General features: G+C 62.3%; 41 protein-coding genes and 1 pseudogene (1 of these 42 running past the window's edge). 12 read left to right on the plus strand and 30 right to left on the minus strand.

The window, feature by feature from the left end:
• Nucleotides 1–166: 166 nt before the first annotated feature.
• The 12 genes and pseudogenes from dpdD to dbpB (ACWDTF_RS18955) form a co-directional block, all read right to left on the minus strand.
• Nucleotides 167–2,326 (minus strand): protein DpdD, encoded by a 2,160-nt coding sequence (dpdD, locus tag ACWDTF_RS18900; protein ID WP_449754846.1) that lies wholly within the window; start codon nt 2,324–2,326, stop codon nt 167–169.
• Nucleotides 2,323–2,853, minus strand: a complete 531-nt coding sequence (gene dpdK / locus ACWDTF_RS18905; protein ID WP_449754847.1) for a phospholipase D-like domain-containing protein DpdK — start codon at nt 2,851–2,853, stop codon at nt 2,323–2,325. Before dpdK ends, dpdD begins: the two co-directional genes overlap by 4 nt.
• Entirely contained in the window at nt 2,850–7,223 is a 4,374-nt protein-coding gene (gene dpdJ, locus ACWDTF_RS18910; protein ID WP_449754848.1) for a protein DpdJ, read from the minus strand. Before dpdJ ends, dpdK begins: the two co-directional genes overlap by 4 nt.
• On the minus strand, nt 7,216–7,917 hold the full coding sequence (locus tag ACWDTF_RS18915; protein WP_449754849.1) for a hypothetical protein: 702 nt from the start codon (nt 7,915–7,917) through the stop codon (nt 7,216–7,218). The genes dpdJ and ACWDTF_RS18915 overlap by 8 nt, the downstream gene beginning before the upstream one ends.
• Nucleotides 7,914–10,997, minus strand: a complete 3,084-nt coding sequence (locus ACWDTF_RS18920; protein ID WP_449754850.1) for a hypothetical protein — start codon at nt 10,995–10,997, stop codon at nt 7,914–7,916. The genes ACWDTF_RS18915 and ACWDTF_RS18920 overlap by 4 nt, the downstream gene beginning before the upstream one ends.
• The gene (locus ACWDTF_RS18925) at nt 10,990–11,862 is read right to left on the minus strand and encodes a hypothetical protein (RefSeq protein WP_449754851.1); all 873 of its coding nucleotides are present in this window, start codon (nt 11,860–11,862) and stop codon (nt 10,990–10,992) included. The genes ACWDTF_RS18920 and ACWDTF_RS18925 overlap by 8 nt, the downstream gene beginning before the upstream one ends.
• On the minus strand, nt 11,859–14,393 hold the full coding sequence (gene dpdF / locus ACWDTF_RS18930) for a protein DpdF (RefSeq protein WP_449754852.1): 2,535 nt from the start codon (nt 14,391–14,393) through the stop codon (nt 11,859–11,861). The genes ACWDTF_RS18925 and dpdF overlap by 4 nt, the downstream gene beginning before the upstream one ends.
• Nucleotides 14,390–17,452: a protein DpdE gene (dpdE, locus tag ACWDTF_RS18935; protein WP_449754853.1), complete on the minus strand. Its 3,063-nt coding sequence runs from the start codon at nt 17,450–17,452 to the stop codon at nt 14,390–14,392. Before dpdE ends, dpdF begins: the two co-directional genes overlap by 4 nt.
• 431 nt (nt 17,453–17,883) lie before the next feature.
• Nucleotides 17,884–18,297: pseudogene (locus ACWDTF_RS18940) on the minus strand (IS1634 family transposase); the annotation flags it as partial.
• A 232-nt stretch (nt 18,298–18,529) separates the two neighbouring features.
• Entirely contained in the window at nt 18,530–19,627 is a 1,098-nt protein-coding gene (dbpB, locus tag ACWDTF_RS18945) for a DGQHR domain-containing protein DpdB (protein ID WP_449754854.1), read from the minus strand.
• Nucleotides 19,624–20,847, minus strand: a complete 1,224-nt coding sequence (dpdA, locus tag ACWDTF_RS18950) for a tRNA-guanine transglycosylase DpdA (RefSeq protein ID WP_449754855.1) — start codon at nt 20,845–20,847, stop codon at nt 19,624–19,626. Before dpdA ends, dbpB (ACWDTF_RS18945) begins: the two co-directional genes overlap by 4 nt.
• A complete protein-coding gene (gene dbpB / locus ACWDTF_RS18955; protein WP_449754856.1) occupies nt 20,844–21,977 on the minus strand; it encodes a DGQHR domain-containing protein DpdB in 1,134 nt (377 codons plus the stop codon). The genes dpdA and dbpB (ACWDTF_RS18955) overlap by 4 nt, the downstream gene beginning before the upstream one ends.
• 925 nt (nt 21,978–22,902) lie before the next feature.
• On the opposite strand from dbpB (ACWDTF_RS18955), the gene queC reads away from it, so the two are divergent.
• From queC to queD, 3 genes are read left to right on the plus strand one after another with little or no spacing between them, the layout of a single operon-like run.
• Entirely contained in the window at nt 22,903–23,661 is a 759-nt protein-coding gene (gene queC, locus ACWDTF_RS18960) for a 7-cyano-7-deazaguanine synthase QueC (protein WP_449754857.1), read from the plus strand.
• Nucleotides 23,658–24,290 (plus strand): 7-carboxy-7-deazaguanine synthase, encoded by a 633-nt coding sequence (gene queE, locus ACWDTF_RS18965; protein WP_449754858.1) that lies wholly within the window; start codon nt 23,658–23,660, stop codon nt 24,288–24,290. The genes queC and queE overlap by 4 nt, the downstream gene beginning before the upstream one ends.
• A gap of 8 nt (nt 24,291–24,298) precedes the next feature.
• Nucleotides 24,299–24,658: a 6-carboxytetrahydropterin synthase QueD gene (gene queD, locus ACWDTF_RS18970; RefSeq protein ID WP_449754894.1), complete on the plus strand. Its 360-nt coding sequence runs from the start codon at nt 24,299–24,301 to the stop codon at nt 24,656–24,658.
• Nucleotides 24,659–24,770: 112 nt separating this feature from the next.
• Here the strand turns inward: queD and ACWDTF_RS18975 are convergent, their stop codons facing one another.
• Nucleotides 24,771–26,294: an SIR2 family protein gene (locus ACWDTF_RS18975; protein ID WP_449754859.1), complete on the minus strand. Its 1,524-nt coding sequence runs from the start codon at nt 26,292–26,294 to the stop codon at nt 24,771–24,773.
• An 85-nt stretch (nt 26,295–26,379) separates the two neighbouring features.
• Between ACWDTF_RS18975 and ACWDTF_RS18980 the strand changes: the two genes are divergently transcribed.
• From ACWDTF_RS18980 to ACWDTF_RS18990, 3 genes are read left to right on the plus strand one after another with little or no spacing between them, the layout of a single operon-like run.
• A complete protein-coding gene (locus ACWDTF_RS18980; protein ID WP_449754860.1) occupies nt 26,380–27,300 on the plus strand; it encodes a hypothetical protein in 921 nt (306 codons plus the stop codon).
• A gap of 25 nt (nt 27,301–27,325) precedes the next feature.
• Nucleotides 27,326–27,619, plus strand: a complete 294-nt coding sequence (locus ACWDTF_RS18985; protein ID WP_449754861.1) for a hypothetical protein — start codon at nt 27,326–27,328, stop codon at nt 27,617–27,619.
• Nucleotides 27,620–27,637: 18 nt separating this feature from the next.
• Entirely contained in the window at nt 27,638–28,096 is a 459-nt protein-coding gene (locus tag ACWDTF_RS18990) for a TY-Chap domain-containing protein (RefSeq protein ID WP_449754862.1), read from the plus strand.
• Between the two features lie 18 nt (nt 28,097–28,114).
• Here the strand turns inward: ACWDTF_RS18990 and ACWDTF_RS18995 are convergent, their stop codons facing one another.
• Nucleotides 28,115–28,597 (minus strand): hypothetical protein, encoded by a 483-nt coding sequence (locus ACWDTF_RS18995; RefSeq protein WP_449754863.1) that lies wholly within the window; start codon nt 28,595–28,597, stop codon nt 28,115–28,117.
• 86 nt (nt 28,598–28,683) lie between these two features.
• Here ACWDTF_RS18995 and ACWDTF_RS19000 point away from each other — a divergent pair, with 86 nt between their 5' ends.
• Entirely contained in the window at nt 28,684–29,877 is a 1,194-nt protein-coding gene (locus ACWDTF_RS19000; protein ID WP_449754864.1) for a hypothetical protein, read from the plus strand.
• A 13-nt stretch (nt 29,878–29,890) separates the two neighbouring features.
• On the opposite strand, the gene ACWDTF_RS19005 is transcribed toward ACWDTF_RS19000, so the two are convergent.
• From ACWDTF_RS19005 to ACWDTF_RS19015, 3 genes are all read right to left on the minus strand, one after another.
• On the minus strand, nt 29,891–31,306 hold the full coding sequence (locus tag ACWDTF_RS19005) for a DUF1731 domain-containing protein (RefSeq protein ID WP_449754865.1): 1,416 nt from the start codon (nt 31,304–31,306) through the stop codon (nt 29,891–29,893).
• 84 nt (nt 31,307–31,390) lie between these two features.
• The gene (locus tag ACWDTF_RS19010) at nt 31,391–31,834 is read right to left on the minus strand and encodes an Ltp family lipoprotein (protein ID WP_449754866.1); all 444 of its coding nucleotides are present in this window, start codon (nt 31,832–31,834) and stop codon (nt 31,391–31,393) included.
• Nucleotides 31,835–32,400: 566 nt separating this feature from the next.
• The gene (locus tag ACWDTF_RS19015) at nt 32,401–33,588 is read right to left on the minus strand and encodes a TY-Chap domain-containing protein (protein WP_449754867.1); all 1,188 of its coding nucleotides are present in this window, start codon (nt 33,586–33,588) and stop codon (nt 32,401–32,403) included.
• 108 nt (nt 33,589–33,696) lie between these two features.
• Between ACWDTF_RS19015 and ACWDTF_RS19020 the strand changes: the two genes are divergently transcribed.
• Nucleotides 33,697–34,926: a DUF6880 family protein gene (locus ACWDTF_RS19020; protein WP_449754868.1), complete on the plus strand. Its 1,230-nt coding sequence runs from the start codon at nt 33,697–33,699 to the stop codon at nt 34,924–34,926.
• A 245-nt stretch (nt 34,927–35,171) separates the two neighbouring features.
• On the opposite strand, the gene ACWDTF_RS19025 is transcribed toward ACWDTF_RS19020, so the two are convergent.
• Nucleotides 35,172–38,156: a glycosyl hydrolase family 65 protein gene (locus tag ACWDTF_RS19025; protein WP_449754869.1), complete on the minus strand. Its 2,985-nt coding sequence runs from the start codon at nt 38,154–38,156 to the stop codon at nt 35,172–35,174.
• A 244-nt stretch (nt 38,157–38,400) separates the two neighbouring features.
• Here ACWDTF_RS19025 and ACWDTF_RS19030 point away from each other — a divergent pair, with 244 nt between their 5' ends.
• Nucleotides 38,401–40,023 carry a long-chain fatty acid--CoA ligase gene (locus ACWDTF_RS19030; protein ID WP_449754870.1) on the plus strand — a complete coding sequence of 541 codons (1,623 nt, stop codon included), beginning with the start codon at nt 38,401–38,403 and terminating at the stop codon, nt 40,021–40,023.
• Nucleotides 40,024–40,130: 107 nt separating this feature from the next.
• On the opposite strand, the gene ACWDTF_RS19035 is transcribed toward ACWDTF_RS19030, so the two are convergent.
• The 6 genes from ACWDTF_RS19035 to ACWDTF_RS19060 form a co-directional block, all read right to left on the minus strand.
• A complete protein-coding gene (locus ACWDTF_RS19035; RefSeq protein ID WP_449754871.1) occupies nt 40,131–40,784 on the minus strand; it encodes a DUF3558 family protein in 654 nt (217 codons plus the stop codon).
• Complete coding sequence (locus ACWDTF_RS19040; protein ID WP_449754872.1) at nt 40,781–41,176, minus strand: hypothetical protein; 396 nt, start codon at nt 41,174–41,176, stop codon at nt 40,781–40,783. Before ACWDTF_RS19040 ends, ACWDTF_RS19035 begins: the two co-directional genes overlap by 4 nt.
• A gap of 192 nt (nt 41,177–41,368) precedes the next feature.
• On the minus strand, nt 41,369–41,584 hold the full coding sequence (locus ACWDTF_RS19045; protein WP_449754873.1) for a hypothetical protein: 216 nt from the start codon (nt 41,582–41,584) through the stop codon (nt 41,369–41,371).
• Between the two features lie 24 nt (nt 41,585–41,608).
• On the minus strand, nt 41,609–41,827 hold the full coding sequence (locus ACWDTF_RS19050) for a hypothetical protein (RefSeq protein ID WP_449754874.1): 219 nt from the start codon (nt 41,825–41,827) through the stop codon (nt 41,609–41,611).
• Between the two features lie 123 nt (nt 41,828–41,950).
• Nucleotides 41,951–43,186 carry a glucose-1-phosphate adenylyltransferase family protein gene (locus tag ACWDTF_RS19055; RefSeq protein WP_449754875.1) on the minus strand — a complete coding sequence of 412 codons (1,236 nt, stop codon included), beginning with the start codon at nt 43,184–43,186 and terminating at the stop codon, nt 41,951–41,953.
• 155 nt (nt 43,187–43,341) lie between these two features.
• Entirely contained in the window at nt 43,342–46,686 is a 3,345-nt protein-coding gene (locus ACWDTF_RS19060) for a DEAD/DEAH box helicase (RefSeq protein ID WP_449754876.1), read from the minus strand.
• Between the two features lie 185 nt (nt 46,687–46,871).
• Between ACWDTF_RS19060 and ACWDTF_RS19065 the strand changes: the two genes are divergently transcribed.
• From ACWDTF_RS19065 to ACWDTF_RS19075, 3 genes are all read left to right on the plus strand, one after another.
• Nucleotides 46,872–47,939: an HNH endonuclease gene (locus ACWDTF_RS19065; protein WP_449754877.1), complete on the plus strand. Its 1,068-nt coding sequence runs from the start codon at nt 46,872–46,874 to the stop codon at nt 47,937–47,939.
• A gap of 1,219 nt (nt 47,940–49,158) precedes the next feature.
• Nucleotides 49,159–50,784 (plus strand): cytochrome bc1 complex cytochrome b subunit, encoded by a 1,626-nt coding sequence (qcrB, locus tag ACWDTF_RS19070; protein WP_449754878.1) that lies wholly within the window; start codon nt 49,159–49,161, stop codon nt 50,782–50,784.
• Between the two features lie 9 nt (nt 50,785–50,793).
• The gene (locus ACWDTF_RS19075) at nt 50,794–51,195 is read left to right on the plus strand and encodes a hypothetical protein (protein ID WP_240856756.1); all 402 of its coding nucleotides are present in this window, start codon (nt 50,794–50,796) and stop codon (nt 51,193–51,195) included.
• A gap of 134 nt (nt 51,196–51,329) precedes the next feature.
• On the opposite strand, the gene ACWDTF_RS19080 is transcribed toward ACWDTF_RS19075, so the two are convergent.
• The 6 genes from ACWDTF_RS19080 to ACWDTF_RS19105 form a co-directional block, all read right to left on the minus strand.
• Nucleotides 51,330–52,535 (minus strand): fatty acid desaturase family protein, encoded by a 1,206-nt coding sequence (locus tag ACWDTF_RS19080; protein WP_449754879.1) that lies wholly within the window; start codon nt 52,533–52,535, stop codon nt 51,330–51,332.
• A gap of 62 nt (nt 52,536–52,597) precedes the next feature.
• Nucleotides 52,598–53,929 carry a fatty acid desaturase family protein gene (locus ACWDTF_RS19085; protein ID WP_240856754.1) on the minus strand — a complete coding sequence of 444 codons (1,332 nt, stop codon included), beginning with the start codon at nt 53,927–53,929 and terminating at the stop codon, nt 52,598–52,600.
• Nucleotides 53,930–54,585: 656 nt separating this feature from the next.
• Nucleotides 54,586–55,692 carry a GNAT family N-acetyltransferase gene (locus ACWDTF_RS19090; protein ID WP_240856753.1) on the minus strand — a complete coding sequence of 369 codons (1,107 nt, stop codon included), beginning with the start codon at nt 55,690–55,692 and terminating at the stop codon, nt 54,586–54,588.
• Between the two features lie 77 nt (nt 55,693–55,769).
• Nucleotides 55,770–56,885 (minus strand): ferredoxin reductase, encoded by a 1,116-nt coding sequence (locus ACWDTF_RS19095; protein WP_240856752.1) that lies wholly within the window; start codon nt 56,883–56,885, stop codon nt 55,770–55,772.
• A 54-nt stretch (nt 56,886–56,939) separates the two neighbouring features.
• Nucleotides 56,940–57,506 carry a DUF6912 family protein gene (locus tag ACWDTF_RS19100; protein WP_240856751.1) on the minus strand — a complete coding sequence of 189 codons (567 nt, stop codon included), beginning with the start codon at nt 57,504–57,506 and terminating at the stop codon, nt 56,940–56,942.
• 58 nt (nt 57,507–57,564) lie between these two features.
• Nucleotides 57,565–57,671, minus strand: partial view of a wax ester/triacylglycerol synthase domain-containing protein gene (locus tag ACWDTF_RS19105; RefSeq protein ID WP_449754880.1) — the end only. Its footprint extends 1,348 nt past the window's final position; the window shows 107 of its 1,455 coding nt (coding positions 1,349–1,455); the start codon falls outside the window, past its right edge; its stop codon occupies nt 57,565–57,567.

Below are 57,671 nucleotides of genomic sequence, written 5' to 3' on the forward strand. Positions count from 1 at the left end.
GTCATCACCATCAACGGCGACTCCTACCGCACCAAATCCCGACGAGACCTCGTCACACACGACCAATAGACCAACCACAGGGGGTCAAAATTCAACCGTCGATAAGGGGTCAGATTTCAGCCGCCGTTGACACCCACAGGCACTGTTCATGCCAGGTCCTATCGATCTAGCTTACAAGGGCCTCCTCCAACGCTCGAAGAAACCCTGAGTGTCCGCGATGCCTCGGGAGTATCTGGCGTTCTCTCGGCCTGACGGCATCAATGGCACCAGTTGCCTGATGAGCCGCGTGCCACGTGTCAACGATAAGGTAGTCCGCTTTCTCGGCAAGGGACCTGAGGGGCTGAGTCGCGACCTTGTCATTGTTGCCCTTAACCTCAACGACTGCGCATAGACGCGAAAGTCGCTCTCGCAGGTAGCTCTCAGCGCGGGCCAAGAGAGAGTAGATTCCAACCAATTTACCGTCGAGCGCTGCCCACACATCCAACTCCTCCTGTGGGCAGTCAACCACCCTCGAAGGCAGACCAAAGTCCAACGCGAGACCTTCGACCTCTACACGTTGCCTCAATGTCAGACGATTTGTGTGGTGACGAACACCCTCGATGATTTGGGCTGCGGTAGACGCACGCTTGGATTCATCTGGGCAGGGAGCATCAACAATTGCCTCCAAAACGTTACTGGCCCAGTCGACGGCGTTCGGGGATGCGATTCGTTGCCACATAGCGAGCGTCTGGTCGAGAACCTCGCTGTACTCTTTGACAGTAGGCCCAGCAGCGAGCCAGGCCGCAACGAGGTCGAGATATGCGCTGCGTACCATTTCGCTGAAGTTCTCCTGCTCACAGAGCAGTGCGAGTACGACTTGGCCGAAGTCATTGGACTGGCCTCGTGCAAGAAGGTCGGCTGCTTCACTGCAGAGGATGTCAAGGCACGTGCGAAGTTGATCGGCGTTGGGTGATCCGGACGCCTCTAGGAGTGCGTCGCACACGTCGGCGAGTGATTGCGCCCCGATGACGGCCAATGGCTCCCACTTATCATGCTCATTCCGAAGAACTGCAGCACCATCGGCCCACCGAGTCGCACCCCCTAGGCGAGTGGCCCACTCAAGCCAGTCGGCGCACGAACCTGCGAGAAGTTGCTGTAGTTCTTCAAAGTCTCGTCGACCGCGCCGCGACAATTCGAGTTGACCCTGAGCGACGAGATCCTGAACCAACCGCAGGGTCTCCAGGCCGTGCTCCATTTCACCAGAATCGAGAACCGCTTCGAGAGCCAGTTCGGCGTAAACACGGTCGGGCTTCGATGCGAATGCGCGTATCACCTCGGCGAAGCGGCCTGCCCGAAAGGCCTCTCCCACAGGGTCGGCGGGTGGGGTATCACTCGGTTCAGGAACCGTTGGTTCTGGTGGAGTTGGCGTTCGCTCGTTGGCCGCCAGCGCCTCCAGGGCTGCTCGCTCTTCTGAACTTCCGGCACACTCGAGTACCTCGCGCTGCCAGTTCTCGTTACCCTCGGCGACGGCTGCCAGGAAAACGACGCTCCGACCTTCTGGTGTCGAAGGCCCTCGCACTGATCGCAACAAGGCGCCGTACGTCTCGAGTACGCCCTTCTCGCGGAACGCCCGTTGCGGCCCCCCGTGCTCAGGTGCTGCGAGTTCAGACCACCACACCATTCGAAGGAGCGTCTCCGATATTGCCCTTGGGCGACGCGCTTTTAGCAGTGCCCCGACATGCGGCATCGCCCGCATTTCCGCCCAGCGACCGAACGCTGCGAAGTACTCGATCTTGAGGTGGCGGGCATTCTCCGCGCTGACATGGCCGGTCAACAGAATCTGTTCAAGAATCGCACGCGCCGACTCGACATCCAGACCAATGAGAGCCAGACGAAAGTCTCGCAAGAGGTCACTATGGCTTGGCTTGAGTTCCAGGGCAACAGCACTGCGCCCACCCACCGACGCAACGAGGTCCTCCAAACGGGCCAACATCTCGCGGGCCTCGTCGTGGCGATGCGTCACCCTTCTCAAGAAAGCCGCCTTGACGAGGCCTGTTGCCTGCCAAGCCGCAGGAAGGTTCTTGTCGAGGTACTCCTGATCGACAGTTTGTACGAGAGCGACGCTTGGCCCGAGGAACGCTTGGACTACCTCTCGCCCTCGACGCTGGCCTTCGCCGTTCTCGCTGAACAGGTAGAAGCCGTTGGTCCAAGGAAGTATGAGCCATCCTCCGACACCAGGGTGGAATCGGGATAGCTGGGTATAGACCAACCCTTCGACGCGCTCGGCGAGTTCTCCGAATCTGGAGAGATCGCCAGTCAACGTGGCAACCACTTCGTCGACCGTCATAGTTCGCCTCCGAACCTGTCGAATGCGTCCATACGCGCCTGCGCGACGTACGCCTCATCTGTGCGAAGGTCTACTAGTTCCTCTCGAATCTGGATTCCGTTGAACGTAATGTTCATGCTGCCCGTGAGCGCAAAGTCGTCACCAGTAAGAGCCTTCGTGTGCAGATTGTTCGATGCATCGATAGACGTCGTGACCAAGCGTTCAACCCGCATGTCCTCCGCGAGCAATCGGAGGCGTTCAAGGAACCGCTTGTTGTGTTCGTCTGCCGTTGTTCCGACGACGACGTGAGTTCCGGACGATGCGAGCGCGACCAGTACCTCGGCCAGTCGGACCGGGCGCTTCCCAAACCGGATCAGAGGGCCGAATGTGCCCGCACTGTTGTCGATCAACTCGACGTCCGAAACCCACGGCGAAACAAGCCATAGACATCGGCTCGGTAGGCACAACTCGGCACTGAACAGGCCGGCAAGGAGATCTGCGGCCTCGCTTGCGCTGGCGTTCTGCGACTTTCGAATGACGCGATTCACCACGTCTCCTGGAGTCGGATGCTGGCTTCGAACGCGGTTCCTCGATCATGGATGCCGATGATCTCGGGGTAGCACCAGAGTGGGCCAACCTCGATCGGTGTGGTCTGGAGGTCGACAAGTGCGATACGCAGCGTTCGCCTACTGGGGATTGGCGCGCGCAGGACGAGTTCGCCCGCATCGCGGAGGCGTGCGTGTAGGTCGGACCGAATCTGGTCGGTCCAATGATCCAGAACAACCTCCTCAACCTTAGAGCGCCAGTGCCGTCTCAAGAGGACCACAACTCCGTCCAACGTACCCGAGTACGGATTGAACGAACGCGCTCCCCGTGCAGCGCGGCCCCATGGCCACAGCACGTTTGCCACCGCACGGACCCGTGTCGGTGCAGTCGGATCCGCCAGATGGAGGAATGTGTCGGCGACAGTCCGGTCAGCCAGAAGCGAGGCCAGCGTGCGTGGCTCGATGGCCAGGCCGCTTCGTTGTTCGGCCGCGTCGCGGATTGCGATCCATTCTCGAAGCTCCGCTAGGAAGTGTGGGTCAGCACCAGGTCCGGCGATACGCGTCGTGAGCGCAACTGTCGCAGTTCGATTCAAGCTGAGGGCAGCACTGGCAAGGGCGGCGTCGAGGGCCTCGGTTGCGAGTTTGACGCGGTCATGCCCAGATGCCCAGCTGGCCGCGAGTTCAGCGACGGCCTGGTGAACTGAGACGTCAGGGGATTCGATCACCGCCCGCAATTGACGGTCCAACAACTCGAGATCGGTAGGTTGGAGTACATCGGCAAGGGCGAGGTCGAGTCTGTCCGGCATCTCGATCATGTCGATGGCAATGGCTTCAATCTGACCAGTGCCACCAGGTGACTGCTCGGAGATGTAGAAGACGGTCCGGTCGGAGGGGTCCAGGTCGATGAGTAGGTCGTCGGCATCGACGCTTCGGCTGCTGGAGGAAAGTGCGTCCAGCAGTGTCTGGGCTGCGGCCAAGGTGAAGCGTGTTTGCGTCCATTCAAGCCATGCGACGGATCGCCTTGGGGCCCGAGACGCGAGTAGGTGATCCCTCAGCGCGGTGAGGATAGCGGCGTCACCGATGCACGCGGACAGGGTTCCTGGGTTAGATGGATTGAGGAGACCGAGAGTGACGGCCTCCTGCCTCAGGCGGTCTGCGAAGTCCTGCTCGAGGGGCGGCCCGATCCCCCAATCCCACTTCGCGGCTAGGGATTCGGCAGAATCCGACAGCCCGGACCGGTCGAACGTGGTGACGATAGCAGGGAAAGAGGGATCGACATCGATCAGGTACCGCATCCATTCAATTCGTTCGATCGGGGACGGGTCGTCGGCGAACGAGGGCATCTGTATCCGGCCAGCAAGGGCATCGGCGTAGATCTCCACACCGAGGGCGGCGCGCGCACTCTGCTCGCCCGTGCTGAATCGCATTTTGGTTGGCGTGGATTCTCCGTTCTGCCAGAGGACACCTTGGCCCGACTCTGCGAAGCGGACAACCCGCATCCCGCCACCCTGACTGTGCAGATGTGCGGTGAGCCGTTCGAAATAGCCAGAGGCGTTGCGCGCCAACGGCAACTTGGTACCTACTCCCAACGTGGTCGCGTTGAAGACCCAGTCGGCGCGCATAGACGACCCATCGCTGACATCGTTCTCAACCGATGCCAGATCCACATGTGTGGGCGCGAACACCTGAGTGATTCCCGAGGCGGTCGCCACATCATCGATCGGCAGCCCACCGTAGATTGCAACATCGACAAGATGGGTCCCGTCGGTGTCGATCGAGTCTGGCAAGGGGACCCAGTGACGCTTGTTACTAGCCCACACGCCAAAGTGTCGAGACACGTTGCCCGGGAGGAACTCTCGGATTGTGCGAAGGGCCGGGAGGTGCTCAATCACACTCTCGTTGCGCGCCCAAGGGACGTTCAACTCCACATCGGGGACTAGCAGGTCGTCGAACAGGTTGCCCGGCACGAAATCTCGGAGAGGGGTTCGTGTGCGAACTGAGGAGTCATCCGCAACTGGCCGTTCACCCGCCCATTGGTCACGAAGCCGACGCCGGAGTGTTGGGACTACCGCCGCGAGCAGGGGTCTTGGGGATTCCCACAGGATCTTGTCGAGCGTCACGTCACCAGCGAGACCTCCGCCGAGGGAAAGACTTCGGCGAAGGTGCCGAACAAGGGCGGCTCGCTCCGGCCCATCTCGAAGCACTGCACTCAGCAGATCGACCAATTTCTTCTGGCGCTCTTTGGTTATGGACTGCCATTTGAGGTCTCTGTTGAGGAGGTCGGCCGGTCCTGAACTGTCAGTCCAGGTCGAGGTTCGCCCGTAGTTCAGTCGCTGGGCGAGCCAGTCAAGCAAACTGTATACAGCCTGAATCCGAAGTACGTAAAGATTCTCGAGAGGCAGCGATCTAGGGGGAAGGACCGGACTGAAGAGTGCGTCGTAGGCATCCCACGCATCACGATCGCGGCCCCAGTCACTCAGGACCACCACAGTCCAGGGGCGAGTGGCGGGATTTCGGCCGGCCCGACCCTTACGCTGCAGGAATTGGGCGACGTCATGAGGAGCTTTATGCTGAAGGACCGCTCCAACACGGTCGTCGTCGAACCCTACCTCCAAACTTGCTGTGGCAACAATGATGTCCGCATCCGAGGCCACTCCGCTGTCTTGCGAACTTGTGCGCCCAATGCGCTTCTGTACATCACCGTCGACCTCATGTCCCAGGGACTCAGCTAGCCACCAGTATTGACCTTCCTGATCACGAAGAAGTGGGTCCTGTCTGCTGCCGGAGGTGAGTGCGCTTTGCCCGTGCGATCTCAGATGAGCCAGGGTGAGCGGTCTCGCGCCGCGCTTGACTTGCCCAGGCCAGGCCCAGCCCTCCGCGTCGAGCAAATCCCAATACAGCCTGTTGGTGCTATCGAGTTTGTCGGTGAAAACAAAAAGCCGACTCCCAATAATGCCTTCCGAATCGACGGGGGGATTAAATGGATTGACCGTCATCGGGTCGAGCGAACGCGACAGTTCCATCGCCGTCTGAATGGTCGTTGACAGAGTTCCGGTGTTGCCATGTGGGTTGTGGCGCAGCGCCAACAGGTATTCCGCACCCGATTCCTCAAGCTCCAGAGGATCTGGTTCGACGACGGATATCTGTCCGGCATCCAAGTTCACGAGAGAACCAAAGAAGTCGGCCGCGTCGGTCAGCGTTGCGGACAACCCTGCCAAAAGTGGTGTGTATTTCAGCGCATGACGAAGGCGGCGTAGGAGATACGCGTTCTGCGCCCCTGTGGTCCCCTCATAGGTGTGGACCTCGTCGAGCAGCACCGCACGAAGCGTGGCTGGGTTCAGCCCGAAGGCGCGGAGGTTTCCGGGCGACGCCAGTTGACGGTTCAGCGACTCCGTTGTGGTGAGCATGACGGTCGCGGGGTTCGAGCGCGCCGAGTCCCGCGTCAACCTCAGAATCTCCCCAGGAACCTCAGTACCGCAGTTGGTACAACGCAACAGTTCGTGGCCGTCCTGTAACTGCCGATCCGGCCAAATCATCCTCCCGTCTTCGCAGTCGTCACTTGGACACTGGAGAAAGGGACACTGGTAGCCGCCGGTGACCTTGCGCCAGGTATCCACTCTTCCATCGCGCACGAACTTGGCAGACCGCGGAGTCGAACCGAACCAGGTCGCGAGACTTACCGGGTTAGCAACAGGTCCGAGTGCTCGAAGGGCTAACGCGTACCCGACCAGAGTTCTCAATTGGTCTTTGAGCAGTTCGTTCCGTGGATACAGTGCGAGAGCAAGTACCGCCCGGTTGTCAGCGGTCTGGTCGCAGATCCATGCAAACATCGGCATGTAAAAGGCGAGAGTCTTGCCACTGCCGGTGCCGGCGGTGACCATGATTCCCGCCGCCTCAGAAGACTTCAGCCCCCCCAGTACCTGCCGGGTCGAACGGTGTTGAAACGCAGAGACATTTGATGGAACCAGATGTCGCAACGCAGCGAGGCCACTGGGTCCCAAGAGGTGCTGTACGGAGGATTCCAACTGCGACGCCGGAAGGTCTCGCCGAGGTCGGCGACGAGGCCGATGCAGGAATCGGTAGTCCAACACGAGCGGACGTCCCGAGAGGATCGCCTCGTTGCGGAACGCCTGACGCAGGGTTGCCAGCAGTCGGACCGTTTCCGCACTACGGGAGCGATAGCCACCTGAAGGAGTCTCGACAATCAGCCCAAGGTCGACGAGTCGATCCACAAGGGCGTCGGCGCCGGTGAAACTGCTCAGGACATTGAGTAGTTCGTCTCTTCGCCACTCGGCGCCCACTGCTCCCCAGGACAGGAGTTCCGCCTCACGGAGTTCGACTGTGGTGAGGGCGCTTTGAAGCACGTCAGTCATTTGATTCTTTCACTGGTGACCCGGCAACAATTCTGAAACGGTCGAGCGAGTTGTGGTTCGCGAGCCACTCGATCACGTCCGGCGTGAGGCTCTCGACGGGGGCGCCGCCGCGGGCAACAGCCGACAGGAACCGCCGAACAACTTCGGGTTTGAGCGAGGACTCCAGTTGACGTAAGAGTCTCACCGCTTTCGCTAGCGACTCGACAGACTGACTGGTCGGAAGCGACGTCCGGGACCTCTCTAGTTCTCCAAGCGTTCCACTCAAGTCCTGAGATACTTTTGCAATACCCTCCACGCCTGAGAGGGTCTCGGAGAGGGTGAGGAGGTCGCCGACATCACCGAGTTGCTTTGCCGCATACCTGTTCCAGTGTTCTTTCAGTGATTCGGCTAAACTCTTTCCGAACTTGTCCAACGACCGCTGAACACGACTCAACGGTCGCGAGTCGAGGGTTCGCATGGCTTCCTCGAGGTCCTTTGAAAGGTCGGGACTTGGCGCCATCCCCTCCCAGTTCAGCCCCCGGACCACGGATGCACTCTCGCTGAGGGCCTTGAACTCCGATAGGAACTTTCTCAAGTCCGTCTCGGACTCCCGCAGAAGTTCTGCCTGCTGCTGGGCTTCGCCGGCGTTGCGAGCAAGGCTCACGGCCTGGGCGGTCTCCTCAACCCATGAGACGTTCCCAAGGGTCTCGTTCATTCTTCACCTCCAGATGCAAACGACCGTGCGAGTGTTGACAATTCCGTCAGTTGCTTCCTCACCGAGGCTTCGAGCGTTGATACGTCGCCAGCGTTGGTACCGCTTCGCAGTGATTCCTTCTTTGTTTCGGCCATCACATACTTGACGAATTCAAGAGCTTCGGCGAGGCGCACTACTTCCCGGATCGACTTCTGCTGGCGGACCACAGTTCCGAGCTTTTCATCGTTTATCAAGAGCGCATCAGGCACAGGCGCATGATCGAGCACCTCAATGGCCTGGCGGAACTCGAGGAATTTGTCCGCGGGTCGAAAGAAGCTGCCGTCATCCCTTGCGGTTGCCCCGACGTCTGCAGCACTGCGGCCCACTTGTGCAGGCGTGTGTCCCTCGAGCAGGGTGAGAGCGACGGAATGAGCCTCCTTTGCCGAGGTGACACTATTCGGCAATGCTTCTTCAAGTGCGTCGAGCAGGAGGTCAGCGTTCTGAGCGATAGTCGGATCTACCGCCGATGCTGATGCTTGACGCAAGGCCGCTATCGGGTTCTCAAGGAAATCGGCAATAGCTTTGTCCAGTTCGCGCGGGTCCACCAACTGTGGCTGTCCCGTCTCTCCCTGGCGCACCGCGGCGAAGTCGCCGATCGATTCCTCGACCTTCAACGTGGCGACCACCCGTGCAGCAGCCGCGTCCGCGACTTGCCAGGCTGCGTCGGCTCGTACTCGCCCTTGAATACTCGCCGCTAGAACACCAGTTGCGGTTCCGAGTGACGCGATTTCCACACCGGAGGCAGCCAATGCGATCGCTCGAACTCCAATTGCCTGCTGTGCCAAGCGCGAACCTCCGGTCACCGCCAACATGCGGTCACGAACGGCGCCAGCCCACTCGTCCAACTTGGCCTCCAACTCAACCATTAGTTCCGCTGGTTCGTAGCCCTCGGGCCATTGCCATTTGGATCGCGATGTGTCGAAGTGACCATGATCACGGAGCCAGCGAGCTGCTACGAGGAGGCGTACGTCCTCCCGCGTCGGGTTGATCGTGAACCTGACGGACTTCGTTGCGTCCGCCGCGCGGCCCCGGGCACCTTCGATGTTGAACGAGGTAATGTTGAAGAGTTCCCTCAGAATTTCTTGTCCCCGACCTTTGAAGATGTGGACGAGGTACTGGTCTAAGCCCAACCTGTCGAGCACAAGGTCATGTAGTGCGCGCCTATACACATTTACGTCGTCTTCGGGAAGCCTTTCCCCGTTCTGCCACTGGAACAGAGGTAACAGAGGGTTCGGCAACGCCGTGGGACTTGGCCGCGGATGCGTTCCTTCTCCTTTCGGACCTGCTGGTGTCGGATTCGCAGCGCGTGCGTCTAAATTGAAGGCCTCCAGCACGCCCGCGCGCAGTGGGGACTCACCGCCCCAGATGACCAGAGCACGATAGTTGCGTTCGGGGTCCGAAGAAGGGTTCGCGGTTAGCAGAGCGTCTTTCGGCGTCCGCACTTTGAAATCAAACTGCTCGCGAGTCCTCGGGTGAGGGTAGGTGCCGAGCGCGATGTTTGCGTCAGCCTCCACCAGGATCTCTTCCACACTCAATTGAATGACGTCGCGCGGCGTGACTGGACGTCCTTCCCGCGCGGCTCTTTCCTTGGCCTCCGTATATGACCGCGTGAGTGCACGCTCGTTATAGGGGTAAAGTCCGACTTCGCCAAGTCCCTCGACGGCCACGGTGCCAAATGCCGAATGGCACTGGTCTCGGAATCGGCACGGTTGCCCCTGTTCTCTGCTATCGCACGCGTTGGCCATCCAGTCGGCGACGTCCCGTTCTCCCGATTCCGAGATCCAGCGGCGCTGAGTCTCTTCCCTTCCAACACGGACGAGGTTGAGATAGCGGCTTATGAACTGGGGCGGATGGGTAAGGGCTGACCCTCCAATATGAAACTCGTGCTCCACACGCGTGCGAACGGTTCGCTCCATGCGCCCGTATGCGCCGTCTGTTACCGCAAAGACAACACGAAGGGGAGCCAGTTCACTTCCCGGTTGAGTAACGAACTGGTCGTATAATTCGCCATCAACGAGCCCGAACTGTGCCAAATCCTCAAAGATGAGCACCAGGTCTTGACCCTGCGCCCGCAATGCCCTGCGAGACTCCCTGAACAGTGAATCCAGCGTGGAGCCGCCCGGCGAGCGCAAACCTACGGTCTTTGGCAACGCAACGCGAAGGGCGTCTTCGAGCAGGCGGAGGGCGTCGTCGGGTTGGCGCTGGATTACGGACCAAAGGTCGATCAACTCCCGATTGCGTTGGAGGGCGCTTCGGATACCGGCAACCTTAAGCGGAAGATCTTCGCGGGTGAAGATTTCGTCGTTATCATCGCGGCGCGATGTCTCGTCGAAGTACGACTTGACGAGTTGGCTGAGTCGTCCATCAGGCCGGAGTAGGGCCTGCTTTATTTGAGGTAAGTCGATTAGTGCAGCCAAGCCGTCCTCGCGACCGCCGGACGCCTCGTCCCTGAAACCAAGCATCGCATTTCGATCTTCGCGCTCGGCGGCCTCGCTCGCAGTCTCTCCGTCGAAAGCAGCCTGATCCTCGATGGTCCAGTTGAGCGCGACCTTGATTTCGTTGACCAGCCGTTCCTGAAATTCGCCGGGCCGAACATTCGAGATCGCTGCATCTACGCGATCCATGAGGTCGCTATCTCCGACCCCGGGAAGACCTTCGATTATCCGGCGGAGCAACTCGCGAAGGGTCTGAACTGCGCGCGGGACGTAGAGGACGTGGAACCGCGCGTCTGTTCGGTCCAAGTGGGAATGAACCCAGCGAACGACGTGGCTCTTGCCAGTCCCCGATCCCCCCGTAACAGCGATGAGAGTGTTCCTCTCCAAGTCACCGATGCGATCAGTCAGCGCGGCGAGTACCTGTGCTTCGCCGCTCCCAGCCGATCCGCTCTCAGGACCCTTGCGGTGTTCGAGTTCGACAGAAGTGTGTGCCGCCAGGAAGATCGCGTCAGCATCACCAGGCAGACCTCCGATGTCTGAGAAGACGGTTCTAGCAACGGACTTGGCGCTCCAGCAACGGAAGTTCGCCATAGAAGCTTCAGACACTTCGACTCCCGACTTTGATTCTGCCAATTTGGCGGAGCGTCGCACCCAGACCCATCGAGAGCACATTCGAAGCATCGTCGGAGGGTTCGAGTACGAGGACGCCTGATTTCTCGAGTTTCAATAGACCTAACACGACAGCGGGAGGCACCTCATCCCACGCACGCGCCGAGGGGAGTTGCGAGGTGAGGGCCGGCGAACCGAGAATCGGCAACCGCTCACGCAGGGACGCTAGCCACTCCCGGGCACTCCCCGATGCGGGCAGAGCACCCAGTTGATCGGCGATGGCAGTGGTGGCGTCGGGGATGACGACACCAGGTTTAGGCGAACTCGAGCGGCGAGCAAGGCCCAGGCTGGTAGCCCAGCGTTTGAAGGAGTTCCACTGCGTACTGTTCGTCACGCCATCGAACCCAAGCTTCTCGAACCAAGCCTCGGGCCCCCTGCCATGGTCTTCATCGAGCGGAGACAACGGATCGGCCTGCATAAAGAGTGTCATGACACGAACCAAGTCCGGAACGTTCTCCCGACCGGACACGGCGCCAAGCCCGTGCTCAGAGATCTTGCGCAACAAGTCTCCCCGAAATGCCGGCCACTGGTCACCCTCGCAATGAAACAACGACCCAACATGAGGCTCCACGTGCCAGTTGGATGACGCCTGGTCGCGGCCCAGCAGTCCGATCCCTTGTCCCACCGCCAGACTGTCCTTGAGGATAGGACCGGAGTTGTCGGCACCTGACCGAAGCAATTGAAGGGACTGCCGTAGGTCTTCCTCCGGACGTCCGTTTTCGTACCCACTAAGGTGGCGGCAGATTACAAACAGACCAGTTGCACTTGCCGTCAGGTTTCCTCGTAGGTAGTCCACCTTCATCGCCCCTTAACTAGTTCATAGGCTGTTGCTAGTGCCATCGCGGGGATGTCCCGCCCGACTCCCCGCCCACCAATCGCTATCGCCCTGGGCACCACGAGTATGTCGACGAGGGTTCTGCAGTCTTGAGTCAGACGGTCGGCTGCGCGTCTTCGCAGCCACAGACGCGAGACCTGCTGGTCTCTTCGAAAGACTGAGAGACTCGACACCGGGGTTAAGTCCAGCGGTGAGAGTGGTTCGTCGTCCCGGAAGGTCTCCTCGCTGTGTGGACTGGCTGGAACGTGTTCGATGCCGCCGAAGTGACGTACTCCTATCTTCGCGAGACCTGATGCGAGGGCAGGAATAAGTCCAGCCTCCTCAGTGTCATAGGTAAGCATTGCGCAACCATGAGTTCCTCTGGCGGTGTTGGCGAAGGATACAAGGTCAGCTGAGCCCTCGCCTTTCTCGACGGCCCATGACTGCGACGGAGCAGGCAGTGGGTCGCGGTGGCGCGCCAACTCACTGCGCCGACAGTCCGGACAGCGACCACAGCCCCCGATTGGCTCCATGAATTCCAATTGAGTGCCCCACGAAATCCATAACTCTGGGTCCGGCGTATACGCGTCAACAATGCATTCGCAGGCACCTAAGCGGCCCCGCGCGACGTCCTTGATGCGTTCGAGTGATTTCGATGATCGAGACATTTCGCGTTGTTGCCAATTGCGCCACGACTGATCCCAGAAGCCTGGAGTCCCGAGGAGGGCGGAGACTCGCTCGACGGCTGTCCAATCGGACAACTCGACGTCGTCTCGTTTCGTTAGTTCGCGGATGTCTTCGAGGTCGAACTGCTGTCGTTGTAGCTCGTTCAATTCGATGAGACCTTGGACGATTTGGGCGTTCCAGCGTCGATTGAAGTCGCCTCGGCCGACCGAACCCCGGGCGCCCTCGAGGTCTAGGAACGTTCGGCCACCGGAAATCTTGCGATGGGTCCACATGTCGTTCCAGCGCTCCTCAGCAATTGCAGGGGACAGGACCTTGACGCCCAGGCTGTCCGCTTCGCGATCATCGCCAGGGGCGGCCAGAAGGTAGGTGGCGCAAACGTCGCCGTCACGGCCGGCTCGTCCGAGTTCCTGATACCAGCGATCCACAGTCTCAGGGATGCAGGCGTGGACGATTGAGCGGATATGGGCGTAGTCGATTCCCAATCCGAAGGCGGAAGTGGCGACAACCAGATCTAGCGCGCGAACATCCTGTGCATCAGCCCGGATTCCTTGGAGGACGGTAGACCGATGGGCTGGTGTGCTTAAGCCGGTCACCGTTGCGACCCTGGAATAGCCCTCGGTCCGCAGCCTCTCCGCCCATTTCTCGGCCTTCTCCGGTTTCGTTACGTAGAGGACTGCGGGACGTGGGCAATTCGCGAGCGTCTCCAATACTCGGAGGTCACGTTCGTCCTGGTCGCTCGAATATGCGATCCAGATTTCCGGTTCACTCCGCAGTGCGTTCGCGACGATGGGACTGCAAGGACCTGGATCGCCGAAGAGGGTGAGCACGTCAGACATCTCGGCGCTGCCAAGCGTCGCGCTGAGGAGGAGGGTGACTGGACGGCCATGGCCCCCTGCTTCCGAGCACTGAAGTACAGCTCGCCTCAGGTCGGCGAGGGTGCGAAACTCAGGACGAAAGAACCTGCCCCACTGGGTTACAAGGTGCGCTTCGTCGACGACGAATCCTTTCAGGCGCCCGGTCGAGGCAGTGTCCAGCAGGGTCTGACGTAGGGCTCGTGTCATCGACTCCGGAGATGTCACTAGGATCGGCTGTCGACCGTCTGCAATCAGGGTCTTGAAGGCGGCCCGGGATGTTTCGTCGGTTGTGCCGGTCCATGCGAACTGAAGATTATCGACGCGGAATCGTTTGTTGTTCTTCAAACGTCGCGCGTAGTGCTCTTTGAACCTACGTTCGAAGTCATAGGCGAGTGCCACGGTCGGAACGACGATCACTGTGAGCCCGGTCTTGAAGCGATCGGACAGGCACAACGCGATTTCGGTTTTCCCGGATCCGGTGGGCAACATGGCGACGAGAGTTGACCCCTCGGGGGTGGTTACGACGGCCCGCGCGGCTGCACGCTGTCCCGGCGTCCGGTAGGTCTTGAAACCTGTGCTCTTCTCGAAAAACGGATCAGCCCGGAGTGAAGTGGCCTCAAATCTGCGCCCCTCCTCAGTGCCGGCGAGCGCTGCCGCATCGGGAGTGCCGCCATCTAGGTTGAGCCATTCGGGCCGCCAAGGCCGTGCGGTCCACATGTTCCCTGCACGTAGTCTCAGCCCAACCCGGTCAGCTACCGGGATGATTGACGTCGCAAGGTCGGGCGAGACCTCCACTGCTACATTTCGTCCGTCACGCAGGGACCATCGACGGAGAATCTGACGCAGCAGTACCGCTCGATCAAGGCCACTCGCGAGTGGGTCGTTCAACGCACTGACTACCCTCGCGTAGAGGTCATCGCTGAACTCCGGAGCAGCACCGCCCACCCTGAGGTACTCGATGAAGTTTTGCTCTTTCATTCGAACCAATCCTCCGGCCAAACCACGCACGCTCCGCAGGCCACAAGCCGAATGGACGGGCTTGCGATCCCGCGGGAGAGCGCCTCAGCGGCCTTTCGCTCCAACTCGAGTTCGATGCGCGCGGACTCTCGCTCGGGTCCGTTGAGCCGAACGGATCGTGCCTCGAGGATTGCGATTCGCCGGTCTGAATCGGCGCTCGCACGTTCTAGAGCGGCGCTCACCGACGCCGTGAGTTGCGCAGAAGATCTGACCTGTTCCCAGGCCGCGTCAGCACTTTCGGCGCACAGTCGTGACCACGAAGGAATCTCAGCGAGAACGGGAGCCCAGGTACGGCCGCGGAGGATCTCGTCGCGCTTAGAGTCGAAGGGAAGGTCAAGAATAGTGGTAACAAGATCCTGCGGCGCAGGACCATCAGCGTCGGTCCAGGTTTCTAGTCGCATCGGTTGGAGGTGCGCTTCGCCTCGGCGAGCCATGCGGGCGCGCGCAGGCCCTTCAGAAAGTACTGCTTGATCGGAGTCAAACTCGACGAGGAACTCAGAGTGAAGCCAGAGGGCAGGAGAACTCAGGCCAGCGGTAGGCCTCACTACAGCCGAGGCTCGGCCACGTTCATCAGCAAGAAGGTAGTCCTGAAGCCAATCGACCAACGGGTCACCGATCCGGAATGGCGAGACCCCTCGATTCTCGAGAGTGACTGCACGATCAAACGCCTTCGGCCGAAGGAGTCGTTCCAAACTAGCCACGTCGTCGAAACTCAGCCCGATCTCCCGAGCGTTGCCGAACTCAACTATTCCCCAAGATGATTCGTTCGGGTGTAGGGCAATCGAGCCCGCGCCGGTAGTCAGGCGTGCCACAGCTCCACGCAGGCCATCCATATTTTCCTCGTAGCCGATCAGTTCATCGAACGCCTCGTCATGGAAAACCGCTGCCGACTCAACCGACTCTAACTCTTCAAGCAGGTCGATACTATCGCGCTCGATCTCAAGCTCATCGCGAAGCGAAGCGACATCGATCCTTAGCGCATCGACACCGCCTTCGACCAAGTGATCAACGATATCGCTCAGCACGGTGGCCAAGAGTCGTTGAACAGTCGAGACCGAGCCATCGAAAACTCCAATGCCATCCCGCAACAACTCGACTTGCGCGGAAACCCAGGGACTCTGGGATTCTGTCAGCACAACTACTTCGGCAGGTTCGGGGCGCACCGCATAGCGGTCCAGGCGGCCAATACGCTGATCAAGGCGATTCACGTCAAGGGGCAAATCAAGGTTGACCAAAACCTCAGCCTCCTGGAGGTTCCGCCCTTCCTCCATCGAGTGATCCGCAAGAAGCACTGCGCCATCGTCCAAGCTCAAGAATCGGGCAACAGCGGCATCGCGATCACCAGGAGTCATGGAGTCGTAGTGCAGATAAATCATGCCGTCGTCCAGGTAGCCCTGCAGGATCTTCTCAAACTGCCCAAGCACGCTCGGAAAACTCGATGCCACGACTACGCGGTAGCCAGCTCCGACTCGTTCTCTGGCCACCTCCGCGACAGCCTTCAACCGTGCATCCAGGCCTGCCATCTCCAATCGAGCGATCGTCATTTCAAAGAGTGCACGATCTCCCTCGCCCAACCGGAGCCTGAGGTGGTCCCTCAACGCCATCGGCCCAGCAAGTCCATGAAGGACAGTCAGTGCGTATGCCGGGTCACCATCATCCAGGCGAATGCGGTAGGACTCTAGAAACTCATCCACGACGGCACGGGCCGGATCATCGCACTCGATATAGGTAGGAACCCGCCCTGCCACCGAGTACGCTTCAGTCAACTCACTCGAGCGGCGGTGCCGGATCATTCGTCGGCTGATCCGGTATATCTCTCGCACATAGTCTGCGAGGTTGGCCCACACCTGATCATGTGGATCATCCGTCCTCCTACACGCTGCGGCCATCCTCTGCACGTTCTCATCCTCGGCAAAGTCTGACTCGACGGTCTCGAGAACCGCACTCTTCTGTCGAAGACTGGCGCGACGAGTCGACAAGATTTGCACGTCGCCTGCACTTCGCTCACGCTCGTCAATCCGGCCTCGGAATGACCGCGCATCAACTCCTGCAAAGGCGACAGGGTCAACCAAGGCGAGTAGTCGTCTGAATATCTCTAACTCTCCGCGCATAGGAGTAGCCGAAAGTGCGATGAATCCATCGACTTGCCGGATTTGCTTCTCCAGTTCCGACCCCTCGAGCACGTAACGGAGTAGATTGTGAGCCTCATCGACGATTACAAGGTCGAAATATGCGAGACCTTCGCCATAATCGACCGCAATTTGGCCGACTGAACTGTGAGGCGCAACGGTCAATTGCGAGTTCCTGGTGAATATGTTGAGTCCAATCCGGTCACTTAGTTCTGTCTTCCACTGGCCACACAAAGTGTCGGGACACAACACCAATACACTGGTCTGCGGATTCTCCATGAGCACCTGCCGGATCACAATTCCGGCTTCTATCGTCTTGCCCAATCCAACTTCATCCGCGAAGAGGTAGCGCATCACTGGGTCCGCCAGAACACGTGCCGCGGTGTCGACTTGATGCTGGAAGAGGTCAATCGGTGCAGCGATGGCTGCCGAAAGCCCCCGACAGACCCTTCTCTGCTGCACTAGTTCCGAAAGCAATGCGGAGCGGGCCTCGTAGAACGTGGGCACCTCGCACAGTCCGTGAGCCACCGCGATAGCGGGGTCTTCAACGGGGCGCGGCCACCGTATCTTGAACTGATCCTGGTACAGCGTCAGTCCCCTACCCTGCCCTACCAATGTGACATGGTATCGCTGACCCGAAGCAGCAGACTTAATAACTCCAGCATGCCAGCCGTACGGATCTCCTCGGACCCAGATGCGCGTACCATTTGGTATCCGACTTTCGACTACCTCCAACCGAGAGACCACGACCTCGTGCTCTGCAATATCGGGGATGTCAACGTAAGAGAGAATAAGGTTGCCATCGCGTGCACCCTTGCAATACGCGTACCCCCAATCCTCGCGCAAGGCCCACCGCACCCACCTGCCTACATACCGAGAGCCGAGCGTCATTGGTCTACTCGGGGGTCCCACGACCGAAGAGGATGGGAGTCACGAGCGAGTGCCAGGGCCGCAACTTGACAAGACCGCTTCGGGCAAACACCAGAGACCCGCATGCCAACAGACCAGCTGGTGCAAAGGTAAGGCTGTTTCAAACACGTTCACGAGCACCACCCTATCGATATGGCCCGACAGAATCAGCCAACCCTGACTTGACCGATCCGGCGCGCCACGCGCCGCGCGCTATCGATGAGCAGATCGACAAAGCCGAGAACCGTCGACGGCAAGATCCCGGTCAATCGCAACCGGTTCGCCCCCTCAAAGCGCGGTCAGGAGTGTCAATCGTCAACTGGAGACCAAGACGACACGTTGGCCGACCGGATGGCGTGCGCCACCAAAATCGACTCGCCCACAGTACAGGGTTCATGCCGACGTCGACATAAGAGCGTGGTCACGTCGTACAGGCACAGCGCGCCGGTTACGGGTCCTAGATTCGATTGCGCGGCAGATGTTTTCGCCAGTTTCTGACGCCACGACGCACCGGCGTAGATGGGAAGGCGGCACTTCACCGTCGCGTACGACTCCGCTGTGACCTGACTTCGCTCATTCTGAGCAACACTGACATCCGGGAACTCGTAATCGGCAGCGGTCCTGCTCCGGATGCGGAGACCAGCGCGAGATCGAGTTGCTGCTGACCAGCGGCCAACCGATCAGCAGCTGCGGCCTTCAACGCCGCCACCTCGGCGGCGGTGTGTGCTGAGCCGATGCGCTCGATCTGGCGGGACCCACGACGGTTGGAGTACACGATCTGGACCGCCGTCGCCCCGATTGGTCTTCACCGTCCGCACAAACGCCATCCCAGCAGCCTAAGACGCCTGCCGTTAGTGTCCACTCTGACACCCAACGCCCCAGGTCACAGCCCCGCAATCCGCAGAATTACGGAATCTGAGCCAAGTCAGGTCTGATTTTAGGAACACGACACCAACGGCGACCAGCAGGAACGATGCCGGTCGACTGGACCTAAGCGCGACGCGCGGCAGGCGAAACACTGAAACACACCACAAACATCATGCTTCGGGCTCAAGTCGGTCAGTTGCGCACAGCACGAAGCAGGAGGTTTGTAAGCAACTTGACATCGTTTGGCGTATTCTGCAGTCCGTTCCACCGACGAAGATCGTCTGGGGCAAGTGACCACTGTCCACCACTCCATGCCGCAATTTGGTCGATACTCTTCATCTTCCGTTCAATCTCGGCGCGATCGAGATGATCAACGTGGTAGCCGTCAGTTAGCGTGTCCATTACATAGCCTAAGGACTGTATTCCAACACCATGTGTTAGTCGTGACTTCCTGGGCGCCAACGCCCACTCGTCTGGCCACGTCTCTCTAACAATCGACCAGAACATCTCAAGATGCGCAACCATCGTCGCTTCATCGCCCGATCCGTCAATTGGATCACGATATCGATAGAGGGCTCCTTCAAAGAGACTGTTCTCAATCATCTTTAGAACACTGTTGTCTTTGATGTATCCGTCCGGCGACGTAGGTGTTTGAATTCTCTCAAAGAAAGGGCCCTCAGGATTAAGGTTCAACTGGGTCATTACTGAGGCCGGCAATTTGCGCCGGGCATACTTGGGTGGCAAATATCCAGCCGAACCAGGAATCAATTCATGGATCAGGCCCTTAGGCAACGGCTTCGTGTTATTCACCAGAATAAACTGAGATCGTTGCTCATCATCGTCGGCCACAAATCCCACCGCGGCAATCGGGAATGATTCGACTTCTGCATCCCGAATAGCCGCCACGCGTTGCTGGCCGTCGACAAGTAGCGCCGGCTTATCGACACCGTCAACCCCGATGGGAATCTGAAGCTCCCCGACTGTCGCAAAATCCAGTACGCTGGCTGTTCGCGAAGGGCGGAAATGGACCTCACCGTTGAAGGCCACAACAACCGCATTAGGCAGCATCGCCCCGTCTGTTTCTATGTACCGCCGGATTGCGCGGATATGGCTGATTACTTCTGGTCGCTGATAACCAGCTAGTTCACCATCGCCGGCGCGCCCAATCCGCGATACAGCGGTGAAGTCCAAGAGCAATTTTCCATCAACTGCGAAGCTGTAGATCTCACGACTGCCTTGTTTTATTCGCAGCGCAGGCAGGCGTAAAATGCTTCGCTTAGTTCGACTCATTGCTTGACTCTCTCTAGTTTCATGGCAATCTTCCTTCGAAGTGTCGCTAAGTTGTGAAAGCCCCGGCGCTTGTTTCGCTCAGTACCTCGGAAGACTGCAATTTCTATTCCGTAGTCTGCACACAAACCGCACCGGCAAGTCCGCCACGGGGCCGCCTCAAGGGTTCTTCGGTATTGATCGGCATAAGATTTCTTCTTGGGCCCGATCACCAATCGTTCGTACGCAAGTACCGAATCTAATGCGGTTGCCATCCCAATCCGTCCGGAATCAAACTCTCGCAACGCCACGAGTGCATCCCGCTCTCCGGCCACGGCGTCAGCCTGCCGTACGCGGCCCGAAAGGATGGCCCGCTTGAGTGTCACGTTGCCTTCCACCTGAGGAACTCGGATCGCCGCGAATGTCGTATCAACGGTATGGTAGTTATCCCGTTCATCCATAAAGGCTTGCCGAAAAGCCGACGTGCTGTCAAAACTCGTTACGCCAAGAGATTTAAAGGTGTCAAAGTTATCGATTCTACTGATCCCAAGCAGATGAAGACTCGAGTCAATGGACCTAATATCGTCAATCGCTGACAGACAGTCCACGATATCGGGAGTGCGTAACGCGATCATTCCACCGAGTGCAATCCGCTGGTAGCCCATCCCCTGTAGCGCGGCGACACTTTCAGCATAGCTAGCCGGATCCCATCCTTGCGCAGCGCCAATTGGCTGCACGCTTGAGTTTCGCGCGCGCGTTTCATCCAAATATTTCTGAGCACATTCGAGTGTCATCTGCTGTCGTCGATACCAGTCGTCGGGCACCGCTTCTCCCGACTTAGAGTAGCCGAGAATAACGTGGTCCACGCTGACACCGGCATCAAAGCCGCACTCTTCGTAGAAATCCAGTACCTCAGCAATGCGATAGGGCGGCTCGGGCTCATTAGCATATGTGAAGGACCCACAGTCGCCCATTGTGGCTGTGCCTTCCGGCAGGCGAAAGAAGGCCCGCACGCCCATGCGATAGATCCTCTGCCGCTGAGGCATTGAGTATTTCCCCGCTCCTTGCACCGACCCATCAACCACGGCCTTCGACACAAGGACGCCATCGTAAGCTGGCTCATTCAGCACCTCATGTGCGTACCGATCGTCGCGTTGCCTAACGCGCAGCGGTGAGTACTCGTCATGGATGAAGTCGTAGGTGGGACTAACCAGGTCCTGACTATCCGGAAAGAAGAACTTCATCGAGAACTCGCACTCCTGGCATCAACATAAACTCGCGCCAGATAGTTCGATAAAGCCGATATGTGCCGAGGGGTATTCTGCAACTCGTTCCACGGAACTCCCATCTCGTCCCAGGTTCCACTTGTCCAATGACACCGGTCAGCAACACGCCGTATTTCAGCCCGCGCCACCGCCTCTGCCTCGGGCGATGAGATATCCACCTGCGCCATCACCCGGTCCATCAGCCGACTCATCGCTCTGATGCCCACACCTCCCATAAGTCGCGACTTGGTCGGGGGCTTTGCCCATGCGCCGGGAAAAGTGTCTCGGACGGCGGACCAGTAAATGAGCAGAAGCCGGCGAATGCTTTCTGTGTCCGTCGACCCCGTAGCCATGTTGCGATATGGGAAGAGAACACCCGCGGGTGACTCAAGTGACTCGCGAAGGGCCTCCACGAGACTTGTGTCGGTGACGACAGCCTGCTTCTTCGCCTCCTCATCCGTGGAGGCTCGCTTGATCAATCCCACGAAAGGTGATTCGGGGTCCATATTCAACATGTCGACCAAGGCAGATGGAAGGCGCTTTGCAGATAGCCTCGGCGACGGCGCAGCGACGACCTCCGGAAGCAACTCAGTGACCAGGTTGACCGGCAATGGAGCAACTGTGTTTACACGCAGAAACTGTTCCCGCTGCAACGCGAGGGTCGGGGCAACGAACCCTGCGATGGGTACTGGAAGACGCCGATTCTTAGACCGCGCGAGTGCGAGACTTCTCTGTTGCCCATCGACTATCCAAGCCGGCCGCGGTTGATCAGAGTCGTCCGGGAGCGGTATCTCCAATACGCCACTTATTGACAACCCGTCGGAAGCACCCGGGCCTCGACTTGACTTGAACTTCACAGTCTCGGGTAGCGCCAAGATGAGCCCATTGGGAAATAGGACATCCGTCGAATCCAGATATTGGAGAATCTGCCTCACGTGACTCTTACGTTCCGGCCTCTGATAGCCGATCAGACGCCCCGCGTCGTCACGCGATATTCGAGCAACATCAGCCACGAGATCAATTTCTTCCGCTGCAAGGGCAAAGAGGTACAGCGGCATTTCCGAGTTCTGATTCAAGCGCAGCGCGCGCCGTTCCAGCACCGACGTCACTTCAGGCCACCACTTCGTTGTGCAGGCGGTGGAACCGTCGTTGTTCGCACGCGCGTCCTGAGTCGCGCAACATCCTTAAGGCTCGGGTCGCCGATATGCCCGGTTCCTCGCGAATCACCACTCCTAGGAATCTGCGAACTTCGTCGTCGGACATCGTCATCCGGTCAAACACTTCGACTCGTCTGGATGTGCGAGCCCATGCTTGCCAATCGGCCCGGACTGCATCCGTGGTGAGTCGCCTTCCGTCGGACAGCTGAAGCCAGCGACGTGCCATCCTAAGAGTGAGACTTGAGGCAGTACCACCCAGCGGACGCCGGAGCGCAATGTCGGCTGGCAACCGTGGAATCTGCGAGTCCATTCCGGGCGATCCGCCGACGACCAGCAGATCGTCACATCGCGCAGCCCAGCGATCCACGTCCTCAGCAATTACTTGTCCATAGCACTCGGACACGACAACCAACATGCTTTCCTTGCACACAGTATCTGGCTTGTGTGAACCAGGTTGCGTTCGCATCCTCCGCCACCACTGGACCGCTCCTAATCCGTCTACCGCAACCGAATCTGCATGCCCTCGTGAGAAGGTCGCGCTGTATGCCGGCCCTAACGAGGTCGCGAGCCTTATGCCCAAACCCGCCGAAACCACGTACAGGTCTGCGTCATATCCCCTGAAACCTGCGTCCGAGAACAACAACTTGGCTTGCTGCCACGCTTCCCCCATGTAAAGGTCTCCGAGCGAAACCCCCCCACTCGCAGCGCAGACTCGTTGAACCCACTGCTCAGCTCGTGCTTCGGTGTCGCCGGCGTCGAGGCTACGCACAGCGAGTTCAGCCGGAACCGGAGCAGACTTTCGATTCGTGCAGCCAACGACGATTGCTAGTTTTCTCATCGGCGGGCCTCCCTGTCAGACTCATAAACTACACTATGGTTGGTCCTACTCGAGAGCGCAGTTACCGTAGCGCGTCTCGCCGCAACCAGGAGGTTACTTATGATCAAGCCACCAGCAGTCGTCCTGCTCAGCGGCGGTCTTGACTCCACGACCGTCCTCTCCATTGCAAACGACCTCGGGTTCATGTCGTACGCACTTTCGTTTCGCTACGGACAACGGCATCACGTAGAGTTAGACGCCGCCAGGCGGGTGGCCGGTTCCCTCGGAGTCGAGCGTCACGAGATCGTGGACATTGACCTCCGTACATTCGGCGGTTCATCACTGACATCAGACCTGGCTGTTCCCAAACACAATTCGGCGAGTGCACTTGACGAGGGCATCCCGAACACCTATGTCCCAGCACGTAACACGATTTTCCTGTCGTTTGCGCTCGCCTATGCAGAAGTGGTTGGTGCACGCGACGTCTTCCTCGGGGTCAACGCACTGGACTACTCCGGCTACCCAGACTGCCGTCCGGAGTACATCGCCGCCTACGAACAGATGGCAAATCTCGCTACACGCGCGGGGGTGGATGGCCAACGGCTTACCATCCACACGCCACTCATCTCGATGACCAAAGCCGAGATTGTACGGCTCGGGACCGACCTCGGAGTCGACTACTCTATTACCTCGTCCTGCTACGACCCCAGTGTCGACGGCCAACCATGCGGCCATTGCGACTCGTGTCTACTGCGCCTTCGTGGATTCGAGGAAGCAGGCCTCAACGACCCGCTTACGTACCAAGGGAGTCTTGTGTGACCTACAAGGTCAAGGAGATCTTCTACACCCTTCAGGGCGAAGGAACCCACGCCGGAAGACCGGCAGTGTTCTGTCGATTTGCGTCTTGCAACCTTTGGACCGGCCGCGAGAAGGATCGTCACCGGGCGGTTTGCCAGTTCTGCGATACCGATTTCGTGGGTACCGATGGCCCCGGCGGCGGCAAGTTTGCGACTGCAGCCGACCTAGCCTCCGCCGTGAGCGCCAAATGGACGTCGACTACCGGGGAGAAGATGGTCGTGTGCACCGGAGGTGAACCTCTCCTTCAGCTTGACGAGAAGCTGATAGATGCACTCCACGCCAGGGGGTTCTATGTTGCCGTAGAGACCAACGGCACTGTGTCTCCACCATCGGGCATCGACTGGCTCTGCGTGAGTCCAAAGAAGAACGCACCACTGGTTGTAACAGGAGGCAACGAGTTGAAACTCGTCTATCCACAGGAGGATCTGTCGCCTGCATCGTTCGAAACTCTTGATTTCGCGCGATTCCGTCTTCAACCCTTGGATGACGCGAAGACCGACGAGAACACCGCTGCTGCGGTCACCTACTGTCTAGAGAATCCTCAATGGCAGTTGAGCCTTCAGACCCACAAGTTGTTAGGAATCCCGTGACACGGCGTATGGAGATCTTCCGCGAGTTCACGTTCGAGTCGGCCCACCGACTGCCGAATGTCCCTGAAGGACATAAGTGCGCCCGGCTACATGGGCACTCGTACCGGCTGACTGTCACCGTTGAAGGACCGGTCGACACTCGGTTCGGATGGGTGATGGACTTTGGCGATTTGAAGGAAGCCGTCCAACCCCTGGTGCGTACACTCGATCACCATCTCCTCAACGAGATCGAGGGACTCGAGAACCCGACGAGCGAAATTCTTGCTGTCTGGATCTGGGATCGCCTATCCCCTGACATTCAGGGCCTCCACTCGGTCCAGATCCGCGAGACATCGACATCAGGTTGTACATACTACGGGTCCACCTAGCAGCTACGCCGACTGTCGGGACGAAGCGAGACTAGCGGTCCTTGCGTAGTGATCTCGATGGCGTTCAGTTGGTCTTGCGCGGTCGCGCCGTCCCGAGGGTCCACGAGACCGGTCAACGTCGGACGCGGTCCCACTCACCGGAGTGGCCTTTTAGTTTCGCGAGCGCTGACCGCAGCGGCGCAATCAGTCCGCTCGCTGATCCCGTGGCAGCCAACAGCGAACGCGCCTTCTCCGTCACCGCTCGATCTTGCTCCGGCAGCAACCCGTCGAATCGCTCGTCGAGCACCCACGGGGCATCGGCGGTTGCGCACGCGCTGACGGCGTCGAGCAGGATCTCCATGCGTCGAGCACGTGCTGAAGTGCTGGCACCGTCGCAGATGAGCCAGTGAAACTGCTGCGTCCAGAGTTCTTGCCTCGCCGACTTTCCTGAAACGTCGACGAAAGTGCCACGCGCTGTGCGTAATCCGCTCCGTACGAGGTACTCGTCGACTTCCATGGCGAGTCGGATCACGTTGTCGTCGTTCAGCGAGGCACCGATGATGAGCAGGTGCTTGGTGAGGAGCAGTGCCTGCAGGAGCGCCCCGGCCGGCTTCGACTTCGTGTCGAACAGCACGAAGTCGCGGCGGGTAAGAACGATCGTCTCGGGCCGGCTCGCGTCGCCGTGAAGTTTCAGCAGCCACTCCCGTTTCGGATCGACCGACTCCCACGGCAAGACTGTCGGTCGATGTCGTTCGGTTGCTTCGACGGCACGCTCGTACAGCGCGTCGTAGTTGGTGGTGACCGCTTCGCGACAGTTCATCGCAGCGAGAAGGGCATGTGCAACAGCCACTTTCGCGGGATCACCGATCGCCGCCCGAACCTTGGCATTCAGTTCATCCGCCCCCATCTTTACAGCGAGGTACTCGGCTTTGTCCAGGTCCCCGAGCTCTTTGAAGTCGGATGGCCGCTCACCTGCGTCACCGCCCACCTTCTTCAGAAGATCACCCCAGTTGGGCAGTCCCGCGGCAATGCTGACGCCCGCACCCAAGAACAACGCGAGATGCCCATCGGCAGCCAACCCACCGAGCCGACGCGCTTCGTCCATCTCGTCGTCGTTCAAGTCCCACACCGGCGAGCCCTGTCGCGCGAGTTCGCGTCGTGCGTGCTGGGCGGCGCTGAAGACGGCCCGGTTGGAGGCCACGAGCAGGACGTCGATGTGGTTGTTGGCCGTGAACGACAGCAGCGTCGCCAACAACGATCGGAGAATCGCACCTCGCTGGTCACCAAGACCCCCACGTCCAATGCCTAGCACCGGAATTGCGATGCGCGTGAGTTCTCGGCTGCCTGTCGTAGCCAACTCCGCGTCGGCGATCTCCGACAGCGTGTCGGTGACGCGACGAACCAGTTCGTCGTCGGACAGCACCTGCTCGTCGGCGACGCTGATGAACCAGACCGGCGCTTTAGTCGCGCTCCGCGCGAAGGGGCGCGGCCAGTCGCTCGGTTCGGCCGCGTCGTGTGGACCGGTGACCGACTCTGGCCAGCTCGACGTGATGTCGAAGCGGCGGTCGGTCGGGACGATGACGGCGTCGTAGTCGAAGTTCTGGATCAGCCCGTGAAGGACGAAGAGGTGGCCGCGGGTCTCTGCAGTAGACGTCACGCTGAGCACTCTAGATCCGACACCGACGGCTGCTTGTCGTACCCGGTTCGTACGGTGGTCCCAACATCACGAACGGAGGTTCACCATGTCGGCCACCAACGATCTCGACAGCCTCGTCTTCGCGTTCCCCGAGGTCCACGAGGACGCGATCTTGCGCATCACCTTCCAGCGCACCCTGCGCGTACCCGACGACGACACCACCTACGGATTGCCGCCGAGCCTCGGCGAGTTCCCCGTGTATCTCGATCCTCGAGCGCGCGAGTCGGTGATTCCGATGTGGCAGTCGGAAGCGATGTGGATGAACTTCTCCACGAACTCGGGCTATCCGTTTCTCGTCAAGATCGGTGTCGGCGGACTGAACGCCATCACCGGCGAGCCATTCCGTCCGGAGATCGACTTCGCAGACGACGACTACGTGGAGATTCCCAGCCAGCCGTGGCTCGACGGCTTCTACGCCGACCCGACCACTGTGCGGCAGTTCGTGGCGATGCCGCTCGGTGGCGGGTACTCGGTCGCAGAACAGTTGACCGGAACCGACGACGGCACGATCCGATTCTTCGTCGCACCACTGCGTGCGGACAAGTGGGCCCAGCGCCCACGGTTCCAATACATGTCCGAGACCTGCGGCTCAGTGCCCGATGCCAGCGCCGATGGCATGGGACTGGGCGCCGGCGGATCGATCACACAGTCGATCGCGACGCCGATCGAACCCACCGAGAACTGGGACAACGACTCGCCTGCCAGCGCGGTCGTGCGGATCGTCAACACCACTGCGTGGCAAGAGATCACGGACACTCAGCCACCTCACGAGCCCCTGACCATCGAACAGTACCGCCAGTACAACTACCCATGGTTCCAGTGGTACGACGATTCACTTGCCCGCCAGGGCGACTCGCCGTTCAACAAGGCAAAGACGGTGAAGCAGATCGGCGAGCACAATGACGAGCAGCCTCTACCCGACAACACCAGCTTCACTCCCCCGACGCCGATCGTCCTGGGTCCGTGACAGCGACACACGACAGGTGATGATGATGCGACACGCAACAATCTTGGTGGCCGCCATGCTGGCCCTCGCGGGACTTGGAATCGGCGTCGGGGCATCCGTCGCCGCAGCCCCACAGCTTGGTGACCGCTGCATCGGCGCCGACATCGGGCGCACCACCGTCGATTCACGCGGCAACCACATCATCTGCGACAACTACCGGTGGCGGCTCAACCGCGGCCAGACCCCGCGACATCCTTGGGCCGACGAGCAGCGACAGTGGAGCGAGTGCACGGCCAAACACAGCACCGACTGGTGCCGGCGTCATTCGAACGGGCGCTGACACTCGTAGGAGGAGATCATGATCGAGAACTACGAGCACTACCTCGAAGAGCTTGGCGACTACGACAATCAGATCAGGGACTCGTGGCGCGCGTTCATCGACGAACTGGCCGCTTACCTCGGCGCCCTGAACCCCATCACGTACGAGTTCTTCGAACTGTCTCATCCGATGAATGGCCGCGACCACCAGCTCATCACGTTCCGGGTCAACAGATCTCGTCGTATCCGAGCGACGATCCCCAAAGATGCTCTGGCCATCGGGTATTCGCCGATCAAACCTCCGCCACTGAACGAGAGTGAATGGCGCTACCTACCGCGCAAGCACGAGTACGTGCGCGAATTCGGCCGAAAGCACTGCGAACTTGTTGCCGCGCAGACGGTCACGCTCCTTCGCCGGCATTGGTGGGTCATCCACCCGTCATTCCTCACACTTCGTGATCCCAGCAGCACGGTGCATCCGCTCACGACTTACGAGTAGCACAACACTTTTCACACCTCAGCGCTTCGTGAGCACACCGTTCGCATAGCGGAATCCGCGTGGACCCTTGGAGCAGTCGATACCACCGCGCGGGAGCGCCGTGCACGAGACGTCGCCGACGACGATCCGATGATTCGGCGGGAGCACCCGGCCCACCCGTGCGCCGCCTTCGGTGATCGTGTTGGAAATCGTTCCGCCGACAATCTTCACGGCGTTCGGAGGCCCGCTGAACGGCGGGCTGCTGACCTCCGGCGTACCCGGAGGAAACCCGACCGAACACAACACCGCGCGGCCGCCCTCGGCCGGGTAGATCCCGCACTCGCGCAGCGGCGCGCGTGCATACGTCCACAAAAATGAGCCCGGGTTGCCCGGGACGGCGTAGTCAGCAGCGTCGACCGTCGTCGGCGCGGCCGAAGTGTGCGGTGCCGACGTCAGCACCAACGCGCCGCTCGCAACCAGTGCGGCAACGCATCCACCGGCCAGAACCCGCCTCGAACTCATAACCACTCCATCCACACCGTCGTCAAGTACATAGGGTATCGCGAGCACCGATCCAATTCGTCAGAGTCGTTTTCTAAGCTGGCCCGGTGAGCACGATCCGAACCGCCGAGGACGCGGAAGCCAACGCGACCAGGCGCATGCGTGAGATGGGGTTTCCCGACGCGTACGTCGCCGCGCCCGGAACCCTTGAAGTCCACGCTGCCCGCGGGCTGGCACATGTGAAATGGCATCGCGGGATGGTGGACAAGTCGGAGGTGCAGAACCTGTTCGGTGCGCGCGCCTACGACCACTCCAAACAACTCCTCTACTTCACGGACTCCGCGTACGCCCACGACGCGATCGACTACGCGACGAGCACGCAGATTGCGCTGTTCGTCTACAGAGACGACGGAACCCTCGTCCCCGTCAACATGCCGGCTCACAGCGTTCAGGCGCGCGTTGCCGCAACGCCGAGCACGACGTGGACACCGGCCGCGACGACGACGTATCCGAAGGCACCCGGCTTGTGGAAGACCACGGGGTGGCCCTTCGTGCGCCGGCATTGGCGGCTGATCGGGGCGATCGTCCTCACGCTCGCGATTCCCGGCGGCATCATGCAGCTGATATCGCCCGACCCAGGGACATCTAGAGGCGAGACGATCGGGACGCTCATCGGCGTCATCGTCGGTGCCACCATCTTCTGGGCGTTGTACTTCGCGGACCGCAACAGGAAGCAGCACGGTACGACGGCGGTGAACCAGCCATCATCCGCGGCCGAGGTCACCGACGCGAGCATCCAGGCACTCTGGAAGCGCTCGATGGAGCGGCTCAACGCCGTGCGCGTCGAGTACGCCGCCTACGAGACAGACCCCACTCAGTTCTTCTTCCGACCACTCCTGTCCGACCTCAATCATCCTGCAGTGCAGGCGTTCCACGACGCGTTCGCGTCGGCCGACGCCCTGCGCATCGACGACCACGTGCCCACCGACGCGACACTGGTTCGGGACTTCGCCGACCGGGTCACTGCCGCCGAGCGCACCTGGCGCAAGGCCGACGCTCTGGCACGTGAAGCGGGCACATCTCCGTTCACCGCTGACCAACAGGACCTGCTGCGGACCGCCCAGCGTGCCATCGATCTCGCACTCGACGTCAACGCGTCGGCCAACGAACGCGCCGCCGCCTACTCTCGAGTACTCGCCCTGTTCGAAAAGGCCAAGATCACGCCGCCAGACAGCATCGGCACCGCGCTCCGACGCCAAATTGATTCTGTTACAAGGCAATCCCTGCCGACGTCCGACTAGTCGTCGCGCACTCTTACAACGTCTCGCCCAGCAGATTCGTCAACGCCCCGTCGAGGTCGGGGAAGCGGAACACGAATCCGACGTCGTCGAGGACCTGCGATCGTGCGCGTCGACCCGTGAGGCCCAGCGCTGGATCGGTGCGCAACGCAATCGCACCGACTCGCAGCAGGGGTGCCGGTGTCGGTGGCGCGGGCGGCCGGTGCAGCGTCGAGCGCAGTGCCGCCATCAGTTCGACGTTGCGCACCGGGTTGGGGCTCGCCCCGACAACCAGCCCGTCGGGGATGGTGATTCGCGGGTCGAGACCCAGTGCGGCGCGGACGATCGCGAGCCAGTCGTCGACGTGAATCCAACTGAACCACTGTTGTCCCGAACCGACGCGGCCACCGAGTCCGACGCGGGTGAGGTCGGCGAGACGTTTCATCGCCGGGGCCTGCGCATCGAGGACGATCGACGTCCGCAGCGTCACCAGATGGTCGGCGTTCGCGCCGGCCACCGCCTCCTCCCACGGCCGGGCCACCCCGGTCATCTGCGGTAGGCCGTCGGGCACGGGTGTGGTCTCAGTGCACCACTGCTCCCCGGCGTCGCTCCAGATGGCGGTGGTGCTCGCCTGCAACCAGTATGTGATCGGGGTGGCGCGGCGCTTCGACGCGTCGACCAACGCGCGGGTCGCCTCCACCCGACTGTCCCGCAGAAGAGCCACATTGCGATCGGTGGGACGACAATCCACCAGCTTGCCGGCCAGGTTCACCACCGCAGTCGGCCGGTCCGTGGTCAGTACCTCCGACCAGTCCCCGACGGTGCGTCCGTCCCACCGAACCTGCTCGAAGGGAGACGCGGGATCGACACTGCGCGTGAGGATCACCGGACGGTGACCACGGCAGGCGAGATCCGCCGCCAGGTGCTGGCCGAGCGCGCCGCTGCCGCCGGCGAGCACGACGGTGAGCGTGTCGTCGGCGGGTGCCACACCGGCAAGCCGGGCCAGGCGGGCCACGTCGACCCGGTCGGCCAACTGCGGCACTCCGGACCGAATGATCCGACTCACCGAACCCGATCGGGCTGTCGCGGTGACGGTTTCGGTCAGGATGCAGCCACCATCGGCCGGGGTGAGCCGAAAGTCGACCACGGCGTCACCGACCGGTTCCGGCTGGGTCAGCTGCAAGTGTCGCGGCTCGTCGTACACCGTGATGGTGAACGGTGGCGCGAGACGGCGGTGAAACCGTCCGGCCAAGCGGTGCGACCGCACGTAGTCACCGCGTGCACCGGTTGCAGCCGGACCGTCGAGCGAGAGTTCTCGATATCCGCTGTGCCACTGCGGTAATCGCGTCGGATCACCGACGACCTGCCACACCGACTCGACATCCTGAGCAATGAACTGGGCGTACGACCTCACACTGCCCCGTCGCTTTGCTCGCTCCGGTGTACTTGCCATACGTCACCGTAGGCCCACACTCGCCCACTTGTCGGTGTCGTCCTTCACATCCGGAGATAGATCACATCCCACCGGTGTGCGACGTCAGAGTCCGGCGCCTCGCACTCCGTACTCGGCCTGGCTGGAGGTGAAGCCCTCGTACTCCAACTGATCGACCAGACCGGAGTGCGAGAACGACGAAATCGCCAGGTACTCTTTGGCCTTCTTGACCGCCTGCGCGTTCCAGTTGACCCCCAGACTGTCGACCGCGACCGTCGCATCCGACTCCGAGAATCCCTCGTACTTCAGCTGGCCGATCAGCCCGGAACGCGAAAACGCCGAAATCTCGAGGTATTCCTTCGCCTTGCCGATCGCGTTCTGCTGGCTGACGGTGTAGCCGGCCAACACAATGGACATCTGTCCCGAGTCGCGCACGGCGACGGTCGGTTCCGCAACGCCCACCACGGAACCCGCCGCGACGGCGACGCCGCCGACCACGGCCGCTGCGGCGAGAGCACTCACCCAGGGCAGCTTGTGTACCTTCATCATCTTTCACTCCTTGCCTTCGATACTGTTCGTCGTTGTTGGCGTGGCCGTTTGGGTCTCGCGCCGACGTGTAGTGACAAGCTATCGGGCAGCACCGACAATTCGGGCGGACACCTATTTGATTGTCCGCCCCTCGTCGAGCTACGCACCAAGAATGCGCAGACCACTCATCGCACACGACACTTCGGGTTGCATCGACCTTCAAACCGTTTCGAACACAGACACTTTGGTCCACTCAGTAACACCAGACGAAGATCATCCAATCGAAGGATTCCGACGATCCCGGCTGCGTGGAACAATGCCTCTAAGTGTGGACACCGTGGTTCACTCTGCGAAGAAGGTTGCCCGCAGTAGGAAATCAGAGCCATCATTCTCGCAGCGCACACGTCACCAGGCCTTCGAGGCTCCTCGCAAGGGCTCGTCGCACCTCAGGCAGCGGAGGTTGGCTCCGTTTCCACGGATCTGGGCCCAGTAGCCGGACGTGGTGTCGCCGAAGCGATTACCTTGGCCCAACAGTTCCCCTCCCACCGCACTGCATGAGGCTCGCGGGAGTCAGTTGCTGAGGACGCCTATGCTCCCCGCGGCATCTCCCACGCAACATTGTACTGGGCGGCAAAGCTTGTCGCGGCCACGAGCACCGGCATGAACTTCTCGATAACTGCGCGTCGGAGTTCGCCGTCGGTGTCGATCGCAACGGTCGAGTCCTCGAGCGTCGAAGTGCACATCCGTGCATAGCGTCGAAGCAGCGGCGTGTTGGCGCGAGTGCGTTTCACGAGTTCGGCCGCCGTCAGCGTTACGGGGTTCGTGGCGAACTCCGCGAGTAGTTCGGCGAGAAGGCGCGGAAACTGGCCCGCCGGAGGGTCGTAGTGTCCGGCCGATTCGGGGTGGAGCTGTTCGATGATGTCGATCGCGCCTTCGCTGCAGAATTCATCCCATGCCTTCAACGCCGCCATCAGGTTGTTGACGTGAAAGCTGCTGCATTCCAGTGGCCGCACCGCGAACACGTGGTCCTTGATCACCACGAGCGAGATGTCGGGCCAACGTGACGAATGTTCGGCGACCACGGCGCCAAGGAGATCCATGTCGGGGGTCCCATGCCCGAAGATGGTGCAGAACTCTATGCGCAAGGCGTATGGCGATACGAGACATTTGGAGTACAGGTCAGCGTCTGCGGTGTTGAAACAGATTGCCTTACCGACCATCTCGAGGCTGTCACCGAAGTATGCCTCCATCGTCGTGCGTACCAGTTGCAGCAGGTGTTTCGCATCTTCGGGAAGGAGCCCGACGGCGGCCTTGCCCTCGATGGTGACTTCGCGCTTCTTGGGTTGCGCGGCGACTGCTGCTCGCGCGTCCGGTCCGAAGGGGTCGTGAATCGTCAGTGACGACGGGTCGGCAACACTCCACACTTGCCGCAGCGCGTCGGCCGCCGCAGAGACGAGTTCACCCAGGCTGCGCTTACCGGACTCGCGGATGTACTCCCCTGAACGCAGCTGCCGCCACCCGAGCCTGTCGAGCGCTGTGACCTGCGCACGGCCGATCGACGCATCCGCCGGCGGCCAGAACGGTCCGAGGGCCATCCCGTCGACCGCGCATCGGATACGCCCGGAACCGGTCAGGGTGAATACGAGCGTCGTATGGCTACGTTGGCTTGCGCCGTGGATCTCGACGAACTCGTCGCGCTTGAGTGTCACCAACCTGCGCGCCAGTTGTCCTCGGAACCTGCTCCAGTTGGCGTCGTTGAGATCAGCGTCGGTCATGGCACCCTCCCCTGCTGGCGGTCATCGGAGATGACCTGGTGAGGCTCACGCTACGAAGGGGCGCCGACAGTCTGCGTCGAAGTGAACGGCTTCATCCACAATGGTGAGGTGACCGAACTCGCCGACACCGTTCTGCCGCTCATCCGCACCCGAGCCGACCTGCACAGGTGGCGTGCAGCCGACGCACACGGCGGTCAGATGCATGAGGCGGTCGACATTCTCGAGGAGGCCGCAACAGGCGACGATCCCGCCGACGTCTTCGCTGTCACCCAGAAAGCGCTCGCCTCGTCGCTCACGCTCATCATGCGTGCCGACGATTCCAGCGGCATCATCGGCGGCGCCATCCGCCGGCTGCTCGCCCTGCACCCCACCGTCGCCGAACGCGCGGGTGTCGCGCCGGCGAAGCTCGTCGACTGGATGATCGACTTCCAGTTTCACAACAGGTGCGACTTCTTCACCATCGATCCCGTGGCCTACGCGCCGGCGCTCGGCGACGTCGGAATGGCGCGCTACCGCACACGGCTCGACGCGATCCGGGCCGGCATCTCCCCGCCGCCCCCTCCCGACGACTGGCGCGACCCCGATCGTCACGAACGATCCAGGTTGGAGTACAACGACCGTCGGCTCGCCGTGTTCGATCGTGACCTCGACGCCGTCATCCGGACGCACGCGCGCGATCAGAAGCGAGCGGCCTGGTTGGAAGACACCGCCGAGGCGCTGGCCGAGATCGGTGAATACGACCTCGCGATCGACTGGGCGCATCGCGCGTCGCTGCACGACCAAGGGCATCAGGCGCTGACCGCGTCCGAAACGTGGTGCAACCTGCTCGCCGCCCACCGACCCGAAGACCTCCTCGCCGCACGCACCGAGGTGTTCCGACGGTGGCCGTCGTCGACGACCGCCAGCCGACTGTATGGAGCTGCCGGTGACGAGTGGTCGGCGCTGTCCGCCGAGGTGACCGCGACGCTGTCGGACCAGCCGCGGGACGCAGTGGCTTTCAGTCTGTTCACCCTCGACGACCCGCGTCGAGCCTGGGAACAGGCACGCGCACTGCGCCTTTCGCCCGATGACTCACTCTGGCTCGACCTCATCAAGCGGTACGAGAAGATCGACAAGCTTGCCGTTCTCGACCCGCTGGTCGGGTTGGTCGACGCCGAGTTGGAGTACACGGGAGTCGGGCACTACAAGGCGGCCGCGCGGTACCTCAAGCGGATGCGGACGATCGCGAAGGGCACCGATCGCGCCACCGATGTCGACGAACTGATCGCCGACCTCCGGGAAGACAACCGCCGCCGACCACGGCTGCAGCAGGAGTTCGACAAGGCGGGGTTACCTTGAAGGGTCACCGCCATTGGGGCGCCCCCGCTGGCTGAGGTGCGAGCCTGCGAGCCTCGAAGCCTTTGGTGGGCTTACGATGTCGTCTCACCAGCCCTTCGCGGCTCGCTCCGCTCGCACCTCAGGGACCGGAAGGGGTTCTCCACGGATCCAGGCTCAGGGAGCGGAGAGGTGGTCTCGACACGACGCCTCGCCTAGCGGCTCGGAGTCGGCTCGACCAGCGGTGGGTGCGGAGAGTGGTGCGGTCGTCAGCCGAGGCGGACGGTGCCGTCGGGGCTGAGTTGTTCGACCTGCCCGCGACATTCGATCTCGATCGGCGCCTGCGCGCCCGCGGCGGCGGTGACTTGGACTTCTTTGCCGCTGACGCGAAGGCGCAGGCGGTGGCCGCGGTAGAACATGGCGAAGTCCAGTGCGCCAAGGGAATCGGGCCAATGTGGACGGAGGATGAGGCGGTTGCCGCGGGTCTCGAGGCCGGTGAAGCAGCGCTGCAGGAGGTCTATGCTGCCGGCCATCGCGCCCAGGTGGATGCCTTCGGGGGTGGTGCCGCCCTGGATGTCGTTGATGTCCGAACGCAGCACGTCGTCGAAGAACTCCATCGCCTCGGCCCGGTTGCTGCGCGCCAGAATCCAGGAGTGTACGAGCCTACTCAGCGTCGAGCCGTGTGAGGTGCGGGCCATGTAGTAGTTGACGGTTCGTCGGATGTCGTCGTCGGAGAGCTGATAACCCAAGCGTTCGAAAAGATCTCGGACCTCATCGTTGGACAGGACGTAGAACAGCATCAGCGCGTCGGCCTGCTTGGAGACGCGGTATGCGTTGACGTCGTCGTCCTCGGCCTCCAGGACGCGATCGAGCCGAGAGATGTTGCCGTACTTGGCGCGGTAGCCGTCCCAATCCAGTTCCGCCAGCTTCTCGTAGCCCTCGAACTGGCTGATGACGCCGTCGTGGAAGCACACCGTCATCCGCGTGGTGATGTCTTCCCAGCGCGACGTCTCCTGCACGTGCAGACCCAGCTGCTGCGTGAGGTCGGAATGTACCTGCAGCGGAAGTAGAGTGAGCGCCTCCAAGGCGCGTCGCATCACCCACACCGCCATGACGTTGGTGTAGGCGTTGTTGTCGACGCCGTCGTAGGGCTTGTCCGGATAACCGCCGTGGAACTCGTCGGGCCCGATGACGCCGCGGATCGCGTACCGGCGGCTCGCCTCGTCGAGGGTGGCGAGACTGGCGTAGTAGCGGGCGATCTCGACGAGCATCTCGGCGCCGGAATCGACGAGGAATTCGAGATCGCCGGTCACCTGATAGTACTGCCAGACGTTGTAGGCGACCGCGATGCCGATGTGGATCTGGCGGCGACTGGGGTCGGGATTCCAGCGCCCGGAGTCCGGATTCAGGTGCAGCTGTTGGCTTTCCTCACGGCCGTCGCTCCCCGACTGCCACGGGAACATCGCACCCTCGTGCCCGGCCTCGGCCGCGGCGGCTTTCGCCTCTCGCATGCGGAGGTATCGGTAGCGCAACAACGACCGGGTCAGCGCCGGTAGCCGCAGATTCAGCACCGGGAACACCAGCAACTCGTCCCAGAAGATGTGGCCACGGTAGGCCTCACCGTTCAAGCCGCGCGCGGGGACGCCGACGTCGAGATCGGTGGTGTTGGGCGACAACGTCTGCAGGACATGCAACAGATGGAATCGGGCGATGCGCAGCGCGTCTCCTCGACCCTCGAATTCGATGTCGAACCAATCCCACAAGGTGCCCCACCGCAGGACGTGCCCGTCGAGTAGCTCGTCGAATCGCCCCAGCCGGCCCAGCCATCGGGTGGCCTCGTCGGCCGGTTCGGAGATCGCGGGGTCGCGGCTGGTGAATACCGTGACCATCTTCTCCAGCGTGACCGGTTGTCCGTCAACGACATCGACGGAGATGTCGTGCCCGATGCGGTCGCCACCGTCGTTCTCGTGAACCAGTCGATACTCGCCCTCGACGGATTCTTCGCTGCGCCACAGCGTGTTTCGGGCGGCCATTGCGACCCCGACACGTGATTGGTTGGTCTGCACCGACAGCACCGCCGAGTCGTCGGCCACTTCTCTGGCGGCGACCGATTCAAGGTGCGTACTCGCCAGCGCTCGATACCGCGGCACCAGCGAGTTGGTGACCGCTCCGTCGAGCAGCGACCGGAACTCGACGCGGCCCGACCATCCGTGCGGCGTGATCGTCGTCTCGAGTGCACATGCGTGCGGCAGGTGCATGGCGACGAAGCGGCGTTCGCTGACCTCCGTGACCCGACCTTCGTCATCACGGAACCGGAAGTTGCGGTGCAGGATTGCGCGCCGAACATCGAGCGTTTGCCGGTAGTCGAGCAGGTCTGCGGAATCGATGTCGAACCACGCTCCGTCGTCGATCCGGAAGGTGAGCGACAACCAGTTCGGCAGATTCACCATGCTCTCGTTGTCGATGGTGTGGCCGGCGACCTGATCTTCCAAGCGGTTGAAGACACCGGCCGCATAGGTGCCCGGATAATGCGTGTCGCCTGCGCGGGAGTCGGGCGAGGCCGCCCGGGTGGCGAACACCCCGTTGCCGATGGTGCACAACGATTCTCGCAACTGTTCGGCGGCCGGATCGTAGCCGTCGTAGGTCACCGACCACGGACTGTCGGGCGGGGCGTCGATGTCGCGGGCAGCGCCGAGCAGGTCGGCGAGCCGCTCCAGCAATTCGCGCGCATCGTCGGCACCGGCGACGACGAACTGAGCAGCGGTCGGACGGTCGTCGTCCTCCACCCAACGCACCACCACGCTGATCGCCTCCGACGGCAGCGCGTCGAAGGCCGACTCCGCGGCCGGCCCGTCGCCGAGGTAGATCGGCAGAGTGCCCTGGCCTCCGACGACCTCGAGTAGGCGTCGGACGCCAGCGCCCCTATCAGCGGCGTCTCCGGCCGCAGCGTCACCGTCGGGTCCGACGATCTGCGCTCCGTCGCCACCGGCGTACCAGACGCCGTCGACGCCGACGCGATTCCGCAGATCCTCCGCGTCGTGTGCACTGATCACCGCCACCGGACAGAACTGCACCACCCGGACGATCTGCTCGCGCACATCGTCGACGAGCTCGAGATCGGACCGGTCGATGGTGCTGTCGAGGTCCAGGATCAGGACCGGCGCCCCGCGGTGGACTCTTGCGGTCAGTTGGTGGCGGGAGGTCAGCGCCTCGGGCACCTGCGACATCGGGCGGCCCGCCCCGGGCGCGCTCATCGAAACCACTCGGTCTGTGTGTCCATGTCGTCGCTCTCCGCTGATCGACCGTCGCCGGATACGTCGACCATATCGGGTTCTCGGGGCCTGACGAGCGGCTTCTCGGTCGACATTCTCTTCATCCGGGACGAATGGACGGCGCAAGCGTGTCCGATTCGCAAACCCCACCCCACAGGTTGCTCCGCGATGCCAGGATGGATGCGGCGCCTCGACCGGCGCGCACGTCACGAACCAGGAGCACTCAATGCTGAGCACCATGCAAGACACCCCCCTCTCGATCGCCCAGTTGCTCCGGCATGGCAGTACCGTCCACGGCCAGGCCGAAGTGGTGACCTGGCAGGGCACGTCGTCGCGTCGTCAGACTTATGACGAGACCGGACGACGCTGCGCACAGCTCGCACACGCACTGCGCGGACTCGGCGTCACCGGCGACGAACGCGTCGCCACCTTCATGTGGAACAACGCCGAACACCTTGAGGCCTACCTGGCGGTGCCGTCGATGGGTGCGGTGCTGCACACCCTGAACATCCGACTGTTCCCCGAACAGGTGGTCTTTGTGGCCAACCACGCCGAGGACCACGTCATCATCGTCGACCCCTCGCTGCTGCCACTGCTCAACCCGCTGTTGCCGGAGCTGGGCACCGTCAAACACATCATCGTCACCGGTGAGTCCACCGAGGGCGTCGAGGCGCCCGACGGCGTGCAGGTGCACGCCTACGAGACGCTGATCGCCGACCAGCCCACCGAGTTCGACTGGCCCGAGGTCGACGAACGGTCGGCGGCGGCGATGTGTTACACCTCGGGCACCACCGGCGACCCGAAAGGTGTTGCCTACTCCCATCGTTCGATCTACCTGCACTCGATGCAGGTGTGCACCACCGAGGGACCTGCCCTGAAGCAGGGTGATCGGGCGCTGGCGGTGGTGCCGCAATTCCACGCCATGTCGTGGGGTCTGCCGTACGCGGCGTTCATGATCGGCGCGTCGCTCATCATGCCCGACCGGTTCCTGCAGCCCGAACCCCTCGCCGCGCTGATCGCCGCCGAGAAGCCGACGTTTGCCGCGGCGGTGCCGACGATTTGGCAAGGCCTGCACCAATATCTGGAGGCCAACCCGCAGGACATCTCGTGCATGCACGACGTGCTGATCGGCGGTTCCGCGGTCCCGCCGTCGCTCATGCACACCTTCGAGGAGGACCACGAGGTTCAGGTGCTGCACGCGTGGGGCATGACGGAAACCTCGCCGCTCGGTTCAGTCGCCCGACCCCCGGCCGGCACCGAGGGCGAGGAGCGGTGGCGCTACCGCTACACCCAGGGCCGATTCCCCGCGTCGGTGCAGGCACGCCTGGTCGACGACCTCGGCGACGTGGTGCCCAGCGACGGCAAGAGCATCGGCGAGCTCGAAGTTCGCGGACCGTGGATCACCGGCTCGTACTACGGTGTCGACGCGCCGGAGAAGTTCCACGACGGCTGGCTGCGCACCGGCGACGTCGGAACCATCACTCCCGACGGCTATCTCACGCTCACCGACCGCACCAAGGACATCATCAAGTCCGGTGGCGAATGGATCTCGTCTGTCGACCTGGAGAACGCGGTGATGGGTCACCCCGACGTCATCGAGGCCGCCGTCATCGGTGTGCCCGACGCCAAGTGGGACGAACGGCCGCTGGTCGCCGTCGTGCTCAGTGAGGGGTCGGATGCGAAAGTCGAAGACCTGCAGGCGTTCTTGTCCGACAAGGTCGCCAAATGGCAAGTCCCGGAGAACTGGACGGTCATCAACGCGGTGCCCAAGACGAGCGTCGGCAAGTTCGACAAGAAGCGCCTGCGGTCGCAGTACAAGGACGGCGATCTATCGGTGACGCGGCTCTGACGCGCTGCTGGATCTGATGTGCCGACACCCTGTGTCGTCTTGGAGAATCTGTGTGCTGTAGCACCCGGGTGATCGAACTGGACACAGGGTGTTTGGTGTCGCCTAACCTACCGGGGGATCTGGCTGATGGTTGCGCGGGTGAAAGCAAGTGCAACGCGGCAGTTTTCAGCGATGTTCTCGTCATCGCGGTCAAGAGTTGCATCAGTGAACACGAACGCCTTGCCAGAGACCACGATGGTTGCACAGTCGTCAGCACCTAGTGAGAACAGTCCGACTGTTCGCCCGTCGATCACCTGATCGGGGAACCAATTGAAGTCGTTGTTCAATGCCTTGTAGTCGTCCAGACCTTTTGATCGGGATCCTGCCATGTTGCCCACGTGCTGCGATACAGATGACCGACGCGTATTCGCGATCGCCCACCGGCAACCACGCACTGTCTGATGATCCGCCGACGCTGCATCTCGAGCTGAGGCAGGGTCGAGTCCCTGTGAGATCAGAATTGCGTCCGTTGCAGATGTACACGGCTCATACGCAGTGCCGTCATTGTTTGTGCTCCATCGATTTGGGAACACAGTTGTGAATGGCAGCAGCCGGCCAGCATCGTCGGTTTGTCGAATGCTCGGTGTCATTGACGGCTGCCGCGCAACCACTGGTCCTTCACCAACCGCCGTACCATCAACCGCGCAACTCGCGATACCCATGATCGCTAGAGCACCAACAAGACACCACGACGCAAGGTTTCGGGTGTGGAAGATGGTCATGTACGCAGATCCCGGGAGGCGTCTCCGTCGGTCCCGTCGAGCGAGCGTCCCGCTCTACGGCATTCGATGGCAAGTTGTTTCAGTTCTGCCTTCTGACTTACGAGGTCGGATCGCCAGTTGGCAATACCGAACTTCACCTTTGAGTACATCTGCTGACCCTCGGCGCACTCGCCAAAGTAGTTGTTGCGGAGTCCGGCATCCAGCTTGTCAATTGCATCTTGCAACAAGTCCGCAGCGCTTTCCGCGGTTCTCGCGCGCCCGTCCCAGTCTTCCGTCGAGAACCGGACCACACCGCCTTGATCGCCCGCTCGAGACATCAGCGGAGCCAACGGTCCGCCCGGCTTGTCAGCGGGGAAATCGGCGGCCATGTCATCGAGCGTGTAGTCGTCCACGTAACTCCCCCAACCCGGCACCGTCCACGTTCAGCCGCGGAACACTTTCGCTGACATTACAGGCCCAACCAGAAAGCGCACAGGCCTTCATGGCGCCTGTGGACAGCACAGTGTGTCATCCGCCGATGACGCGCTCCTCCGTCAACGCGATCAGCTCCGGCGGGGAAGCACGTGTCATCCGCCTTACCTCCCCTACCACATGCGCAAGTTCACTTCCTCGGCGTGACGATAGTTGCCGACGATGATCCGGGTGACCGCCAGTATTCCGTCCATGTCGTCCCAAGCGGTGTTGGCGCCGTCGACCCACTGCTGGAGCGGATCGGCGAGAGGCCTATCGACGTTGTCGCCCAACGTCTTCGCGGAGAGATCCCGATGGGCGACGATGCTCTCGCCAGGGCGCGCAGCCACACTTCCATCGACTCGATGGCCACGTCAAAGTGGGCGAGCTCGTAGCGTTGGCGTCGGCTCGTGGGGCCGCGGATCGGACGGGCCGGTCACGTCCGGGAGCAGAAGATCTCGTTGGTCGTCGCCGAGCGCGTGGAGACGCTGGATCAGCTCACTCGATGACGCGATCGTGGCGGAGGAATCGGTCTGCCAATCCCAGGCAGCCGGGCCCAGCCAGTAGTTGAGAAGTCCGTCTGCGGCCTTCACCAGCGCGTGAGTGTCCGCTGCGAGGCTTCCGGCAAGGGGCCGACGCCCGGGTTCTCGTATCGGACTGATCTAAACTCACCGCGCATGCGTATCATTCCTGGGTCTGCGCAGCAACCGGTGGTTTCACCGAGCTCGCCTCGACGACACCGAGAGTCGTTCGCCGAGAGCAACCTTGGCTCCTTTGGTGACACGTGCACCCTTGCCGACGATGGTGATCTTCTTCGTGGGTACCGGTCGGGTGCGGGGGTGACCACCTACGGTCGCACCGCTACCGATGACGACGTTCTGATCAAGGATCGACCAGGACACGGTGGCACCGGCCGAGATCTTTGTGTCGCCGAAGACAATCGAATCGCTGACCGTCGCACCCTTCTCGACGATCACTCCAGGTCCGATGACGCTGCGTCGAACGGCGCCGAGGATATGCGCCCCGTTGCTGATCATGCTGTCGACGACCTCCGAACCATCGGCGATGCGGGCAGCAGCGCGTTGGGGTTGATGGGTGAGGATCGGCCACTCGGGATCGTCCAGGTCGATGGTGCCGTCGAGCAGATCGCGATGGGCCTGCATGTACGTCTCCGGCCGGCCCGCGTCGATCCAATAGCCCGACATCTTGTGTGCCACCGTCTTTCCGCGGCGGACGAACCACGGAAGCAGGTGCTCACCGAAGTCACCGAGTCCGGTGTCGGAGTCGTCGTCGGCCTGCACGTGCGTACGCGACACCAGTTCTTCGAGCGCATCAACGAGGAGGTCGGGGCGGTACACGAAGATCTCTGCCGCGATGACCCCCGTCGTGGGTTTGTCTGGCTTGTAATCGAATCCGATGACGGTGCCGTCCCTGCGGGAGCGGACGGTGGCGTGCGCGGCGGCCTCGTCCAGGGGGCAACGGGTGGTCACCACTGTGCATTCCGCCTCGGAAGAGCGGTGGGTCGCCAGGACGTCGTCGTAGTCGAGCGAGTAGACGTGGTCGGCGCTCATCACGATGACCGCTTCCGGTGATCGCCTGCTGATGTGGTCACGGATCCGGTAGAGCAGATCGGCGTTGCCCGTGGCGAATCCGTCTTCGGTCTGCGGTTCGCTCGTCTGCTCGGGCAGCACGAACCGCAGACCGCCACGGGTTCGATCCAGGTCCCACGGCCTACCGCCGGCCACCTGCTCGAGCAGGGAGTGCGCCTCGTACTGCAGGCACAACCACACCTCGTCGATCCCGCTGTTGTGCAGGTTGGACAGCGGAAAGTCGATGAGTTGATAATTCCCGCCGAACGGCAGCGCCGGCTTGGCACGCGAGTCGGTCAGCACCTCCATTCGCGAACCCTTACCGCCGGCCTGCACGATCGCCACCACATCGGATCTGCTCATAGGTCCAGTGTGCTCAATCGGCGGAGGGATGTGTCGGGTTTGTCGGGGTTTGTGGTTTGTGGTTGGTGGCGAGTGATCTCGACACGACGCCTCGCCTAGCGGCTCGGAGTCGGCTCGATCAGCGGGGGTGGCTCGATCAGCGGGGGGTGGCTCGATCAGCGGGGTGGGTCGAGGAGGGCGCGCACGTCGTCGGCGGTGATGGCGGAGCCGAAGAGGTCACCGTCGTCGACGACGGCGCGGAACAGGTCGCGCTTGCGGTCCTGGAGTTCGACCACCTTCTCCTCGATCGTCCCGGCCGACACGAGCCGGTACACGGTGACGGCGCGCGTCTGACCGATGCGGTGGGCGCGGTCGACGGCCTGGGCCTCGGCGGCGGGATTCCACCAGGGGTCGCACACGAAGCAGTAGTCGGCCTCGGTCAGGTTGAGGCCAAAGCCGCCCGCCTTCAATGAGATCAGGAATACCTTGGTTTCTCCGCCGGTGAATCGTTTGATCGCCGCGGCGCGTTGGCGGGCGCTCATGCTGCCATCAAGATAGCTGTGCTCGATGCCGAGTTCGGTCAGCTTCTGCTCGATCAGGCCGAGGAACCCGGTGAAGGAGCTGAACACCAGGGCCGAATGCCCTTCGGCAACAAGCTCCGGCAGTTGTTCGGCCAGGTACTCGATCTTGGCCGACGCCACGTCTACGTGCTTCTCGTCCACCAGCCCGGCGTGCAGACTCAGCTGTCGGAGCATCGTCAACGAGCGGAAGATGGCGAATCGATTCTCGTCGTAGTCGTCGATCAGCTTCAGCACCTTCTGGCGTTCGCGATTCAGGCGCGTCTGATACAGCTTGTCGTGCTTGGGAACAAGATCGATCGAGAGCACCTGTTCCTGCTTGGGCGGCAGGTCGGCGACCACCTGGGTCTTGGTGCGCCGCAACATGACCGGACGAATTCGTCGGCGCAGCACGGCAAGTCGGTCCGGTTCGGAGCCATTCTCGATCGGCTTGGCGAAGTGCTCGGTGAATGCCTTGGGCGACGGGAACAGTCCGGGTGCGGTCAGCGACAACAGGGACCACAACTCCATCAGGTTGTTCTCCATGGGCGTGCCGGTGATGGCGAGTTTCATCTGCGCACCCAGGCGTCGGGCACATTGATGACCCTTGCTGTTGTGGTTCTTGACGAACTGCGCCTCGTCGAAAATTACTGCGGTCCAGTCGATCTTGTCGAGCGCGTCGAAGTCAAGCCGCAGCAAGGCATACGAGGTGACCACGATCCGGCCTCTGGCGAGATACTCTGCGACGTCGACACCCGAGCGCGCACCGGTGGCCGTCATCGCCACCGCACCGATGTCGGGCACAAAGCGCTGCGCCTCGGCCACCCAGTTGCTAATCACACTGGTCGGCGCGATTACCAAGAACGTCGCGTCGGGCCGCTCTTCGACGGCGGATGCGATGAGCGCCAGCGTTTGGACCGTCTTGCCGAGGCCCATGTCATCGGCGAGGATGCCGCCGAGTCCGGTCTCCCTCAGGAAGCGCAGCCAGTCCAGGCCGGCCGCCTGATAGTCACGCAATTCGGCGTGCAGCGTCGCCGGTGGGTCTGCGGGTTCGGGAAGTCGCGCAGATGCGATGCGCTGCAACCGTTCCTGCCAGGTGGCGAGTTGCTCGTCGACGACACCGAGTTCGAGCAACTCTTCCCACAGTGTGACGTTGTACGACGCCTTGCTGACGCGGGTGCCGTCGAGTTCGCCGAGCGCACGCGCCTCTTCGATGAGGTCGGCAAGCTTGCGCAGTTCGGGGGTGTCGAGGCGGAAGTAGGTGCCATCGGGCAGAAGCATGTGCGAGGCCCCGGACGCCACCTCCCGCAGCACGTCCACGAGCGGCACCTGCCGTCCATCGACATCGACGGTGATCGACAGGTCGAGCCAATCATTCTCGGCTGCGGTGTCATTCGTGATGGCGATGCTGGTGCTGTCGGCGGCGCGGAACTCGTCGGAGTCGCTGCCGGTCACCTCCACCTCGATGCCGGCTTCGCGCAGCGCGTCGAGCAGTTCCGCCGTCAAGACGGCGGCTTCCACACGCGTGTACAGGAATCCGCGCGCGAGGACGCGATGACTGAGCACTCCGATCGCCTCGTCCGCCTCAGCCGACACCAATGTGCGCCAATCAGCGGCGTTGAGTTGCGCGTATGCGTGCGCCTGCTCGTACCACGCGCCGCAGTACTCGGCGACGCGCTCCATCCACGGTCGGACCTCGTCGAGGAGCCGGTCTTCGGCGTCGGAGTCGCGGAAGGCGGCGGGGGCGGGTACACCGATCTCGAACTCGCGTCGTCGACCGTTGACGTCGTAGGCGATTCGCCAGTTGACCCGCGAACCCAAGTCGTTCCAGTTGATGTGCAGCAGCGCGCGTGGGCCGTCGACCTCGGGTGGAGCTACAGCGCCGTCGTCGACGATCATGGGGAACTGGCCGGCGAGCGTCGGCAGTAGGTCCGACGCGAACTCTTCGAGATCGGTGTCGGGGATTTGTACTCCGCCGGTCCTGAACAGGGTCTCGAAGGTGTGCCACGCGGGCGAGGGGTCGAGTCGGCCTATGACCATCGTCGTTCCGCGGAACGCGTACAAACCGTGTGCTGGATCGCCGAACAGTGCGGCCCGCGTGCCGTCGAGCCATGCCTCGCCGCCGACCTGGACGCGCGGCTGCACCCAGACACCGCCCTCGTCGCGCAGCACCTGCAGGCCGAGTCGAGACGTGTCGATCAACTCGACGCCCTCGGCATCGAGTGACTTGTGCGCGACGAACGCCACGCCGGCGTCCCGCGCGTCGGCGAGCAGATCCCAGATGTCGGCAGGAGTCGCGGCCAGGATGATGGTGCTGTCGGCGTAGGAGTTGCTGACGGCGCGGTGGATCGCCCGGATCGCCGCGACCTGTGTCTCACCGAACTGTTGGGCCTTAGCGAACTGTTGGGCGCTGTGCAGATCGCTGACCTCTCGCCAGTTGACGCCCGTGCGCACCCATGTACCCCGCTTGCCGATGGTGACGAGCCGCATGATCGGTGACGGCGTGGGTTGCCAGGGCTCGGGTTTGGGAAGCTCGAACTGAATGCCCAAGGGCGCGACCTCCTCAACTCCAGGTGTCGCCGGCCTCGCCAGTTCGGACAGCATCGACCGCCACAATGACGGGAGTTCGTCGAAGGGCAATGCGAGCTCGCCGGTTCCTGACGACTGCGACCGCGCCGCGAGCAACAACGCGACCCCGTGTTTGCACTCGTACCCGACGGGGCAGGTGCAGAGAGTGCCCACGAACGAGATGTAGTCCTCGAAATCGTCGAAGTCGGCGACCACTTGGTAGTACCGCCCACCCGAGCCGGCACATCGCGCCACGGCCTGCAGGCCGTCCCCTGACCACCGTAGGTCGCTGATTCGGCCCTCCGTCGCGTATTTGGTACCCCGCGAGACCGCGCCCGGATCGTAAAGCTCGTAGAGCTCCTCGGTGTCGAAGCGGACAGGAAGGCGCGGCGGCATGCGTAGAGGGTAGGTGAATGCGGGCTCGCTAGATGTCGCCAGTCCCCAGGAAGACGCCGACGACGTCGCTGAACGCCGGCACGATCCCGCTGCTCGGCACGGTGCCGTCGTGGGCCGGTCGTCGAAGCCGCGCATCAAGCTGAGGTCGAGGTTGAACATGCTCGGTCCGTCGTTAGACTCGGCTGGTGGCGCCGACCGATCCGCTGACCTTGGGACAGCGGCTGGTCGCTGTCCTCGAAGGCGGGCAGCGCACGGCGACGTACAAGCTGGCCGTCATGGTCGCGCTGCTCGATCTCGCCGTCGAATCGGTGCCCGACGATCCCGAGGCCGCCGTGTCGATCGACCTCGACGACCTCGCCCACCGCGTGATGGACCTGTACTGGCGGCAACTCCGGCCGCTCGACGGAGAGGTACTGCGGCAGTCCAATGACGGTCGGGGTGTGGTCTTCGCGGCGGTGTCACGGTTGCGCGCGGCGGTCGCGTCGTCGAATCTTCGTGAGACGCCAATCGAGACCGCGGCCACCCGCGCACCTGCGGTTTACGAGACCGAGAAGCTGGTCGTCAAGCGCAATCTGGTGCGCTATCCGCTTCATCTGCTGCAGCGAGTGGGGTCGACACATGAGTGTTTCCTCTACGATGACGCGTGGTTGGGAACCGATTCGCTGCGTCTGATTACCCAGCACGACAACGCAATCGAGCTCTATCCGGGCGTCTGTTTCACGCTGGCGCGACTGGCCCCGCTTGTGAAGCCCGCGTTCCAGCTGGCCTGGGTCGACGATGTGCGGCGGATGAACCGGGCACTGTTCGACGACGAACCCGACCTCGCCCACCACCTGTTCGGCGCCGATCGAGTTGCCCTGCAGAAACCCGGGTTTGTGCTGGGTGACGCATTCGGACGCGAATGTTTCTACTGCGCAGCGCGGTTGGCGAGCGGACAGCACGTCGACCACGTACTGCCATGGTCGCGCGTCGGGCTCGACGGACTGAGCAACCTCGTGCTCGCGTGTTCGTCGTGCAACACCAACAAATCCGACCTGCTGCCCGACCCTGCCCACATCGGACGCGCGCTCGGGCGTGGTCGGGACCGACTCGACGAGTTGGCCGAGTCGATCAACTGGCCATCGCAGTACGATCGCGTCGTGGCCGCGGCCCACGGACTCTATGCCACACAACCGGATACGACGCCGATCTGGCGTGCGACGAAACGGGTCGACCCGCTCTCGCGCGTCGACATCGTGTGGCCGGCGTTGTAGGTCGGCCTTCGCCGGCTGAGACGCGAGCCTCGAAGCCCATGGCGAGTGAAAATCGTCGTGTCACCAGCCCTTCGAGGCTCGTCGCTTGCGCTCCTCGCACCTCAGGGAGCGGAAGCGGCTCGAATCGGGCAGTGGTGGATCAACGTTTGTGGTGCGGGGAATGAGACTACTTCCCCACTGCCGGTGGCCTTTTGCGCGCCGTATTCCCTGCCAGGGTTTGCGGCGTGTCCACCGCCTCTCGACGGTATCCACCATGTCCAGTGCCGTGACGTGGCACCACGCGTTACGACGACCGCTTCTCCACCGCTTTCGCGTCGAAGAGAGACTGGCCGGTCTCTCCGCTACCGCTACCGGCGCGTGAACGCGCGTCGAACCTTGCGGGTTCGGCGTGCGCCCCGATTCCTCCTGGGAGGTCGGGGATTAGGACACTGTCGCGTTGTCGTCGGGAAGAGGCTTTCGCTTTGTGGGATGAGACCACGCTGGACTCGAACCAGCAACCTGCCGATCTGAAATCGACTGCTCTGCCATTTGAGCTAGTTGTCGAACAACTGAGGATGTGCTCTTCCGCGCGGTTCCAATCCTTTTGGGATCAGAATGCCGCACACCCTCGACCTTTCGGATGTCGGTCCTACTCGATCTCTCCTGCCTCTTCGAGGCCGCCACGCCCCGTGTCCGCGATCATGGAATACGCCCTCGACTGACCATCTCGGACTGATATTCCTTCCCTCGCCGCAACATTCGTCGCTACTGAACAACACCCGGCAGGTGTTGGGTCACCGATTGGCTCTCCCGGCTTGCGCCATCAGATCGCTTCGACGTTGCCTCCACCCTGGGGTGAAGGTTCCGGCTCGGAGTGCATGGGGTACCGGGCTTCCCCGGCGACGGATGTCACCCGCCTTTCACCGGGTCACCCCGGCTTATGCGCCATGCCGCTCAAAGATTCACTTGTCAAACAACTTTCGCCTCGAGCTCGACGAGTGGTCGGCGAAAGGCACGAGATGACAGAGTAGGCGGCATTCATGCACAGGGCAAGAGGTTTATCGGTCCAAAATTTGGGCACACACGAAACTCCCATCTACACCGAAGATCTCCTGTGTAAATGGGAGATCTGTGTGCGCCCTCCGCGGGCGCTACACCATCGGGGGGTTCCCATCCAGGGCCAAAGGGCCTACTATCGGTTGTAGTAATAGACGCCGGGCAACCTCGGAGATGAGGCCACATGGCGATATCTGATCGTGCGAAAAGTCAACTGGACGAGGCGGATTCGCGGTATCACCTCGCCGCCGGCATGCGTCGGCAGGTCAACAAGGTCTTCCTGACGCACTGGTCCTTCCTGCTGGGTGAGGTCGCGCTCTACAGCTTCATCATCCTGCTGATCTCCGGCGTCTACCTGACCCTGTTCTTCGACCCGTCGATGAGCGAGGTCATCTACGACGGCGCCTATCAACCGCTCAACGGCGTGATGATGACCAAGGCCTACGAGACCACCCTGAACATCTCCTTCGAGGTGCGCGGCGGCCTGTTCGTCCGGCAGATCCACCACTGGGCCGCGCTGCTGTTCGCCGCGTCGATCATCATCCACATGCTGCGCATCTTCTTCACCGGCGCCTTCCGGCGTCCGCGTGAGGTTAACTGGATCATCGGCTGCTTCCTGCTGATCCTCGCACTCTTCGAGGGCTTCTTCGGCTACTCGCTCCCCGACGACCTGCTCTCGGGCACCGGCCTTCGCGCGCTCACCGCAGGTGCTCTCGGGTTGCCGGTCGTCGGCACCTGGATTCACTGGGCGCTGTTCGGTGGTGACTTCCCTGGCGAGATCATCATCCCGCGCATCTACGTCCTCCACGTGCTGCTGCTTCCGGGCATCATCCTGGCGCTGATCGGCGCGCACCTCGCGCTGGTCTGGTACCAGAAGCACACCCAGTTCCCCGGCCCCGGCCGTACCGAGAAGAACGTTGTCGGCGTGCGCATCATGCCGGTCTTCGCGGCCAAGGGCGGCGCGATGTTCGCCATGGTGACCGGTGTGCTGGCGCTGATGGCGGGCATCTTCCAGATCAACCCGGTGTGGGTGCTCGGACCGTACAACCCGGCGCACGTGTCGGCCGGATCGCAGCCCGACATCTACATGATGTGGACCGACGGACTACTCCGACTGATGCCTGCGTGGGAGTTGTATCTCGGCAAATACACTGTGCCCGCGTCGAATTGGGGCGTGCTGGTGATCGGCGCGGTGTTCATCTCGATGATGATTTACCCATGGATCGAGAAGCGGCTCTCCGGCGACCGCGCGCACCACAACCTTTTGCAGCGTCCGCGTGACGTCCCGGTGCGCACCGGAATCGGTGCGATGGCGGTGTCGTTCTACATCATCCTGACGCTGTCGTGCATGAACGACATCATCGCGCTGAAGTTCCACATCTCGCTGAACGCGACGACGTGGATGGGTCGTATCGGCCTGATCGTGGTGCCGCCGCTGGCGTACTTCATCGCCTACCGCTGGGCGTTGGCGCTGCAGCGCAGCGACCGCGCGGTTCTCGCGCACGGCATCGAGACCGGCCTCATCAGACGCCTGCCGCAGGGTGAGTACATCGAGGTGCACCAGCCCCTCGGCCCGGTCCGTCACGATCCTTCTGGGGATCATGGTCACCCGATCCCACTCCCCTACCAGGGCGTGGCCCTGCCCAAGCGCATGAACAAACTCGGCTCCGCCGGTGCACCCGGTACGGGCTCGATACTCACCGCGGACCCGCCGGACCAGCAGCGACGCAACGTCGCGAATGATCACGCCGAACATGCGTCCGAGTTGGCGGCGCTGCGGGGGTTGAACAGCAGCTCAGACACGAGTTGAGTGGTGGGTATGGCCCTGCTCGTCATCGTCACCATCGCGCTCCTGGCGCTCGCCGGGTGGTCGATGTCTGTGCGACGAGCAGGCGCGCCCCGTCGGGATCCGCAATACTTCCTGCTCAGTGCGCTCGTCAACGACGGTGCGTCGTCCGGGACCGATTGGCGCGCCGAACTGATCGAGGAGAAGCATCGGCTGGAATGGCGGGCAGCTCTGCCCGCGTTGGTTGTCGGAGCCACCGCGACGGCGGGTGCCCTCTACATCGTGCTCGGCAGTCTGCAGCCGACGGAGATCCCCGAACTACGTTGGATCACAGCGGAACTCGCGCTGGTGGCGCTGGCATCGATCGTGGTGGCGGCGGGCTGTATCCGTCATGCGGCGAGCGTCGCGGTGCGGGGGTCGCGGTTCAGCGCGTGAATGTTGTTTCGGACATGGTGATCTCGCCGGATTTCGATACGCGTCGGGCGGTTCCTGAGTAGCGAGCTTGCGAGCGTATCGAAGGGCGCAAGCTGGCGCGACGCTACTCAACCAGCAGGGAGTGGCGGTTCGCCCTAGCGGCGCTTGCGATTTCGGCGTCGGGCGCGCAGCTCGGCGATCGCGGTCTTGAGTCCGCCGGCGTTGGGCATGCTGGCGAAGCGTCGTTCCGAGGCGGTCTCGGGGGCGTCGTCGGAGGTGGCGATGAGGAAGCGGTCGGGCAGGGCGAGTTTGTTGATGGTGCGCAGCGTCTGCAGGTACTGCACCATCAGTGATCCGGTGGTGTAGGGCAGGTCGTACTTGTCGCACAGATCCTTGATGCGCTCGGCGATCTCGGCGTACCGGTTGCTCGGCAGGTCGGGGTAGAGGTGGTGCTCGATCTGGTAACAGAGGTTGCCGCTGAAGAACGCCATCGCGGGGCCGGCCTTGAAATTCGCGGTGCCCAGCATCTGTCGGAGGTACCACTGACCCGGGGTCTCGTTCTCCAGCGATTCGACGGTGAACTTCTCTGCGCCGTCGGGGAAGTGGCCGCAGAAGATGACCACGTAGGCCCACAGGTTGCGTACGAGGTTGGCGGTCAGATTGGCCGACAGGGTGCGTCGAAAGTTGGGACCGGACAGCAGCGGGAAGAGGATGTAGTCCTTGCCGACCTGCTTGGCTGCCTTCTGCAGGAACACCTTGATCTGCGGGATCGCGACCTCTTTGGGCTTGTCGCCCTTGATGACCTCTTTGAGCTCGAGGTCGTGCAGCGCGATACCCCACTCGAAGCTCGCGGCCAACATCATGTTGAACAGCGGCTGGAACAGGCGGCGCGGCTCCCACTCCTCGTCGCGCGTGACGCGCAGGATCTTGTAGCCGACGTCGTGATCCATGCCGACGACGTTGGTGTACTTGTGATGGATGAAGTTGTGCGAGTGCTTCCAGTGCGGAGCCGCACACACCATGTCCCACTCGTAGGTGGTGGAGTGGACCTCGGGATCGTTCATCCAATCCCACTGGCCGTGCATCACGTTGTGGCCGAGCTCCATGTTCTCGATGATCTTCGAGAGCGACAGCGCCGTGGTGCCGAGCAGCCACAGCGACCGCTTGTGACTGCCCAGCAGGGCCAGGCGTCCGACCACTTCGAGCGCACGGTGGGCCAGGATCGTCCGGTGTAGGTAGCGGACATCGCGCTCACCCCGATCCGCTTCGACCTCGCGGCGGAGTGCGTCGAGTTCGGCACCCAACGCCTCCACGTCGGCGTCGGTGAGGTGCGCGTACTCGTTGATGTCAGTGATCGCCATTGGCACCCATTATGCGCGCGTCACACACCCGATCCCAATCTGCGGGATCTGTCCGGCGACACTCAGGCTGCTTCGCGGCGCTCGACGGCGGCGGCCGCGTCGGCGATCCGGCGAGTGCGACGCCCACGACGGCCCTGGGCCAGCGCGGCGATCGCCGACCGCAGACCGCTGCGTCGGCCGGTGGACGGGTCGACGGTCGAGGCCAGGCGGACGCCCTCGGGCAGACCCTCCTTGAAGCGGCGCTCCGACGCGGTCTCGGGTGCGTTGTCGGCGGTCGCCGTCAGGTACTTGTCCGGCAGCGACAGCTTGGCGATGGTGCGCCACGACTTCGCGTACTGCAGCGGGAACGACCCGGTGGTGTAAGGCAGGTCGTACTTCTCGCAGAGCGCGCGCACCCGCACCGAGATCTCGGCCAGCCGGTTGCTCGGCAGATCCGGGTAGATGTGGTGCTCGATCTGGTACGAGAGGTTGCCGGACATGAACGCCAGCACGGGCCCGGAGTGGAAGTTGGCACTGCCCAGCATCTGCCGCAGGTACCACTCGGGCCGGGTCTCGTTGTCCATGTCGCGCTTGGTGAACTTCTCCGCGCCGTCGGGGAAGTGGCCGCAGAAGATCACGGCGTTGGTCCAGACGTTGCGGATGACGTTGCCCATGATGTTGGCGGTGGCCGCCTTGCGGAACGCATGGCGTCCGCGTCGTAGGTCGCCACGTCCTGCGACGAGTCCCGCGAGCGCCGGGTAGACCACGTAGTCCTTGGCCATCTGCTTGCCGACCTTGGTGCCCACGTCGCGCAGGTCACGCTGGAACTCCGCCTTGGCCTCGGGGGTCTTGCGCTTCTTGCCGAGCTCGAGATGCTGGGCCGCGACACCGTACTCGAAGGCCAGTGCGAGCAGCGTGTTGTAGGCGAGATTGCCCAGGTAGAACGGTCGCCACCGCTGGTCGCGGGTGACGCGCAGCAGGCCGTAACCCACGTCGTCGTCCATACCGAGCACGTTGGTGTACTTGTGATGGATGTAGTTGTGGGTGTGCTTCCAGTGCGCCGACGGGTCGGTGTTGTCCCACTCCCACGTCGTCGAATGCACCTCGGGATCGTTCATCCAATCCCACTGGCCGTGCATCACGTTGTGGCCGAGTTCCATGTTCTCGACGATCTTCGCGACGCCGAGCGTGGCCGCACCGGCCCACCACGCCGACCGCTTGGTGGAACCGAAGATCAGCCCACGGCCAACGAGCTCGAGGCCGCGCTGGAAGCGGATGGTGTTGCGAATGTAGCGAGCGTCGCGCTCACCCCGATCCGCTTCGATGTCGGCCCGAATGGCATCGAGTTCCGCGCCGAGCGCTTCGATGTCCGAGTCGGACAGGTGTGCGTATTCGGGGATGTCGGTGATCGCCATCGAATGTCCCTTCGCCGAGTTCACTTACGCCTACGTTTCCGTAACTTACGCAATCGTAGGTTATTCGCGACAAGTGAGTCCAGCGAATCGTTGGGAGAAGATCGGCGGTGTGAGGCGTCACACACTCTCGGGAGATGCGGCGGCGGGCGGCGACCATCGCGAGCATGCATCAGTGCCGTAGATCAGTGCTGCGTGGTGACTCGTACATACGGCGTTGGCCGTTAGTGCCTCGGCCTAATCAACGAGCAGGCGGGAGCGAACACGTTGGTGCTGGTCAGGGGCCCGCCGTCGAACTCCTCGGGTCACGGACCCACCCGCCGACGGCGACGATCATGGAGGCGGGAAGGGTTGGAGGTTGGGCCGGTGGCCAGGATCGGGCCCCTGACGGTGGTCCTCCGGGTATGTCCCGGAAGCGGACGCTGACGGGCCCGATCTCAGTCACCGATTGTCGGCCGTCGCGTTCCGCCGACGGCGACGCCAGGAACATGCACCCACAAAAAGTCGGGGAAGAAACTTCGTCCCCGACCCTTGGTGTCCTCCCCCAGAAAATCGTGGGGGACGACTATGAAACCCGGGGAAGAAACTCTTCCCCTAGAGATTTTGCGGGCACGACGCTATCGTGTTTCCCCAGTTCAGAAAGCGGTCGCCGAATCGAGTCAGCGCCAGTCGTGGAACAGCTCGTAGCCCACGAGGTCCTCGAAGATGCCGTCGGAGCGGGCGGCGAGATGCTGCGTACCGAACTCGCGGAAGCCACATGCCTCGGCGAGCTTGCGGCTGCCCGCATTGCTGGCGGCCGCGAACAGGGTGAGTCGTCGCAGGCCGATGACGTCGAAGATGTGGTCGACGGCCGCGGCCATACCCTCCCGAAGCACTCCCTTGCCCCGCGCTTCGGGATGGGTGTAAAAACCGATCTCGGCACCGGTCACTTCGTTGATCTCGAAGATCGACACGTCACCGAAGTACTCGTCGGAGTCCTTGTCGGCGACCGCCCACGTGCACGTCTGACCGCACGCGGCGGTCCACCACTTGCGGATTCGTTCGGCAGCGGCGTGTTCGTCGAGCAGCGGGTCGGGACGGGCGAAGAGGTACTTTCGCGAATCGGCGTCGTCGAGCGTCTCCCGGATACGCGGATCGTCCTTCTCCTCCAGCGGCCGCAACCGGAACCGCTCGGTGTCGAAAGTGTCTGCGTGCCAAGTGGTTTTGGGCTCGCGATCGTCGTCCTTGCGCAGCGAGCCGACCCACGCGGCGTGCGGCTCGCCACGCAGCTCCACACCGTCGGGGATCGCGGCGTCGAGCCGAAACCCACACGCGTGCGCGACGCGTAGCGCGTCGATGTTGCCGGCAAGCGATGTCCAGCGCACCACTTCCTTGCCGGCCTCGGTGAAGGCGTGGTCGACCGCGAGCGAGACGGCGCGTCGCATGATGCCCCAGCCGCGCGCGTCGGGATGGAGGTCGAAGCTGAGGTGACTGAGAACGCCCTCGCCGGCGAGGTCGACGGTGCCGGCGAAGCGACCGTCGACGTCCACCGCCCACACCATCTCGCTGCCCGACGCCCAGCACTGTGGCGCGTACTCCAGCGCGAATCGCTCGGCAGCCGACCGTCCGTATGGGGCAGGGATGGGAGTCCAACGGATTTTCGCCTGATCAGCGGCCAATTCGACCATGCGATCTATGTCGGCGGGAACATGCGAGCGCAGTGTCACCTCACCGTCCGTGAGGACCGGCACTTGCGATTCCTGTGATTTGGCAATCTCGGCACGCATCGAATCCACCCTATCCCCTCGGGTACGGATGGGCAGGCTGGATCGGAATGTTGCAGGTCAGATGACCGACTGAGTGGTCAGACGTCGAGCGTGCAGTCCCCAGCGGCCGCGCTCACGCAGGTCTGGATGCGCTCCCCCTCCACGTGTTCGACGCCCGACCGCAGGTCGCGCACGCAACCCTTCTCGACCATCACCACGCAGCTCTGACAGATACCCATCCGGCATCCGAACGGCATGATCGCGCCGGCGGACTCCCCTGCCTCCAGCAGGGTCGTCGCACCGTCGGCCTCGACGGTCTTGCCCGATCGGGCGAACGTCACCGTGCCGCCCTGCGCGCCGACGTGGCCGCGCTCCAAGGCGAAGCGTTCGATGTGCAGGTGGTCGGCGACATCCGCGTCGTCGTACATCTGGGCCAGGACTTCGAGGAACCCACCCGGGCCGCACGCCCATGCCTGGCGCTCGGCCCAGTCCGGACACAGCTGCGCGAGACGCACCGCGTCGACCTTCCCGTCGGTCCGGGTGTGCTGGACGTGCAGGTCGACGGTGCCGTCGTCTGCCATCTCGGCGAGTTCATCGGCGAAGAGTAGATCGTCGGCGGTCGGAGTCGAGTGGATGAGGCGAATATCGGTGCGCTGCTTGCGATGTCGCACCATTCGCAGCATCGAGATGATCGGCGTGATGCCGCTGCCCGCGGTGGCGAACAGGATCTTCTCCGGCAGCGGGTCGGGCAGGACGAACTCGCCCTGTGGTGCCGCGAGTCGCACGACGGTCCCTGGGGTGAGGCCGTTGACCAGGTGCGACGACAGGAATCCCTCCGGCATCGCCTTGACCGTGATCGAGATGGTCTTGTCCGACGCCGAAGTGTGCGGGGTCGAGGTGAGCGAGTACGACCGCCACGTCCAACGGCCCTCCATCAGCACGCCGATGCCGATGTACTGGCCGGGCGCGTAGTCGAACGAGAAGCCCCAGCCTGGTCGGATCGCGATGGTCGCGGTGTCCTCGGTCTCCCGGGTGACCGACTCGACCTTGCCGCGCAACTCGCGCGCCGACCAGAGCGGATTGGCCAGGTGCAGATAGTCGTCGGGCAACAACGGCGTGGTGATCCGCGTGAATGCCGCGCGCGCCCAGTGCGCCGCACGACTACGTGCCGCGACGTCTGCGACCGGCTCCTCGAATCGCTCCAGAAAACCCATGGGTAAACCATAACCTACGGAACCGTAGGTTAGCGATCCTGGTGCGTGGGATATCTACAACAGTTCGAGGAGGAACGGCAGTTCTTGCGTCGCGTACCAGGCGAGATCGAAATCCTCGACATCTCCGACGGCGAGCTCCGCGTCGAGGTCGCCCATGTCGGCGGCGTCGATGACCACCACGGCAGCGCGGACCTTGTCCTCGGCGTCGGCCCCGTCGACGTGCACCGACGCGATCGCCGACAGCGGTACGGGTCCGGAGATCTTCACGACGGCGTCGTCGAGGTCGGGGCGCAGCTTCACGTCGGCGACGTCGACGGCCACCACCGCCCGACGCGGCGGAAGGCGTGGGGTGTCACCGGGTTTGGTGGTCGACGCGTCGTCGGCGAGTTCGGCGTCGGCCTCGGTGTCTCCGGGTTCGGATGCCTCGCCGGCGAGGAGCCGTAACGATGCCCGGGCGGCCTCGCGCATGGCCGCCTCCGCAAGCTCCTCGTCGTCGCCGGAGAGATAGGACTCACGCAGCGCGGGCGTCAACGCGAAACCCGTTCCGCCCAGAGCGCGGAACTCCCCCGTCTCGTTGAGCTCCATCAACATCGTCAGCGTGGCGGGCAGGTACACCCTCATCGGCGGTCAGCTCCTTGTTCTTGCACACGGTCAACGATTTGGGACGCACGGTCAGCGGTCACGTGGTGGAGGCCAGTTCGTCGTAGGACTCGGCAACATAGTCGGCCATGGCCGGGAGGTCGCCGATGACGCCGCGGTCGGACATGAAACCGAACTGCAGGTTGT

The organism is Gordonia sp. NPDC003422, from assembly GCF_053588675.1.

Excerpts from the sequence above, each read along its gene's own strand:
- dpdD (WP_449754846.1), bottom strand. The coding sequence starts at position 2,326 with ATGACGGTCGACGAAGTGGTTGCCACGTTGACTGGCGATCTCTCCAGA.
- dpdJ (WP_449754848.1), bottom strand. The coding sequence starts at position 7,223 with ATGACTGACGTGCTTCAAAGCGCCCTCACCACAGTCGAACTCCGTGAG.
- ACWDTF_RS18915 (WP_449754849.1), bottom strand. The coding sequence starts at position 7,917 with ATGAACGAGACCCTTGGGAACGTCTCATGGGTTGAGGAGACCGCCCAG.
- ACWDTF_RS18925 (WP_449754851.1), bottom strand. The coding sequence starts at position 11,862 with ATGAAGGTGGACTACCTACGAGGAAACCTGACGGCAAGTGCAACTGGT.
- dpdF (WP_449754852.1), bottom strand. The coding sequence starts at position 14,393 with ATGAAAGAGCAAAACTTCATCGAGTACCTCAGGGTGGGCGGTGCTGCT.
- dpdE (WP_449754853.1), bottom strand. The coding sequence starts at position 17,452 with ATGACGCTCGGCTCTCGGTATGTAGGCAGGTGGGTGCGGTGGGCCTTG.
- dbpB (WP_449754854.1), bottom strand. The coding sequence starts at position 19,627 with ATGAGTCGAACTAAGCGAAGCATTTTACGCCTGCCTGCGCTGCGAATA.
- dpdA (WP_449754855.1), bottom strand. The coding sequence starts at position 20,847 with ATGAAGTTCTTCTTTCCGGATAGTCAGGACCTGGTTAGTCCCACCTAC.
- queD (WP_449754894.1), top strand. The coding sequence starts at position 24,299 with ATGGAGATCTTCCGCGAGTTCACGTTCGAGTCGGCCCACCGACTGCCG.
- ACWDTF_RS18980 (WP_449754860.1), top strand. The coding sequence starts at position 26,380 with ATGTCGGCCACCAACGATCTCGACAGCCTCGTCTTCGCGTTCCCCGAG.
- ACWDTF_RS18985 (WP_449754861.1), top strand. The coding sequence starts at position 27,326 with ATGCGACACGCAACAATCTTGGTGGCCGCCATGCTGGCCCTCGCGGGA.
- ACWDTF_RS18990 (WP_449754862.1), top strand. The coding sequence starts at position 27,638 with ATGATCGAGAACTACGAGCACTACCTCGAAGAGCTTGGCGACTACGAC.
- ACWDTF_RS18995 (WP_449754863.1), bottom strand. The coding sequence starts at position 28,597 with ATGAGTTCGAGGCGGGTTCTGGCCGGTGGATGCGTTGCCGCACTGGTT.
- ACWDTF_RS19005 (WP_449754865.1), bottom strand. The coding sequence starts at position 31,306 with ATGGCAAGTACACCGGAGCGAGCAAAGCGACGGGGCAGTGTGAGGTCG.
- ACWDTF_RS19010 (WP_449754866.1), bottom strand. The coding sequence starts at position 31,834 with ATGATGAAGGTACACAAGCTGCCCTGGGTGAGTGCTCTCGCCGCAGCG.
- ACWDTF_RS19015 (WP_449754867.1), bottom strand. The coding sequence starts at position 33,588 with ATGACCGACGCTGATCTCAACGACGCCAACTGGAGCAGGTTCCGAGGA.
- ACWDTF_RS19025 (WP_449754869.1), bottom strand. The coding sequence starts at position 38,156 with ATGAGCGCGCCCGGGGCGGGCCGCCCGATGTCGCAGGTGCCCGAGGCG.
- ACWDTF_RS19030 (WP_449754870.1), top strand. The coding sequence starts at position 38,401 with ATGCTGAGCACCATGCAAGACACCCCCCTCTCGATCGCCCAGTTGCTC.
- ACWDTF_RS19035 (WP_449754871.1), bottom strand. The coding sequence starts at position 40,784 with ATGACCATCTTCCACACCCGAAACCTTGCGTCGTGGTGTCTTGTTGGT.
- ACWDTF_RS19055 (WP_449754875.1), bottom strand. The coding sequence starts at position 43,186 with ATGAGCAGATCCGATGTGGTGGCGATCGTGCAGGCCGGCGGTAAGGGT.
- ACWDTF_RS19060 (WP_449754876.1), bottom strand. The coding sequence starts at position 46,686 with ATGCCGCCGCGCCTTCCTGTCCGCTTCGACACCGAGGAGCTCTACGAG.
- qcrB (WP_449754878.1), top strand. The coding sequence starts at position 49,159 with ATGGCGATATCTGATCGTGCGAAAAGTCAACTGGACGAGGCGGATTCG.
- ACWDTF_RS19075 (WP_240856756.1), top strand. The coding sequence starts at position 50,794 with ATGGCCCTGCTCGTCATCGTCACCATCGCGCTCCTGGCGCTCGCCGGG.
- ACWDTF_RS19080 (WP_449754879.1), bottom strand. The coding sequence starts at position 52,535 with ATGGCGATCACTGACATCAACGAGTACGCGCACCTCACCGACGCCGAC.
- ACWDTF_RS19085 (WP_240856754.1), bottom strand. The coding sequence starts at position 53,929 with ATGGCGATCACCGACATCCCCGAATACGCACACCTGTCCGACTCGGAC.
- ACWDTF_RS19090 (WP_240856753.1), bottom strand. The coding sequence starts at position 55,692 with ATGCGTGCCGAGATTGCCAAATCACAGGAATCGCAAGTGCCGGTCCTC.
- ACWDTF_RS19095 (WP_240856752.1), bottom strand. The coding sequence starts at position 56,885 with ATGGGTTTTCTGGAGCGATTCGAGGAGCCGGTCGCAGACGTCGCGGCA.
- ACWDTF_RS19100 (WP_240856751.1), bottom strand. The coding sequence starts at position 57,506 with ATGAGGGTGTACCTGCCCGCCACGCTGACGATGTTGATGGAGCTCAAC.